At 43.2% G+C, this 57671-nt stretch carries 56 protein-coding genes (2 of these 56 running past the window's edge); 41 read left to right on the top strand and 15 right to left on the bottom strand.

Annotation, left to right across the window (positions count from 1 at the left end; genetic code table 11):
* The 7 genes from yfmH to DQM55_RS11580 form a co-directional block, all read left to right on the top strand.
* Positions 1–1213, top strand: partial view of an EF-P 5-aminopentanol modification-associated protein YfmH gene (yfmH, locus tag DQM55_RS11610; RefSeq protein ID WP_111676881.1) — the 3' portion only. It extends 83 nt beyond the left edge of the window; the window shows 1213 of its 1296 coding nt (coding positions 84–1296); its start codon lies off the left edge, out of view; it ends in the stop codon at positions 1211–1213.
* A gap of 33 nt (positions 1214–1246) precedes the next feature.
* The gene (gene rodZ, locus DQM55_RS11605; RefSeq protein WP_111676879.1) at positions 1247–2101 is read left to right on the top strand and encodes a cytoskeleton protein RodZ; all 855 of its coding nucleotides are present in this window, start codon (positions 1247–1249) and stop codon (positions 2099–2101) included.
* Positions 2102–2117: 16 nt separating this feature from the next.
* On the top strand, positions 2118–2657 hold the full coding sequence (gene pgsA, locus DQM55_RS11600; RefSeq protein WP_111676877.1) for a CDP-diacylglycerol--glycerol-3-phosphate 3-phosphatidyltransferase: 540 nt from the start codon (positions 2118–2120) through the stop codon (positions 2655–2657).
* A 1-nt stretch (position 2658) separates the two neighbouring features.
* On the top strand, positions 2659–3495 hold the full coding sequence (locus tag DQM55_RS11595) for an energy-coupling factor ABC transporter ATP-binding protein (protein WP_172454776.1): 837 nt from the start codon (positions 2659–2661) through the stop codon (positions 3493–3495).
* Entirely contained in the window at positions 3471–4310 is an 840-nt protein-coding gene (locus tag DQM55_RS11590; RefSeq protein ID WP_002894262.1) for an energy-coupling factor ABC transporter ATP-binding protein, read from the top strand. Before DQM55_RS11595 ends, DQM55_RS11590 begins: the two co-directional genes overlap by 25 nt.
* Positions 4303–5097 carry an energy-coupling factor transporter transmembrane component T family protein gene (locus DQM55_RS11585; protein ID WP_111676873.1) on the top strand — a complete coding sequence of 265 codons (795 nt, stop codon included), beginning with the start codon at positions 4303–4305 and terminating at the stop codon, positions 5095–5097. Before DQM55_RS11590 ends, DQM55_RS11585 begins: the two co-directional genes overlap by 8 nt.
* Positions 5098–5307: 210 nt before the next feature.
* Complete coding sequence (locus DQM55_RS11580) at positions 5308–5898, top strand: LysM peptidoglycan-binding domain-containing protein (RefSeq protein ID WP_009659542.1); 591 nt, start codon at positions 5308–5310, stop codon at positions 5896–5898.
* Positions 5899–6031: 133 nt separating this feature from the next.
* Here DQM55_RS11580 and DQM55_RS11575 read toward each other — a convergent pair whose 3' ends face one another.
* From DQM55_RS11575 to sdaAB, 3 genes are read right to left on the bottom strand one after another with little or no spacing between them, the layout of a single operon-like run.
* A complete protein-coding gene (locus tag DQM55_RS11575; protein ID WP_111676871.1) occupies positions 6032–6679 on the bottom strand; it encodes an HAD family hydrolase in 648 nt (215 codons plus the stop codon).
* A gap of 51 nt (positions 6680–6730) precedes the next feature.
* Positions 6731–7603, bottom strand: a complete 873-nt coding sequence (gene sdaAA, locus DQM55_RS11570) for an L-serine ammonia-lyase, iron-sulfur-dependent, subunit alpha (protein WP_111676869.1) — start codon at positions 7601–7603, stop codon at positions 6731–6733.
* 8 nt (positions 7604–7611) lie between these two features.
* Positions 7612–8283 carry an L-serine ammonia-lyase, iron-sulfur-dependent subunit beta gene (sdaAB, locus tag DQM55_RS11565; protein ID WP_111676867.1) on the bottom strand — a complete coding sequence of 224 codons (672 nt, stop codon included), beginning with the start codon at positions 8281–8283 and terminating at the stop codon, positions 7612–7614.
* A 274-nt stretch (positions 8284–8557) separates the two neighbouring features.
* Here sdaAB and mnmA point away from each other — a divergent pair, with 274 nt between their 5' ends.
* The 15 genes from mnmA to DQM55_RS11485 all read left to right on the top strand — a co-directional run bounded on the left by mnmA (position 8558) and on the right by DQM55_RS11485 (position 24800).
* Entirely contained in the window at positions 8558–9703 is a 1146-nt protein-coding gene (gene mnmA / locus DQM55_RS11560; protein ID WP_260468701.1) for a tRNA 2-thiouridine(34) synthase MnmA, read from the top strand.
* A 138-nt stretch (positions 9704–9841) separates the two neighbouring features.
* Positions 9842–11749 (top strand): tRNA uridine-5-carboxymethylaminomethyl(34) synthesis enzyme MnmG, encoded by a 1908-nt coding sequence (gene mnmG / locus DQM55_RS11555; protein WP_111676863.1) that lies wholly within the window; start codon positions 9842–9844, stop codon positions 11747–11749.
* 187 nt (positions 11750–11936) lie between these two features.
* A complete protein-coding gene (locus DQM55_RS11550) occupies positions 11937–13928 on the top strand; it encodes a GGDEF domain-containing protein (protein ID WP_462885671.1) in 1992 nt (663 codons plus the stop codon).
* The gene (gene rplI, locus DQM55_RS11545; RefSeq protein ID WP_002894242.1) at positions 13925–14377 is read left to right on the top strand and encodes a 50S ribosomal protein L9; all 453 of its coding nucleotides are present in this window, start codon (positions 13925–13927) and stop codon (positions 14375–14377) included. Before DQM55_RS11550 ends, rplI begins: the two co-directional genes overlap by 4 nt.
* 26 nt (positions 14378–14403) lie before the next feature.
* Entirely contained in the window at positions 14404–15759 is a 1356-nt protein-coding gene (gene dnaB, locus DQM55_RS11540) for a replicative DNA helicase (protein WP_002894241.1), read from the top strand.
* Positions 15760–15761: 2 nt separating this feature from the next.
* Complete coding sequence (locus DQM55_RS11535; protein WP_002894239.1) at positions 15762–16037, top strand: Veg family protein; 276 nt, start codon at positions 15762–15764, stop codon at positions 16035–16037.
* A 96-nt stretch (positions 16038–16133) separates the two neighbouring features.
* Positions 16134–16757, top strand: a complete 624-nt coding sequence (locus DQM55_RS11530; RefSeq protein WP_002905662.1) for an HAD family hydrolase — start codon at positions 16134–16136, stop codon at positions 16755–16757.
* Positions 16758–17033: 276 nt separating this feature from the next.
* On the top strand, positions 17034–17813 hold the full coding sequence (locus tag DQM55_RS11525) for an ABC transporter permease (protein ID WP_002918012.1): 780 nt from the start codon (positions 17034–17036) through the stop codon (positions 17811–17813).
* A 41-nt stretch (positions 17814–17854) separates the two neighbouring features.
* Positions 17855–18856, top strand: a complete 1002-nt coding sequence (locus tag DQM55_RS11520; protein ID WP_111676859.1) for an ABC transporter substrate-binding protein — start codon at positions 17855–17857, stop codon at positions 18854–18856.
* Positions 18856–19578, top strand: a complete 723-nt coding sequence (locus DQM55_RS11515) for an ABC transporter ATP-binding protein (protein ID WP_002918010.1) — start codon at positions 18856–18858, stop codon at positions 19576–19578. Before DQM55_RS11520 ends, DQM55_RS11515 begins: the two co-directional genes overlap by 1 nt.
* A 262-nt stretch (positions 19579–19840) precedes the next feature.
* On the top strand, positions 19841–20452 hold the full coding sequence (rpsD, locus tag DQM55_RS11510; RefSeq protein WP_002899562.1) for a 30S ribosomal protein S4: 612 nt from the start codon (positions 19841–19843) through the stop codon (positions 20450–20452).
* Positions 20453–20693: 241 nt separating this feature from the next.
* Positions 20694–21725: an NAD-dependent epimerase/dehydratase family protein gene (locus DQM55_RS11500; protein WP_004184946.1), complete on the top strand. Its 1032-nt coding sequence runs from the start codon at positions 20694–20696 to the stop codon at positions 21723–21725.
* Positions 21700–22527: an MBL fold metallo-hydrolase gene (locus DQM55_RS11495; protein WP_004184945.1), complete on the top strand. Its 828-nt coding sequence runs from the start codon at positions 21700–21702 to the stop codon at positions 22525–22527. The genes DQM55_RS11500 and DQM55_RS11495 overlap by 26 nt, the downstream gene beginning before the upstream one ends.
* Positions 22496–23755, top strand: a complete 1260-nt coding sequence (locus DQM55_RS11490) for a F390 synthetase-related protein (protein ID WP_004184943.1) — start codon at positions 22496–22498, stop codon at positions 23753–23755. Before DQM55_RS11495 ends, DQM55_RS11490 begins: the two co-directional genes overlap by 32 nt.
* Positions 23756–23855: 100 nt before the next feature.
* Positions 23856–24800, top strand: coding sequence for a 3-oxoacyl-[acyl-carrier-protein] synthase III C-terminal domain-containing protein (locus DQM55_RS11485; RefSeq protein WP_002894224.1), 945 nt, complete (start codon positions 23856–23858; stop codon positions 24798–24800).
* A gap of 103 nt (positions 24801–24903) precedes the next feature.
* Here DQM55_RS11485 and DQM55_RS11480 read toward each other — a convergent pair whose 3' ends face one another.
* Together DQM55_RS11480 and DQM55_RS11475 are read right to left on the bottom strand one after the other, a co-directional pair.
* Positions 24904–25434: a TetR/AcrR family transcriptional regulator gene (locus DQM55_RS11480; RefSeq protein WP_002899570.1), complete on the bottom strand. Its 531-nt coding sequence runs from the start codon at positions 25432–25434 to the stop codon at positions 24904–24906.
* 232 nt (positions 25435–25666) lie between these two features.
* Entirely contained in the window at positions 25667–25864 is a 198-nt protein-coding gene (locus DQM55_RS11475) for a DUF4947 domain-containing protein (protein ID WP_050540654.1), read from the bottom strand.
* Positions 25865–26173: 309 nt separating this feature from the next.
* On the opposite strand from DQM55_RS11475, the gene DQM55_RS11470 reads away from it, so the two are divergent.
* The 3 genes from DQM55_RS11470 (at position 26174) to DQM55_RS11460 (ending at position 30779) form a co-directional block, all read left to right on the top strand.
* The gene (locus DQM55_RS11470; RefSeq protein WP_111676855.1) at positions 26174–28597 is read left to right on the top strand and encodes a YhgE/Pip domain-containing protein; all 2424 of its coding nucleotides are present in this window, start codon (positions 26174–26176) and stop codon (positions 28595–28597) included.
* A 189-nt stretch (positions 28598–28786) separates the two neighbouring features.
* A complete protein-coding gene (locus tag DQM55_RS11465) occupies positions 28787–29500 on the top strand; it encodes a polyphosphate polymerase domain-containing protein (RefSeq protein ID WP_004184936.1) in 714 nt (237 codons plus the stop codon).
* A gap of 19 nt (positions 29501–29519) precedes the next feature.
* Positions 29520–30779, top strand: coding sequence for a carbohydrate-binding domain-containing protein (locus DQM55_RS11460; protein ID WP_004184934.1), 1260 nt, complete (start codon positions 29520–29522; stop codon positions 30777–30779).
* 83 nt (positions 30780–30862) lie between these two features.
* Here DQM55_RS11460 and DQM55_RS11455 read toward each other — a convergent pair whose 3' ends face one another.
* The 5 genes from DQM55_RS11455 to DQM55_RS11435 form a co-directional block, all read right to left on the bottom strand.
* Entirely contained in the window at positions 30863–31516 is a 654-nt protein-coding gene (locus tag DQM55_RS11455; RefSeq protein WP_002922869.1) for an HAD family hydrolase, read from the bottom strand.
* On the bottom strand, positions 31509–32462 hold the full coding sequence (locus DQM55_RS11450; RefSeq protein WP_111676853.1) for a S66 family peptidase: 954 nt from the start codon (positions 32460–32462) through the stop codon (positions 31509–31511). Before DQM55_RS11450 ends, DQM55_RS11455 begins: the two co-directional genes overlap by 8 nt.
* A 144-nt stretch (positions 32463–32606) precedes the next feature.
* Positions 32607–33647: a DUF4097 family beta strand repeat-containing protein gene (locus tag DQM55_RS11445; protein WP_111676851.1), complete on the bottom strand. Its 1041-nt coding sequence runs from the start codon at positions 33645–33647 to the stop codon at positions 32607–32609.
* Positions 33640–34239 carry a DUF1700 domain-containing protein gene (locus tag DQM55_RS11440; protein WP_111676849.1) on the bottom strand — a complete coding sequence of 200 codons (600 nt, stop codon included), beginning with the start codon at positions 34237–34239 and terminating at the stop codon, positions 33640–33642. The genes DQM55_RS11445 and DQM55_RS11440 overlap by 8 nt, the downstream gene beginning before the upstream one ends.
* Positions 34214–34552, bottom strand: a complete 339-nt coding sequence (locus tag DQM55_RS11435; protein WP_002913906.1) for a PadR family transcriptional regulator — start codon at positions 34550–34552, stop codon at positions 34214–34216. The genes DQM55_RS11440 and DQM55_RS11435 overlap by 26 nt, the downstream gene beginning before the upstream one ends.
* Before the next feature lie 258 nt (positions 34553–34810).
* On the opposite strand from DQM55_RS11435, the gene DQM55_RS11430 reads away from it, so the two are divergent.
* From DQM55_RS11430 to DQM55_RS11405, 6 genes are read left to right on the top strand one after another with little or no spacing between them, the layout of a single operon-like run.
* The gene (locus tag DQM55_RS11430; RefSeq protein WP_002894209.1) at positions 34811–34942 is read left to right on the top strand and encodes a teichoic acid D-Ala incorporation-associated protein DltX; all 132 of its coding nucleotides are present in this window, start codon (positions 34811–34813) and stop codon (positions 34940–34942) included.
* A 19-nt stretch (positions 34943–34961) separates the two neighbouring features.
* Positions 34962–36512 (top strand): D-alanine--poly(phosphoribitol) ligase subunit DltA, encoded by a 1551-nt coding sequence (gene dltA, locus DQM55_RS11425; protein ID WP_009659554.1) that lies wholly within the window; start codon positions 34962–34964, stop codon positions 36510–36512.
* Entirely contained in the window at positions 36509–37753 is a 1245-nt protein-coding gene (gene dltB / locus DQM55_RS11420; RefSeq protein WP_002919977.1) for a D-alanyl-lipoteichoic acid biosynthesis protein DltB, read from the top strand. The genes dltA and dltB overlap by 4 nt, the downstream gene beginning before the upstream one ends.
* Before the next feature lie 19 nt (positions 37754–37772).
* Positions 37773–38012: a D-alanine--poly(phosphoribitol) ligase subunit DltC gene (dltC, locus tag DQM55_RS11415; protein WP_002894204.1), complete on the top strand. Its 240-nt coding sequence runs from the start codon at positions 37773–37775 to the stop codon at positions 38010–38012.
* Positions 38005–39273 (top strand): D-alanyl-lipoteichoic acid biosynthesis protein DltD, encoded by a 1269-nt coding sequence (gene dltD, locus DQM55_RS11410; RefSeq protein ID WP_111676847.1) that lies wholly within the window; start codon positions 38005–38007, stop codon positions 39271–39273. The genes dltC and dltD overlap by 8 nt, the downstream gene beginning before the upstream one ends.
* A 40-nt stretch (positions 39274–39313) precedes the next feature.
* The gene (locus tag DQM55_RS11405) at positions 39314–39799 is read left to right on the top strand and encodes an N-acetyltransferase (protein ID WP_111676845.1); all 486 of its coding nucleotides are present in this window, start codon (positions 39314–39316) and stop codon (positions 39797–39799) included.
* 30 nt (positions 39800–39829) lie between these two features.
* On the opposite strand, the gene DQM55_RS11400 is transcribed toward DQM55_RS11405, so the two are convergent.
* The 3 genes from DQM55_RS11400 to DQM55_RS11390 all read right to left on the bottom strand — a co-directional run bounded on the left by DQM55_RS11400 (position 39830) and on the right by DQM55_RS11390 (position 41995).
* Positions 39830–40657 (bottom strand): Cof-type HAD-IIB family hydrolase, encoded by an 828-nt coding sequence (locus DQM55_RS11400; protein WP_111676842.1) that lies wholly within the window; start codon positions 40655–40657, stop codon positions 39830–39832.
* Positions 40658–40689: 32 nt separating this feature from the next.
* On the bottom strand, positions 40690–41436 hold the full coding sequence (locus DQM55_RS11395; RefSeq protein ID WP_111676841.1) for a DeoR/GlpR family DNA-binding transcription regulator: 747 nt from the start codon (positions 41434–41436) through the stop codon (positions 40690–40692).
* Between the two features lie 163 nt (positions 41437–41599).
* Entirely contained in the window at positions 41600–41995 is a 396-nt protein-coding gene (locus tag DQM55_RS11390; protein WP_002917987.1) for a hypothetical protein, read from the bottom strand.
* A gap of 280 nt (positions 41996–42275) precedes the next feature.
* On the opposite strand from DQM55_RS11390, the gene DQM55_RS11385 reads away from it, so the two are divergent.
* Both DQM55_RS11385 and DQM55_RS11380 read left to right on the top strand, forming a co-directional pair.
* The gene (locus tag DQM55_RS11385; RefSeq protein WP_172454774.1) at positions 42276–42857 is read left to right on the top strand and encodes a DNA-3-methyladenine glycosylase; all 582 of its coding nucleotides are present in this window, start codon (positions 42276–42278) and stop codon (positions 42855–42857) included.
* 3 nt (positions 42858–42860) lie between these two features.
* Positions 42861–44123: a S41 family peptidase gene (locus DQM55_RS11380; protein WP_111676837.1), complete on the top strand. Its 1263-nt coding sequence runs from the start codon at positions 42861–42863 to the stop codon at positions 44121–44123.
* Between the two features lie 26 nt (positions 44124–44149).
* On the opposite strand, the gene DQM55_RS11375 is transcribed toward DQM55_RS11380, so the two are convergent.
* Entirely contained in the window at positions 44150–45316 is a 1167-nt protein-coding gene (locus tag DQM55_RS11375; protein WP_049547762.1) for a CynX/NimT family MFS transporter, read from the bottom strand.
* Between the two features lie 38 nt (positions 45317–45354).
* Positions 45355–45876: a TetR/AcrR family transcriptional regulator gene (locus DQM55_RS11370; protein WP_002894195.1), complete on the bottom strand. Its 522-nt coding sequence runs from the start codon at positions 45874–45876 to the stop codon at positions 45355–45357.
* 169 nt (positions 45877–46045) lie between these two features.
* On the opposite strand from DQM55_RS11370, the gene DQM55_RS11365 reads away from it, so the two are divergent.
* The 8 genes from DQM55_RS11365 to DQM55_RS11330 form a co-directional block, all read left to right on the top strand.
* Positions 46046–46921: a cation diffusion facilitator family transporter gene (locus DQM55_RS11365; protein WP_111676835.1), complete on the top strand. Its 876-nt coding sequence runs from the start codon at positions 46046–46048 to the stop codon at positions 46919–46921.
* Positions 46922–47174: 253 nt separating this feature from the next.
* Positions 47175–50714, top strand: a complete 3540-nt coding sequence (locus DQM55_RS11360; protein WP_111676833.1) for an LPXTG cell wall anchor domain-containing protein — start codon at positions 47175–47177, stop codon at positions 50712–50714.
* A 1202-nt stretch (positions 50715–51916) separates the two neighbouring features.
* Positions 51917–53599: a GspE/PulE family protein gene (locus DQM55_RS11355; RefSeq protein WP_111676831.1), complete on the top strand. Its 1683-nt coding sequence runs from the start codon at positions 51917–51919 to the stop codon at positions 53597–53599.
* 1 nt (position 53600) lies between these two features.
* Positions 53601–54665, top strand: a complete 1065-nt coding sequence (locus tag DQM55_RS11350; protein WP_002899359.1) for a type IV pilus twitching motility protein PilT — start codon at positions 53601–53603, stop codon at positions 54663–54665.
* 3 nt (positions 54666–54668) lie between these two features.
* The gene (locus DQM55_RS11345; RefSeq protein WP_111676829.1) at positions 54669–55895 is read left to right on the top strand and encodes a type II secretion system F family protein; all 1227 of its coding nucleotides are present in this window, start codon (positions 54669–54671) and stop codon (positions 55893–55895) included.
* Positions 55896–56017: 122 nt separating this feature from the next.
* Positions 56018–56527, top strand: coding sequence for a prepilin-type N-terminal cleavage/methylation domain-containing protein (locus tag DQM55_RS11340; protein ID WP_111676827.1), 510 nt, complete (start codon positions 56018–56020; stop codon positions 56525–56527).
* A 142-nt stretch (positions 56528–56669) separates the two neighbouring features.
* Positions 56670–57128, top strand: coding sequence for a type II secretion system protein (locus tag DQM55_RS11335; RefSeq protein ID WP_049542294.1), 459 nt, complete (start codon positions 56670–56672; stop codon positions 57126–57128).
* 72 nt (positions 57129–57200) lie between these two features.
* A protein-coding gene (locus tag DQM55_RS11330; protein ID WP_049542296.1) for a prepilin-type N-terminal cleavage/methylation domain-containing protein crosses the window boundary here: on the top strand, positions 57201–57671 show its 5' portion. Its footprint extends 30 nt past the window's final position; 471 of the gene's 501 nt are visible here — the first part of the coding sequence; its start codon is at positions 57201–57203; its stop codon lies off the right edge, out of view.

Below are 57671 nucleotides of genomic sequence, written 5' to 3'. Positions count from 1 at the left end.
TGTTTTTCTTCTGCCTAAAAATGATTTTAATGAAACTTATGGGATTATCTCAACTAATTTTGGTTCAGTGGATACAGGGATTGTTTCACGTGAAACCAAGCAGGTCACTCAATATCCGGCTGGAATAGCTCATTTTTTGGAACATAAGCTTTTTGAAGGCCCGCAGGGAAAGGATTTGCTGCTGGAATTTACTAAGTTAGGGGCTGAGAGCAATGCCTTTACAAGCTTTACTCGGACCAGCTATCTGTTTTCTGCAACAGATAACATTTCAGAAAATCTACAGCTTTTGCAAGAACTGGTGCATCGGGCTGATTTCACAAAAGAATCCATTTTGCGGGAACAGGATATTATCGGCCAAGAAATCGAAATGTACCAAGATAATCCAGATTATCGTCTCTTTTTTGGAGCCTTGGCTAATCTCTATCCTCAAACATCTCTGGCAGAAGACATTGCAGGAACGAAAGAGTCCATCTCTGAGATTACCGTCGAAAATTTGAAGGAAAATTTCAAGAACTTTTATCATCCTTCTAATATGACTTTGTTTGTAATTGGTAATTTTGATTTGGAACAGATAGCTGCAGAGATTGCAGAACAGCAGGAAAAACTAGTTTTTGCTGGGAGTTCGGAACCGATTGAAAAAATTCCTGTTAGCCTTCACCCAGTGGTGTCAACGGATACCTACCGAATGGAGGTGGCTAGTCCAAAACTGGCAGTTGGGATTCGAGGTACGGACTTTGTTGATGAATCGGAGTTGTATCGCTATAAAATCACTTTGAAACTCCTATTTGCCATGATGTTTGGCTGGACTTCCAAGCGTTTCCAGTCCCTCTATGAAAGTGGGAAAATGGATAATTCTTTAACGCTGGAAGTGGAAGTAGAAAAAGATTTTCACTTTGTCATGCTGACGATGGACACTCAGGAGCCGGTGGGACTTTCTCATCAATTTCGCTCAGCCATCAAGAATTTTGACAAGGATCCGGATGTGACAGAAGAGCATTTGGATACGATTAAAAGTGAGATGTTTGGTGATTTTCTGCACGGTTTAAACTCACTTGAGTATATTGCAACCCAATATGAACCGCATTTGACGGGTGAGAATCTGTTTGATTTGCCGAAAATTTTACAGGATATCAGCTTGAATGATGTGATAAAACTAGGTCATCGATTTATCGATCAGTGTGATATGACAGATTTTACTATTTTTCCAAAATAATTCCAGAATCGTTTTTAAAATTTTGTTAAAATAGTGAAAAATAGAAATAAGGGAAAAGTACGTATGAGAAAAAAAACGATAGGAGAAGTGTTGAAACTTGCCCGGACCAATCAAGGGCTGAGCTTAGAGGAACTGTCAAAAAAGACAGATATCCAGCAGGATTTGTTGGAAGCGCTGGAACGGAATGACTATGATTTGCTTCCTAGTCCTTTCTATGCCCGCAGCTTCTTGCGGAAATATGCTTGGGCTGTAGATTTGGATGAATCCATTATTCTGGAGGCTTACGAAGCTGGTGAGATGATTGTCTTTGATGAAGTGGCACTGGCAGCAGATGAGGAATTCAGGAGCAGAAAAAATAAAAATAAAAGCTCTTTTCTGCCCTTGTTCTATTTTCTCTTGTTGGCTTCAGCTATTGCTGCTTTCGTGGCATACTATATCTGGAGTTATGCTCACACTAATTCGGTAAGTTTCAAAGCATCTAACAGCAATTATAGTCTGGTGTCTTCTACAAGTACTAACAGTCAGAAGATTTCCTTTTCTTCGGCTGATTCTAAGTCAGTTTCTTCCTCGGCTAGCAAATTGACAGTTAGTGGAAACGGAGATAATTTGACTGCTGAGTATAGCGGAGCAGGTCAGCCTGTTAAAGTGACCGTTTCTGTGGAGCAAACAACCAATTTGGTAAGCATAAGCGATTCAGAACTAGCCGAAGGCATCACCTTATCTCCTGAAAAATCAAGCCAGACGGTTTCTCTTGAGCCAGGCAATAAGTATCTTATTACGATAGCACCTGTTAAAGGAGCAACTGTGACGATAGAGGGACAAAAACTAGATACTTCGGCTTTGACTAGTGATAGTGGAACCATTAGTTTGAACATTACGAAAGGATAAAAACGAAGGGAATCCCATGAAAAAAGAAAATATTCCAAATGCCTTAACTCTTGTTAGAATTGCTTTAATCCCTGTATTTGTTGTGATTTTAACATTCGGTCATTCTTACACCATGCATATCTTGGCAGCTTTTATATTTGCTTTTGCCAGTATAACTGATTATCTAGATGGTTATTTGGCACGAAAGTGGGAAGTGGTAACAAACTTTGGTAAATTTGCTGATCCCATGGCTGATAAGCTTTTAGTGATGTCTGCTTTTATCATGTTGATTGAGATGAAACTGGCTCCTGCCTGGGTTGTGGCTATTATTATTTGCCGGGAATTGGCAGTAACAGGTCTGCGCTTGCTTTTAGTGGAAACAGGCGGTACAGTCTTAGCAGCTGCTATGCCAGGTAAAATCAAGACCTTCACGCAGATGTTTGCTATTATTTTTCTACTGATTCATTGGACTCTCTTAGGACAAATCCTTCTGTATATCGCTTTAATCTTTACGATTTATTCTGGATATGACTACTTCAAGGGAAGTGCCTATCTCTTTAAAGATACCTTTAAATAATATGGAAAATATCATCGAAGTAAGAAATCTTAAGTACAAATACGATAGTGAGTCTGAGAATTACACTTTAAATGATGTCTCCTTTCAAGTAAAAAAAGGGGAATGGCTGTCTATTGTCGGTCATAATGGGAGTGGAAAATCAACCACAGTTCGTTTGATTGACGGTCTTTTAGAAGCGGAAAGCGGAGATATTATTATCTCAGGTGATAAGCTAACAGCTGAAAACGTCTGGGAAAAACGCAGACAGATTGGCATGGTATTCCAAAATCCAGATAATCAGTTTGTCGGAGCAACTGTAGAAGACGATGTAGCCTTTGGTTTGGAAAATCAAGGGCTAGCCTATGATCTGATGGTAGAGCGAGTCCAGCAGGCATTAGAGCTTGTCGGTATGCAGGATTTTAGAGAACGTGAACCAGCTCGTCTTTCCGGAGGCCAGAAACAGCGAGTAGCTGTTGCAGGTGTGGTAGCTCTGAGACCGGATATTATTATTTTGGATGAAGCAACTAGCATGCTGGATCCAGAGGGACGTTTGGATCTTATCCAGACCGTGAAAAAAATTAAAGATAGTAATCAGCTGACCGTCATTTCTATCACTCACGACCTGGATGAAATAGCCTTAAGCGACCGTGTTTTGGTTATGAAAGAGGGTCAGGTTGAGTCTACCGCTACCCCGAGAGAGCTTTTTTCTCGAGAAGATTTGGAAGAGCTAGGATTGGATCAGCCATTTGTTAATCAGGTAAAGGCGGCTTTGCGTCAGTCAGGGTTTCCTCTGCCAGACACTTACTTAACAGAAAAAGAATTGCAGGATCAACTATGGGCATTACTCTCAAAAACGTAAGTTATACTTATCAAGCTGGCACCCCTTTTGAGGGACCAGCGCTTTTTGGAGTGGATTTGGAGATAAAATCCGGCAGTTATACAGCTCTTATCGGGCATACTGGCAGCGGTAAGTCAACAATCCTCCAGCTTTTAAATGGCTTGCTAGTTCCTAATCAAGGCAGTGTTGAAGTAGGCAGTACAGTCATCACGGCTGATTCTGTCAATAAAGACATTAAACAGGTGCGCAAGAAGGTCGGTCTAGTCTTTCAATTTCCGGAAAGTCAAGTTTTTGATGAAACAGTTTTGAAAGATGTGGCTTTTGGCCCTCAGAATTTTGGTGTTTCTAAGGAAGAAGCCGAAGCTTTGGCGCGTGAAAAGCTGCACTTAGTCGGAATTTCTGAGGATTTGTTTAATCGCAGTCCTTTCGAACTTTCTGGTGGCCAGATGCGCAGGGTGGCTATCGCTGGTATATTAGCCATGGAACCTGATATCTTGGTTTTGGATGAGCCGACAGCAGGGCTTGATCCATCCGGTCGAAAAGAACTGATGAGGCTTTTTGAAGAGCTGCATCGTGCCGGTATGACCATTGTTTTGGTAACTCACCTAATGGATGATGTAGCCAACTTCGCTGATACAGTCTATGTTTTAGATAAGGGCAGAGTCGTCAAGAGCGGTCAGCCTGCTCAGGTCTTTCAGGATCTTGATTTTATGGAGAGTATTCAATTGGGTGTTCCTAAGATTACAAAATTTGCACACGAATTGGCGGAGAAAGGGATGAATTTCTCGCATTATCCTATTACAATTGAAGAATTCAAGGAGATCTTGCATGGATAAGTTGATTTTAGGTCGCTATATTCCCGGAAATTCAATCATCCATCGTTTGGATCCGCGGAGCAAGTTGCTGGCGATGTTTCTTTTTATTCTATTAATTTTCTGGGCTAATAATCTTGTGACCAATCTGCTGTTGTTTGTTTTTGTTTTTAGTTTGGTCTTGCTGTCCAAGGTTCCTTTGAAGTTCTTTTTAAAGGGTATCCAGTCCATGGTTTTTATCATAGCTTTTACTACCTTGTTCCAGCTGTTTTTGACCTCAGGAGGCGCTACAATTTTTCAGTTTGCTTTTTTCAGAATTACAGAAGCAGGACTGTCACAGGCTGGCATCATTTTTAGCCGCTTTATTCTGATTATTTTCTTTTCTACTCTTCTGACTCTGACAACGACCCCCTTAAGCTTGTCTGATGCCGTGGAGTCTTTGCTGAAGCCTCTGAAGGTTTTCAAGGTGCCAGCACATGAGATTGGCCTGATGCTTTCTATGAGCTTACGTTTCGTTCCAACTTTAATGGATGATACTACTCGGATTATGAACGCCCAGAGGGCGCGTGGTGTTGACTTCGGTGAGGGAAAAATCATTCAAAAGATTAAATCTATTATTCCCATTCTAATCCCTTTATTTGCTTCCAGTTTTAAAAGGGCGGATGCTCTAGCTATTGCCATGGAAGCGCGCGGCTATAATGGAGGTGAAGGTCGGACACGTTTTCGCCGTTTGGCATGGAAAAGAAATGACAGCTTGGCTATTATTAGCTTATTTATATTAGGTATTCTGCTTTATATATTGAAAAACTGACCTGCTGTTTAAAGTGTTTTTAGAGAATAGTATAAGTTAAAGTTGTCTATTTTTTACTTGATCAAAGAAAATATTTGGCAAAAAAGCTCTAAAAGTCTGTTTTTAATGTCTAAACTAAATGTTCTTGTAACGTTTGACTTGGTAATGTAACTTTTTGGTAATATTTTATGTGTAAGATAGTATTATCACCGAAAGGAGAATTACTTTTTAATGAACAAAAAAACAGCAAAATGGACTTTAACAGGTGCAGTCGCTGCAGCGGCTTTCTTGGTTTCAGGTATTGCGAATGCTGAAACCTATACAGTTGAAGCCGGTGATACTTTATCAGCTATTGCTAACGAAAAAAATACAACTCTTGAGAAATTAGTAGAGTTAAACAAGATTGCAGATCCAAATCACATCCGTGTTGGTCAAATCTTGGAACTTGGAAATAGTGCCAAAACGTCTGAAACAAGCGTAGCAGCAACTGCAACTCCCGTAAATAATTATGCAGCACCTGCAGCAACAGCTAATTCAGCAGCAACATCAGGAGGCCTTGTACTTAGCAATGGTAATACTGCTGGTGCAACTGGCTCTTATGCAGCATCACGTATGGCAGAAATGACAGGTGTTCCTGCATCAACTTGGGAAGCTATCATTGCTCGTGAATCAAATGGTCAAGTAGATGCTTACAACGCATCTGGTGCTAGTGGTCTTTTCCAAACGATGCCAGGTTGGGGATCAACGGCTACTGTTGATGATCAAATCCAATCAGCATATAGTGCCTACAGTGCTCAAGGACTTTCAGCTTGGGGCTACTAAGATAGAAATAAAAAAACCACAGATTTCTGTGGTTTTTTGGTTTACATAAAGTTGACAATTTATAAGCAGAAAATGATAGTGTAGATAAAGATTTAAAGGGAACAATCTTATCTAGATCGACAAATGTGTAAAGTTATGAAAAGTGTTCGTTCAATATTTTTAAAATGTGCTTGGGAGAATTAGCCAGCAAATCTGCTCCGTTTTCTAGTAACTCTTTTTGGTTGCCAAAGCCCCAAAGGACTCCCAGAGTTGAGATTCCTACTTCTTTACCGCCAATTATATCAAACTTTGTATCGCCTATAATTATGGTTTCTTCTGGATTTGCATCTAGTGTTTGCAGAGCTCGACGCAGAACATCTGCTTTGTGAAATGAATCTGGCAGTGAGCCAAAAATATCATCAAATTGCTCAGAGATAGCTAGATTTGCTAATAAATCTTGTGCTGTGGGTTGATTCTTACTCGTTGTTACATAAATCTGATAACCAGCTTCTTTTAACTGTGTCAGCAATTCTGGTATCCTCTCATAGAGGCGGACATTCCAGATGCCTTTTTCCTTATAGAAGCTGCGGTAATAGTTAATCGCTTCTGGAACTTGGCTTTCTTCAAGAACAGAGGCGAAGCTTACTTCCAGAGGCGGCCCCATAAAACTTTTTATAATACTTTCTTCAGGGCACTCTTTTCCAAGTTGTTTGAAGCTGTATTCAAAGGATTCTTGGATGCCCTTTGAACTGTCAACTAGAGTTCCATCCAAATCAAAGAAGATATATTTCAAATGACTCATCTTGTCTCCTTGTTTACTATCTAGTAAATCTACTTGACAAATTTGTCAAGGTTATTCTCCAAAGATTTCTTTTGAAAGTCTGCGGCCTGTAGGTGTTGTAGCTAGGCCGCCTTCAGCTGTTTCTCTGAAAGCAGTAGGCAGACTTGACCCAACTTGATACATAGCATCAATGACTTCGTCAACAGGAATTTTAGATTCGATTCCCGCAAGAGCCATATCAGCTGCAATAAAGGCGTAACTGGCTCCCATAGCATTTCGCTTGACACAAGGCACCTCCACTAGACCAGCTACTGGATCGCAAATCAAACCCAGCATGTTTTTAATGACAAAACAAATAGCTTGACTGGCTTGAAAAGGTGAACCTCCAGCAGCTAGAACTAAAGCAGCTGCACTCATAGCAGAAGCGGAGCCAACCTCAGCTTGACAGCCACCTTCAGCACCCGAAATTGAGGCATTATTGGCAATAACTAGGCCAAAAGCGCCTGCAGCTAATAGAAAGTTTAGCTGTTCTTCTTCTGAGAGTCCTAATTTTTCAATGGCTGATGTAAGAACAGCCGGCAGACAGCCAGCGCTGCCGGCAGTAGGTGTTGCACAAACTAAACCCATTTTAGCATTATGCTCATTGACAGCAATAGCATTTTTTGCAGCAGTTAGCACAGTGTGGTCTGATAAAGTTTTTCCTGACTGGATATAGTGGTCAAGTTTTGCTGCGTCTCCGCCAGTCAATCCGCTGCGAGACTTACTCTCATCAAGTCCAAGAAGGACAGAGGCTTTCATGACTTCCAGATTGCGACCCATCAGTCGCAGGATTTCATCTCTTTCACGACCAGTTAATTCATACTCGGTAGCAATCATCAATTCAGCAACATTTCCTTGGTAATCTAGGTCGGCTTGCTCTACTAATTCTTTGATGGAATAAAACATATTTTCTCCTACTTAAAGAAATTCACATTGTGCAGATGAGGAATATTGCGAATTTCATCGATGGCTTCCTCACAGCTACGGCTGTCAACTTCAATAATCATAATTGCTTTTTCTCCAGCCTTCTCACGTGTAACATTCATCTGAGCTATATTGATATTGTAGCGTGACAGAGCTTCGGTGACATGGGCAATCATACCTGGGACATCCTGGTGGACAATAATGATGGTCGGAGTATTCATGCTCAGAGATACTGAAAAACCATTCAACTCTGTTACTTGAATGTTGCCGCCACCGATAGAGACTCCAGTCACAGTGATTGTTTTATGGTCATTTTTGATTGTAATCTTTGTCGTATTTGGGTGGGGTGCATTGCTATCCTTTTGAATCGTCCAGACAATCTTGATACCGCGTTTATAGGCGATTTCAAGGCTGTTAGGAATCTCTGGATCATCTGTATCCATACCTAAAATCCCTGCTACAAGAGCTAAGTCAGTTCCGTGACCTCGGTAAGTTTTGGCAAAAGAGTTAAAGAGCTGGAATTCTACTTCTGTTGGCTCATCATTAAAAATAGAGGAGACAATTTTTCCAATACGGACGGCGCCTGCTGTATGGCTGCTTGATGGGCCTATCATCACAGGTCCAATAATATCAAAAACAGATTGAAATCTTAGTGAAGTCATGATTTCTCCTTGCAGCTTATTTATTATTTTCATTATAACAAAGTTAAGGGCTTTCTGCTGATTTTTTAAATGAATTAAAAGTAGATATTATAAAATTTCGTTAGATAGGAAAGTAAGTGAGAAAATCAATATATTTACAAAGTTGTAAACATAATTTACAGTTAATAAATTTAGTTAAATTTCTGATTTGTTTTCCTAGTCCTTTCGTGCTATAATAGGCCTTGCTCAAGCGACCTTCAATCGTTGAAAGCACAGCACGACCTTCAATCGTGAAATAACGAAAAGATGGGAGAACACAATGAGTAATAACTCTAAGACTCGTGTCGTTGTTGGTATGAGCGGAGGTGTCGATTCATCAGTAACTGCTTTGCTCTTAAAAGAACAAGGTTACGATGTGATTGGCATCTTCATGAAAAACTGGGACGACACAGACGAATTTGGTGTCTGTACAGCCACAGAAGACTACAAGGATGTAGCTGCTGTTGCAGATCAGATTGGCATTCCTTACTACTCTGTCAACTTTGAGAAAGAGTACTGGGATCGCGTTTTTGAATACTTCTTGGCGGAATACCGAGCTGGTAGGACTCCAAATCCAGATGTCATGTGTAACAAGGAAATCAAGTTTAAAGCCTTCCTTGACTATGCCTTGACACTGGGTGCAGATTATGTGGCAACGGGTCATTATGCTCGAGTGGCGCGTGATGAAGATGGAACAGTTCATATGCTACGCGGTGTAGACAATGGCAAGGATCAGACTTATTTTCTGAGTCAGCTGTCTCAGGAACAACTGCAAAAAACTATGTTTCCTCTGGGTCATTTAGAAAAGCTAGAAGTTCGAGCAATTGCTGAAAGAGCTGGTTTAGCTACAGCTAAGAAAAAAGACTCGACAGGTATTTGCTTCATTGGTGAGAAGAATTTTAAAGAATTTCTGAGTCAATATTTACCAGCCCAGCCTGGTCGAATGATGACCTTGGAAGGCCGAGATATGGGCCAGCATGCTGGGTTGATGTATTATACCATTGGCCAGCGAGGTGGTCTTAGAATTGGTGGTCAGCACGGCGGAGATAATGAGCCTTGGTTTGTGGTTGGAAAAGACCTCAGCCAAAATATTCTTTATGTGGGTCAGGGATTTTATCATGACAATCTAATGTCAACCAGCCTTGACGCTAGTCAGGTTCATTTCACAAAAGAAATGCCAGAAGAATTTACTATGGAGTGTACAGCTAAGTTTCGCTATCGTCAGCCGGATTCCAAGGTGACAGTTACTGTAAAGGGTGACAAGGCAGTTGTCAACTTCGATCAACCACAAAGGGCTGTTACTCCAGGTCAAGCAGTCGTCTTCTATGATGGAGAAGAATGTCTAGGTGGAGGCTTGATTGACAGAGCTTATAAGAATGGTCAAGTCTTACAGTACATTTAGATTGACAATTCAGCTCAATCTGCTACAATAAGATAAGCAATACCTATGATGGTCAAAGCTCATGGATGTTGCAGGCTTTTTTGTCCTGCACTTCTAGAGACTTGGCCTTTTTTGGTGAAAAAATGAGGAAAAAAGAAAATGACATACAATTTTACTGAAAGTTATGATATTATCGTGATTGGAGCAGGGCATGCTGGGGTTGAGGCATCGCTTGCTGCTAGTCGAATGGGTTGTAAGGTTCTTTTGGCAACCATCAATATTGAGATGCTGGCTTTTATGCCCTGCAATCCCTCTATAGGAGGATCTGCGAAAGGCATTGTCGTTCGTGAAGTAGATGCTTTGGGCGGAGAGATGGCCAAGAATATTGACAAGAGCTATATTCAGATGAAAATGCTCAATACTGGTAAAGGACCCGCTGTTCGGGCTCTTCGGGCGCAGGCAGATAAAGAGCTTTACTCCAAAGAAATGCGGAAGACTGTCGAAAATCAAGAAAATCTGACCTTGCGGCAAACCATGATTAATGAAATCTTGGTAGAAGATGGTAAGGTCATTGGGGTTAAGACAGCGACCCATCAGGAGTATGCGGCTAAAGCCGTCATTGTTACGACCGGAACAGCCTTGCGGGGAGAAATTATCATTGGTGATCTCAAGTATTCATCTGGTCCTAATCACAGTCTGGCAGCCATTCCTTTAGCAGATAACCTGCGTGATCTAGGTTTTGAAATTGGTCGTTTTAAAACTGGAACGCCTCCGCGTGTTAAGGCATCATCTATCAATTATGATGTGACCGAGATTCAGCCAGGTGATGAAAAGGCCAATCATTTCTCTTACACTTCTCGTGATGAGGACTATGTGAAAGATCAAGTTCCTTGCTGGTTGACTTATACCAATGCAGAAAGTCACGAAATTATCCAAAATAACCTGCACCGGGCTCCTATGTTTTCAGGTATCGTTAAGGGAGTGGGGCCACGCTATTGCCCGTCTATCGAGGATAAGATCGTCCGTTTTGCGGATAAAGAACGACACCAGCTTTTCTTAGAGCCTGAGGGACGTGATACGGAAGAAGTTTATGTGCAGGGGCTGTCAACCAGTCTGCCAGAAGATGTACAAAAGGACTTGGTTCACTCTATCAAAGGTTTAGAAAATGCTGAGATGATGCGGACAGGCTATGCCATTGAGTACGATATGATTATGCCCCACCAGTTGCGGGCAACCTTAGAAACCAAGAAAATTTCAGGACTCTTTACAGCAGGTCAGACCAATGGGACTTCTGGTTACGAAGAAGCTGCAGGTCAAGGGATTATTGCTGGGATTAATGCGGCCTTGAAAATCCAAGGTAAGCCGGAGTTGATCTTGAAGCGCAGTGATGGTTACATTGGAGTCATGATTGATGATTTGGTGACCAAGGGGACGGTAGAACCTTACCGACTCTTGACCAGTCGAGCTGAGTACCGTCTGATTCTCCGTCATGACAATGCTGACATGCGTTTGACAGAGATGGGACGAGAAATTGGTCTGGTAGATGATGAGCGCTGGGCTCGTTTTGAGATTAAAAAGAATCAATTTGATAATGAGATGAAGCGTTTGGAATCGATCAAGCTAAAACCTGTCAAGGAAACAAATGCTAAGGTAGAAGCCCTTGGTTTTAAGCCTCTGACGGATGCAGTGACTGCCAAAGAATTTATGCGGCGTCCGGAAGTGTCTTACCAAGATGTAGTTCAGTTCATTGGTCCGGCTGCAGAGGAGCTTGATGAGAAGATTATCGAGCTGATTGAGACAGAGATTAAGTACGAAGGCTATATTTCCAAAGCTCTCGATCAGGTTGAAAAGATGAAGCGTATGGAAGAGAAGCGGATTCCAGCTAACATTGATTGGGATGATATTGACTCGATTGCGACAGAAGCGCGACAGAAGTTTAAGAAAATCAATCCAGAAACAATTGGTCAGGCTAGTCGTATTTCTGGTGTCAATCCAGCAGATATTTCTATTTTGATGGTTTACCTAGAAGGCAAGTCTAGAAGTATTTCTAAAAATCAAGCGAAGTAACTCTTGTAAAAGGCTGAGTTTCCTTTGGGAAGCAGCCTTTTTGTGTAAAGTTACAAGGGGTTGACAAGATTGTAAACTTTGAAAGACTGTTTTTCGCTTCCTTTACCATTGTTAAATGCTTTGATTATTGGGAGAAATTCGCTTTTTTCTAGGATTTATGGTAAAATGGCGGAATAAGAGGTCTATGATGAAAAAATTTCGTTTTGCCCCAATTCACTTGGCGATGGCGGGTCTAATTTCCTTTATAATCTTAGCCATCTGTCTGAGGCTTTTTGGTGATAGTTTGGCCATGCTAGCTGCTCTCATGCTTGTGCTGGCTCTTTTGATTGTGCTTTTTATCCAGCAACAGAGAGTATCCGAGCTAGATGAGATTGAGCAGATTCATTATGTCAATCATCAAGCAGAAGGAAGCCTCGCTTCCTTGCTGGATAAGATGCCAGTTGGTGTCATTAAAATCAGTGAAGATAGTAGTGATGTAGAGTGGTTTAATCCATATGCAGAACTGATTTTTACAACCGAAGATGGTGATTTTGATGCTGATATGCTCAAGAATATCATGAAGGCTGCTTATTCAGACTCTGGTCATTATGCTACGGTTGGAGACAAGAAATATTCGGTTTACTTGGACCGTGCATCCAGTGTGTTTTATTTTTTTGATGCATCCAATGAATACGAAGCCACTGTTGGTCTGGTGACAACGCGCCCGGTGATTGGGATTATCTCTGTGGATAATTATGATGATTTGGAAGATGTCGTTTCAGACACGGATATCAGTCATATCAATAGCTTTGTGGCCAACTTCGTAGCAGAATTTTCTGAGCAGTTTCACATGTTTTACCGTCGGGTTGGCATGGATCGGTTCTATCTTTTTACGGATTACACAGTGCTGGAACAGCTGATGGAAAATAAATTTTCTATCATTGATCAATTCCGGACGGAAGCTAAAAATCGAGAGCTGTCACTGACACTTAGTATGGGCTTTTCTTATGGTGATGGCAATCATGATGAAATCGGTCGGGTAGCCCTGCTTAACCTCAACTTAGCTGAAGTTCGGGGTGGGGATCAAGCTGTCGTCAAAGAAAATAACGACAACATGAACCCAATTTTCTTTGGTGGAGGAACGGCGTCAGCTGTTAAGCGGACGCGCACCCGAACTCGGGCTATGATGACTGCGATCTCTGATAAGATTAAGAGTGTGGATCAGGTATTTGTAGTCGGACATAAAAATCTGGATATGGATGCCTTGGGTTCTTCTCTTGGTATGCAGCTTTTTGCTAGTAATATCATCGAGAAAACTTATGTGGTCTATGATCCGTCTCAGATGGCTTCTGATATTGAGCGGTCCATTACAAAGCTCCAGCAGGAAGGGGCTGACTATCTGGTGCCGCTTTCTGAAGCAGTAAATATGGTGACCAATCGTTCTCTTTTGATTATGGTTGATCACTCCAAGATATCTCTGACTCTGTCTAAGGATTTCTTTGATCAATTCAGTCAGATTATCGTAGTCGACCACCATCGCCGTGATGAAGATTTTCCGGAAAATGCTGTGATTGCCTATATCGAAAGTGGGGCTAGCAGTGCTAGTGAGTTGGTGACGGAGCTGATTCAGTTCCAGAATTCTAAAAAGAACCGTCTCAGTAAGATGCAAGCCAGCATTCTCATGGCGGGGATTATGCTTGACACCAAAGGATTTTCATCTCGAGTCACCAGTCGGACCTTTGATGTGGCCAGCTATCTACGAACTCGGGGCAGTGACAGTGTTGTGATTCAGGACATTTCAGCTACGAATTTTGAGGAATATCGTGCGATTAATGAGCTGATTTTAAATGGTAAGAAGATTTTGCCTAATGTCATTGTAGCAGCTGGTCCAGAGGAGAACACTTATGATACGGTTGTCATCAGTAAGGCAGCTGATACCATGCTCTCCATGTCAGGAATTGAAGCTACTTTTGTCGTGAGCAAGAATACCAAAGGTTATGTGTCTATTTCGGCTCGCAGTCGCAGCAAGATCAATGTTCAGCGAATTATGGAAAAGCTGGGCGGTGGCGGTCATTTCAATCTGGCGGCAGCTCAAATTGAAGGTAAAACAGTTTCTGAGGTCCTTCAGTCGTTGAATCAAGAAATTATGGATCAAGTCATTAAAGAGGAAGTAATAATAGACGAGGAGAAAAAAGTATGAAAGTAATTTTTTTAGCAGATGTAAAAGGCAAGGGCAAAAAAGGCGAAATCAAGGAAATGCCGACTGGCTATGCTCAAAATTTTCTGATTAAGAAAAATTTAGCCAAGGAAGCAACAGCGCAGGCTATCGGTGAGCTGCGCGGTAAGCAAAAGTCTGAAGAAAAAGCCCACGCTGAACTAGTGGCAGAAGCTCAGGCTATTAAAGCTAAGTTAGCAGAAGAAGCTACTCTTGTTGAATTTACTGAAAAAGTTGGTCCGGACGGCCGCACCTTTGGCTCTATTACCAGCAAGAAAATAGCAGAAGAGCTGCAGAAGCAGTTTGGCATTAAAATTGACAAGCGCCATATTAAGGTGGACTCACCGATTCGCTCCATTGGTCTGATCGATGTTCCAGTGAAAATTTATCAGGATATAACTGGGGTGATTCGTTTGCGGGTTAAAGAAGGATAATAGTGATTTGAAGGAAGGATTTACCGATGGCAGAGATTGATGAACTCCGAGCTCAGCCTCAGGATATTTTAGCGGAGCAGTCCGTTTTAGGAGCCATTTTCATTGATGAGAGCAAACTGGTCTTTGTTCGTGAGTATATCGAGCCTGCTGACTTCTTTAAGTATGCCAATCGCTTGATTTTCAAGGCTATGATTGACTTGGCTGACCGCGGCGATGCCATTGATGCAACGACTGTTCGCAATATTTTAGACAGTCAGGGTGACTTGCAGAATATCGGCGGTCTCAGCTACTTGGTGGAAGTGGTCAATTCTGTGCCAACCTCTGCCAATGCTGAATACTATGCTAAAATCGTTGCAGAAAAGGCTATTCTAAGGCGGCTGATTTCGCGTCTGACAGAGTCTATCAATCAAGCCTACGATGGTGACCGTCTGTCAGAGGAAATTATTGCCGGAGCTGAAAAAGCTCTGATTGATGTCAGTGAAACAGCTAACCGCAGCGGTTTTAAAAATATCCGTGATGTGCTGAATCTTAACTTTGGCAATCTGGAGGCTCGGTCTCTGCAGACATCAGATATCACTGGGATTGCGACTGGCTACCGTGAGCTGGACAAGATGACGACTGGTCTGCATGAGGAAGAATTAATCATTTTGGCGGCCCGGCCAGCGGTCGGAAAGACAGCCTTTGCCCTCAATATCGCTCAGAATATCGGAACCAAGCTGGATAAGACTGTAGCCATTTTCTCTCTGGAAATGGGGGCGGAGAGCTTGGTGGACCGGATGCTGGCTTCAGAAGGGGTGATTAATTCTCATTCCATTCGTACGGGGCAACTGACAGATGAAGAGTGGCAAAAATATACCATTGCGACAGCTAATCTGGCTAACGCTAGTATCTATATCGATGATACACCAGGGATTCGGATTACAGAGATTCGCTCGCGGGCTCGAAAACTGGCCCAGGAAACGGGGAATCTAGGGCTGGTTTTGATTGACTATTTGCAGCTGATTACGGGAACTGGGCGTGAAAACCGCCAGCAAGAGGTTTCGGAAATTTCCCGGCAGTTGAAAATCTTGGCTAAGGAGCTCAAGGTGCCGGTCATTGCGCTGAGTCAGCTCTCGCGTGGCGTAGAGCAGCGGCAGGATAAGCGACCAGTGCTGTCTGATATTCGGGAATCAGGTTCCATTGAGCAGGATGCGGATATCGTTGCTTTCCTTTACCGGGATGATTATTATGATCGGGCTGGTGAGGAGGAAGAAGGCATTCCCAACAACAAGGTTGAAGTCATTATTGAGAAAAACCGGAGTGGGGCGCGTGGTACAGTAGAGTTAATTTTCCAGAAAGAGTATAATAAATTCTCAAGTATTTCCAAAAGAGAGGACGAATAAAGATGAGTGATGCATTTACAGATGTGGCAAAAATGAAAAAAATCAAAGAAGATATCAAGGCGCATGAAGGACAAATCGTCGAGATGACGCTGGAAAACGGCCGTAAGCGCCAAAAAAGCAAGCAAGGCCGTCTGATTGAAGTTTATCCGTCTTTGTTTATCGTGGAATATTCCAATGAAGGCGGTCAGCCAGGAGAAATTTCCAATACCTATGTAGAGTCTTATACTTATTCTGACATTTTGACAGAAAAGAACCTCATCCGTTATTTTGATGAATAGAAAGGTCCAGTGGGCCTTTTTACTTATATTTGAAGCAATTCCTCAGTCAAATCGACTTATATAGAGGATGATAAGCAAAGAAAACAGGTGGTCATCATGATTAAAAATTTGGTTTTTGATTTGGGCAATGTTCTGATTGAATGGAATTCTGAGAAAATCTTGACATATTTTGAACCTGAGAAAGAGCGGCAGCAGGTTCTTAGGCAGGTCATTTTTGAGTCGGGTGTCTGGCATCAGACGGACAGGGGAGAGCGGAGTTTGAAAGAAGCTTGTGAGGAAGTCCTGGCTCAGTTGGACGTCTCCTATCATTCTGCCGTTAAGAATATCCTCTATCACTGGTATGAGGTTGTGCATGTTTACAGTGGTTTACAGGAAAGGATTCGGCTATGGTCTGATCAAGGTTATCGAATCTATATCTTGTCAACCACTTGTGAGATTTTTTATCATATTGAAAAAGCTGGTTTGTTGCCCATTTACCCACTGCTGTCGGGCTATATCCTTTCCTCAGAGGTCGGTGTCGTCAAGCCAGAAGCAGAGATTTACCAAAAGCTGTTGAAAAAATATAATCTGAATCCAGTAGAATCCGTCTTCATTGATGATATTCAGGCTAACTTAGATACGGCAGCTGAATTGGGCTTTGAAACCATCTTATCCACAAGCGAGACAGAGAATATCAGGGCTATGGAGACTTTGCTGGCTGCGAAAGGAAAGTTTGACTGATTGATGATCGTTTGCTTTACTTATCGTTGAAAAGGAGTGAGTCCAAGCTCCAACCTTGACATTTGCTGATGATTGCGCTATCATAGTCCTATATATGGGAGTCTGTGTACAGTCTGAGAGGAAGTGTAAGCTTCGACCGCACCTGATCTGGGTAATGCCAGCGTAGGAAACATACCGAAAAATGTGGTATTTGTGCGCCTTTTCCATATACGGAAAAGGCCTTTTCTTTTATCATCTTTATCGAATGGTGATATCTTGAAAAATTGCAGCGCTAAAATGCAGGAAGGGAGGAAAATTGTTCTAATGAAAGCACTACAAAGGCTGATGCGACAGCAAATCGGTTTCTTAGGTATGTTGGGTGTACTTGTCATCTGGCAGGTCATGGGCTGGCTCAAGCTCTTGCCCAAGTTTATCCTGCCGACGCCTCTGGAAATCGGTCAGGCCTTTATCAGAGATGCTGGATTTCTAGCAAGTCATAGCTGGGCGACCTTAAAAGTAGCCTTGCTGGGTTTAGTCTTGGGCGTCATCTTGGCCTGTATACTAGCTATACTCATGGACAGCATGAGCTGGCTCAATGATCTAATCTACCCCATGATGGTCGTGGTGCAGACGATTCCGACCATTGCTTTGGCGCCAATTCTGGTTCTCTGGCTGGGTTATGGGATTTTGCCCAAGATTGTGCTGATTATTCTGACGACGACTTTTCCGATTATCGTCAGTATTCTGGATGGTTTTCGGCATTGTGATCGGGATACTCTGACTCTCTTTGAGCTTATGCAGGCCAATCGCTGGCAGATTCTCTGGCATTTTAAGATTCCAGCTAGTTTGCCTTATTTCTATGCGGGCTTGCGCGTCAGTGTTTCCTATGCCTTCATCACGACTGTGGTTTCTGAATGGCTGGGCGGTTTTGAAGGCTTGGGTGTTTATATGATCCAGTCTAAGAAACTTTTCCAGTACGACACCATGTTTGCCATTATCATATTGGTTTCGGTTATCAGTCTTCTGGGGATGAAGCTGGTGGCTGTCAGTGAAAAATATGTCATTAAGTGGAAATAGGAGCTCAGCTCTGCCATTTTCCAAAGAAAGAAAAGAGGATAATGATGAAAAAAAGTTATAAAGTGTTGCTGGCAGGTTTAGCTGCCGTGTCTATCTTTGGTCTAGCGGCTTGCAGTCAGTCAGGCTCGGAGTCAGCTAAGAAGGATAAAAAGATTGATTTTATCCTAGACTGGTCACCTAACACCAACCATACCGGCCTTTATGTGGCTCAAGAAAAGGGCTACTTCAAGGAAGCAGGCGTGGATGTGGATATCAAGTTGCCGCCTGAAGATAGCAGTTCGGATTTGATTATCAACGGCAAGGCACCTTTTGGCATTTATTTCCAGGACTCCATGGCTAAAAAATTGGATAAGGGCGCAGAAATCACAGCCGTTGCAGCCATTGTAGAGCATAATACTTCGGGCATTATTTCCAAGAAGTCTTCAGGGATTACTGGACCTAAGGACCTAGCTGGCAAGAAATACGGCACTTGGAATGATCCAGTGGAGCTAGGCATGCTCAAAACTTTGGTTGAAAGCCAAGGCGGCCAGTTTGATGAAGTGGAAAAAGTTCCTAACAACGATTCTAACTCTATTACGCCGATTGAAAATGGTTTGTTTGATGCGGCCTGGATTTATCATGGCTGGGACGGCATCATGGCAGAGACGCAAGGCATGGACACTAATTTCTTTTACATGAAGGACTATGTCAAGGAGTTTGACTATTATTCTCCAGTGATCATTGCCAATAATGACTATCTCAAGAAGAATCCGGACGAGGCGAAAAAGGTCCTGCAGGCTATCAAGAAGGGCTATCAATATGCCATGGAGCACCCTGAAGAAGCAGCGGATATTTTAATCAAGCATGCGCCGGAATTGAAAAACAAGCGCGACTTTGTCTTGGCTTCTCAAAAATATTTGTCCGAGCAATATGCATCAGATAAGGACAAGTGGGGTCAGTTTGAGGCTAGCCGTTGGAATGCCTTTTACAAATGGGCCAAGGATAAGGGTATCGTGGACAATGACTTGAGTGACAAGGGATTTAGCAACGACTATATAAAATAATGACAGAAATTAAACTTGAAAATGTAAGCTATGCTTATGATGAGCAGCAGATTTTGAAAGATATCAGCCTACAGGTAGAAGCAGGTCAGGTCGTAGCGATTTTGGGACCTAGCGGAGTCGGGAAAACGACCCTCTTTAATCTGATTGCTGGGATTTTGGAGGTCCAATCGGGCAGGATTGTCCTAGACGGGCAGGAAAATCCCAAGGGCCGGGTGAGTTATATGCTGCAGAAGGACTTGCTGCTGGAGCACAAGACAGTGCTGGGCAATGTCATCTTGCCCCTGCTAATCCGAAAAGTATCAAAAAAGGAAGCGACGGAGCAGGCAACTCAGATTTTGAAAGAGTTCGGGCTCTTTGATGTAGCAGACAAGTATCCACATGAGCTGAGTGGGGGGATGCGGCAGCGCGTGGCTCTGCTACGGACCTATATGTTCGGTCACAAGCTATTTCTTCTAGACGAGGCCTTTAGTGCCTTGGATGAGCTGACTAAGATGGAGCTGCACGCTTGGTATCTGGATATTCATCGCAGGCTGGGTCTGACGACCCTTCTCATTACTCATAGCATCGAGGAAGCTCTGGCTCTCAGCGACCATATCTATATTCTGAAAAATCGGCCTGGAGAAGTCGTTACAGATCTCCAACTGACTTGGTCAGACAGTGAGGATAAGGAATTGCAGAAGCTGCGATATAAGCAGGAGATTTTGAGGATTTTGGGAGTGTGAAGCAACTGTTGGAATTCCTTTGCTTTAAAGAAACAACTTTAATCAAGCCTTTTGGCTTGATTTTTTGTCTGAGGCCCTTTACTTTTGACTTTATTCATGGTACAATAGCCTTTGTGTGAAATAGCAGCAGGAAAGCATGGAGCTCGTCAACAGAACATCAGCTATAAAAGTAGCCTTAGCTGTTTGGGCGAAAATGTTCTGCACGAATCAGGGCTTTCTAAGTGACTATTTCCTCAAAAATATTTTACAGGAGGACATTTTTATGTCACGTTATACAGGACCATCTTGGAAACAAGCTCGTCGTTTGGGTCTTTCTCTTACTGGTACAGGTAAAGAATTGGCTCGCCGTAACTATGTACCTGGTCAACATGGACCAAACAACCGCAGCAAATTGTCAGAATACGGTTTACAATTGGCTGAAAAACAAAAACTTCGTTTCACTTACGGTGTAGGTGAAAAACAATTCCGTAACTTGTTTGTTCAAGCTTCAAAAATCAAAGAAGGAATCCTTGGTTTCAACTTCATGCTTCTCTTGGAGCGTCGCTTGGATAACGTTGTTTACCGTCTTGGTCTTGCGACTACTCGTCGTCAAGCTCGTCAATTCGTAAACCATGGGCACATCCTTGTTGACGGCAAACGCGTTGATATCCCATCATACCGCGTAACTCCAGGTCAAGTGATCTCAGTTCGCGAGAAATCATTGAAAGTGCCTGCAATCCTTGAAGCTGTTGAAGCAACTCTTGGACGTCCAGCATTCGTATCATTCGATGCTGAAAAATTAGAAGGTTCATTGACTCGCCTTCCAGAGCGCGATGAAATCAACCCAGAAATCAACGAAGCACTTATCGTTGAATTCTACAACAAAATGCTTTAATTTGTATTTGTTCAGAAGTCGGTTTCCCGGCTTCTTTTTTAATATTCTCAGTGAACTAATAAAGCTGATTTTAACTAAAAAGGTTGACGAAAGCTTGAGTTTGCTCAATTTTTTATAACTAAGAGCAAGGAAAAGGAGACCTTTGTTTTGGAAAATTATCTGATTTCTTTCTGCTCCTATCCAATCAGGTGAGACACTCTGTAAAGATTTTTTCCAGCTTTTTTACGGAAGATTTGCTGAAATGGTGTATAATGGGGACAAGACAGAAACAGAAAATTGTATGAAAGGAGTAGCGATGAAGGTTCTAGTGACAGGTGCGACTGGCTTTCTAGGAAAGTATGTTGTAGAAGAGCTAGCTGAACAAGGCTATCAGGTGCGGGCTTTTGGTCGTAATCTGAAGGCTGGTCGGCAGTTAGAGGGTCCTTTAGTAGAGTTTTTTGCTGGTGATTTTACCAGAGAAGAAGAAATTTTTGCAGCCTGCGAAGGAGTGGATGCAGTGGTGCATGCTGGTGCTCTTTCAACGATTTGGGGACCCTGGGAGCAGTTTTATCAGACTAATGTAGTAGGAACCAAGCTGGTTATGGAAGCTTGCCGACATTTTGGAGTGCAAAGACTGGTCTATATTTCCTCCCCAAGTGTTTATGCTGCGGCGCGTGATCAACTCGCTATCAAAGAAGAGGCTGCTCCTCAGGAGAATGAGCTGAATTTCTATATCAAAAGCAAGCTCATGGCTGAGCGGATTGTCGGAAGTTATCCTCAAGTTCCATCGGTTATCTTGCGTCCTAGAGGGCTTTTTGGTATTGGAGATACCAGTATCTTTCCTAGGATTCTGCGCTTGAGCCAAAAATTGGCAATTCCACTCATCAGAAATGGCCAGCAAATGATGGACATGACCTGTGTGGAAAATGTGGCCTTGGCTGTTCGTCTGGCTTTGGAAATTCCAGAAGCGCAAGGACAAGTTTACAACATTACCAACGGAGAATCCCGTAGTTTCAAGGATATGCTGGATGAAGCTTTAGATGGTTTACAAGTTCGTAAACGTTATGTTAAGTTTCCTGCTGCTTTTCTAGGTCTTCTGGCACAGGGATTTGAAAGCTTTTATCGCTTTTTTAACATTGAAAAAGAGCCTCCTCTGACTCTTTACACTTATTACTTAATGCGTTACAGTCAAACGCTGGATATATCAGCAGCAGTAAGAGATTTGGGCTATCAACCCAAGTTGACAATCAGTGAAGGGATTGCAAAATATGTCCAACATTATCGAGAAAATTGAGTATCTTCAGCCTGGACGCTGCAGCAGTCACTTGCAGCAAATGTTTAAGGGAGTTGCCAAGAAAAAAATGATTTTTCCAGCTGGTGTTTTCCTCTTGAAGCATCGTGAGAAAGGCTATATTCTCTACGACACTGGCTATTCTCCAGCTATTCTGAAGCCCAATTTTAAATACTGGCTTTATGGTCTGGGAACGCCTGTTGATATGCCAGAAGAGGAGCGTGTAGATCGTCTGCTTGAGCAAAAAGGAATTGCGCCAGAAGATATTTCTTATGTCATCTTGTCGCACTTGCATCCAGATCACATCGGCGGAGCCGCTTTCTTTCCCAAGGCCCGCTTCATTCTGACCAAGACCGTTTTCAAAACGTATCAGCATGCCAAGCTTAAGGATTTGATTTTCAAGGAATTTCTTCCGCAGGATTTTGAGAGTCGGTTGGAAGTAGTGGAACCTCAGCAGGTGCAAGCAGCATTCCTCTATCGCAAGACAGTTGACTTGTTTGGGGATGGCAGCATATATCTGGCTTCAGTTGATGGACATGCTGCTGGTCAAGCTTGTCTCTTTTTACCTGATTATCATCTGTTTATCGGGGCTGATTTGTGCTGGGGCGTGGATCTGTTGTCTTATACGGAGCAGATGCGTTTCTTGCCGTCACTGATCCAAGATAGCAAGGAAGAATACATGGCCGGTGTGGCCTTGCTTCGGCAGTTACTTGCTGTTGGCTATCAGGTGCTAGTCAGTCATGATCCGGCTGAGAGAGCGGAGCAGATTTTGTATGAAACTAGGAACATTTCTAAAAACCTTTAGCGTCATGCGCTGGGGGTATCGATTTAAGGATCGACAGGCCTTGGAATGCTATCAAATCAAGGCTTTAGCAGCCTATCGGGAATTTCTGCAGCAGGAATCACCTTATTTTAAATCAGGTATTCCAGCAGATTTTAAGATGAATAAGGCCTTTATGATGGAGCATTTCAATGAGCTCAATACTCAGGGGCTGGATCGTGATGAGTTACTAGCCTTGGCTCTGGAGAGCGAGCGGACACGTGATTTCAGCCCCATGATAGGAGAAATTGCTGTCGGCTTGTCTTCGGGGACATCTGGTCACCGAGGTTTATTTGTTACCACTGAAAAGGAGCGCAGTATGTGGGCGGCAGCCATCTTGGCCAAGATGCTGCCTAAAGGCAAACTCTTTGGACATAAAATCGCCTTCTTTCTTCGGGCAGACAACCAGCTCTATCAGACTGTCAATTCAGGCTTGATTTCTCTGGAGTACTTTGATACTTTTCAGGGAGCCGAAGAGCATGTAGAGCGTTTGAATGCTTACCAGCCAACGATTTTGGTAGCGCCAGCATCAATGCTCTTGGAGCTAGCTAAACAAGTCCAGGCAGGGAATTTGCAGATTGCTCCTAGCAAAGTCGTATCAGTGGCAGAAATTTTGGAAGAGCCGGATCAGCAGAGGATTCAAGCAGGATTTGGTCTGAAAAAGGTGGACCAGGTCTACCAAGCGACCGAGGGCTTTCTAGCTTGCACTTGTGTCCATGGGAATCTTCATCTAAACGAAGATATTGTCCATGTAGATAAGCACTACTTGGATGATAGGCGCTTTTATCCAATAATTACGGATTTCAAGCGGACTTCTCAGCCAATTTTTCAATATGAGCTGAATGATATCTTGGTGGAAAATCCTGAACCTTGCTCCTGTGGTTCGATCTTTACACGGATTGACAGGATCGAGGGGCGCTCAGATGATATTTTCATTTTTGAAAATGCTGCAGGTCAGTCGGTGGAGGTCTTTCCAGACTTTATTCGCCGTTGTCTGCTCTTAGTGGATGGGATTGGAGAATATCAGGTAGCTCAGAAAAAGGACTATTCGCTGACCATTGCTATCGAACATCGTAGTCAGCAGCGAGAAGACGAGCTTGTCCAGCAGTTTCAGAACTTGGCGACTGATAAAGACTTTCTTATACCGGCTATTTCTTTTGAAGATTACCAGCGGGACAGAAGCCGTAAGTTGAAACGTATCTATCGGACTTAAGAATGCTCCAAGTGGAAAAACATATGAATCAGAGGCTGAAGCGCTTTGGCAGTTTACCTAGCTATTGAGCAGCCCCAAGTCTGACAAGAAGGAGTTTAATATGACAGCAGTAAAGAATCATATAAAGATTGTTGGTTATGGTACGCATCTACCTAGAAATACTGTGACTTTTAAGGATCAGACCCGTTATCGAGTGGTGGAAAATGAAGAAACCCAGCTTTCCATGGCGGTTAAGGCGATTGAAAAAGCCCTAGAGCAAGCGGGTTTGACAATCAAAGACATCGATTGTATCGTGTCAGCCAGTGCGGTGGGCGTTCAGCCTATTCCCTGCACTGCGGCCCTGATTCATGAGTTGGTAGCCAAGGGCTTGTCCATTCCAGCCATGGATATCAATACGACTTGCACCAGCTTTATCTCGGCTTTGAGTCTCATGTCTCATTTGTTGGAGGCTGGTGAGTATCATAGGATTCTCATCGTGTCCAGTGAGGTTGGAAGCCTAGGCCTCAATCCTAATCAGAAGGAAAGTTTTGAGTTGTTCAGTGACGGGGCGGCAGCTTTGATTTTTGAAGCAACAGAGGAAGAAAGAGGGGTCATCTCCAGCTTGCAGCGGACCTGGTCTGAAGGAGCTCATGATACAGAGATTCGCGGTGGATTGACATCGTTTCAGCCTAAGGAGTATTCGGACGCTACCAAGACTCACTACATGTTTGACATGAATGGTAAGAAGATACTCTTGCTCTCTGCCAGAAAAATTCCGGAAATGTTTAAAGAGTTTAAGGAAAAGAGTGGTCTCAGCCTATCTGACTTGGATTATATCATTCCGCATCAGGCGAGTCGGGCTCTGCCAATGGTCATGCGCAGCTTGGGTATTCCTGATGATAAATACCTTAATATTGTGCAAGACTATGGTAATATGGTGTCAGTAGCAGTGCCCTTCTCTCTCTGCTATGCTCTGGAGCGCAATCTAGTCAAGGAAGGGGACACCATCGCTCTGATGGGAACAGCAGCTGGTATGACGGTCAATATGCTGGCTATGAAACTATAATGCAATAAAAATAGGGTGTACAGAACCAAAAGAGGTTTTGTACACCCTGTTTAATTTTTCAAAATATTAGAAGAGCTGTAATTCAATGAATTAGAGCAGCTTCTTACAGCATTTTCAAAAGAAATTCTGCTATTTGTTCAGGACTTTCTTTTTTTCCTCTAGCAATCCACATTTGGCAGACACCAAAGAAGGCATTAGCGAGAAAGACTCTGCTGTATTCTTTTTCAAAATGATTGTAAACACGTCTACTAAAACGGTCCTGCAGACTATCCGCCAGCATCACCTGCAGCTTATGGCGCAGGAAATTTTGAATCTCTTTCGTGCCGTTTTCTGTTAAAAGGGCGGCCAAGAGTGGCTCTAGCTGGAGGAACTGAAAGACCTCTGTAATCGCAGTTTGAATATCTTCTTGATTATTCTCAAAAATATATCCCAACTGATGAAAGAGGTTTTGCTGATAACGTTCAATCATGTCGTACTTGTCCTTGTAGTGAGTATAAAAACTACTACGGCTGATGCCAGCAGCTTGAGCTAGCTGGACAGTAGTGATATGGTCGAAGGACTGCTTATGCAGTAGTGAAACCATGGCTCTTTCAATAATAGCCTTGGTTTTTCGGCGTTTATTGCTTTCTAACATAAAATCTCCCTTTGAGGCTAAGCCTCAGTCTGCTCTTCAAGCTAATGGCCATCATAGCAAACTACTTTTTCTTTTTCTCCGTGTACTATTATATCAAATGTTTTTCCAGTGGAAAAGAGTTAAATTCCGGAATTAAGCATAGATAGTCAAAATTTTATCTGATTAGGCTTAGTCGACTGGTAAAATAATAAAGCCGAGGCTTAAAGTAAAGTCTCGGCTTTTGTTATGAACATTATTTGAAGTAGAGGTAATCAGGGTCAGGAGTTACGTAAAGTAGCTCGCCTTCCTGTGAGAAGATAATAGAAATTTGTTCATTTTTATAAGAGTATAGAATGTATTTGTTTTGTAGCCTTGATGCTTGAGAAATATCAACTACACCTGCTAAAAAGGCATGCGCTTGTTCGGTGCTTATTTTTTGCTCCTGAACCATCGGCTGACAGCAGTGTTTCACATGGAACCCTATCATCAAGTTAAAAGCTCGATACTTGACTCCATTTACCTCGCTTATCATTCTAATATAAAGCTGATTTTCTGTGTACTTACTGGTGGAAAAAATTTTTATCTACATGATTGAAAGCTTGAATACAGTAGAACCAACTTATTCCGCTTCCTACAATCTTTTTAAACAAAATTAGACACGGTGTCCAATTTTTAAAGAATAAGCTTGTATTAATTTTTGATTGGTGTATAATCAATTTTATTGAAATTTGGACACTGTGTATAATTTTAGGAGGTAGATATGTTAAAAGAATGGAAAGCTATTTTAAAAAAGCCGACTTTTATCATTGTGATGTTAGGAGTCTCTTTGATTCCTGCCTTGTATAATGTTATTTTCCTGAGCTCCATGTGGGATCCGTATGGAAAGGTATCGGACTTGCCAGTGGCGGTCGTCAATCAGGATAAAGCTGTAACTGCTAGTGACAAGACCTTGTCTATAGGCGAGGATGTTGTTTCCAGCCTCAAGGAAAATAAAAATCTGGATTTTCACTTCGTCAGTAAAGAAGATGCTCAAAATGGTCTGGAAAAGGGTGATTACTACATGGTTGTGACGCTTCCAAGTGATTTATCTGAACGTGCAGCCAGTATTTTGACCGATAATCCTCAGCAAATGAAGATTGACTATCAAACGTCTAGCGGACAAAGTTTTATTGCTGGTAAGATGAGTGATTCAGCTATGGCTTCTTTGAAGCAGACGGTGGCGCAAAATGTGACGGATACTTATACAAGCGTCATATTTAAGAATATGGGAGATCTAAAAACTGGCTTGGTGAAGGCATCCGATGGTGCTCAGCAATTAGCATCCGGCAGTCAACAACTAGGTTCAGGCAGTCAGACAATTGCAGATAACTTAAGAACTCTGAATCAAGCCACGAGCAAATTATCGTCCGGTGCAGCTCAATTTAACACAGGACTACAGACTTATACTGGGAGTGTTGCACAAGTATCGTCTGGACTTGGTAGTTTGTCAAATGGAATAAACACTTATGCTAATGGTGTAAGTACTGTGGCCGCAGGTGCAAATCAGCTGTCGGGTCGATCAGCAGACTTATTGGGTGGAGTCCAGCAGCTCACCCAGTCAGGAGATGGAGTTCAGGCCTTATCAACAGGTGTGACAAATCTGAATACTGGCTTGGCCACATTAAAGTCCTCGGTAGATACCACCTTAGCTAACAACCAGCAAAATGTGAGTGATTTAGCAAATGGTTTGACACAGTTGAATGCTAGTATTCAAGCTGCAGCAAGTGATACAGAAGTTTCTACGGACAGCATTGAAGCTGCACTGACTAGCATAGCAGCATCCGCTCGGGCCATTATCAATAATAATCAAGATGCCAGGGCCGCAGCTTTGGCAAGGGTCCAAGGGACGAGTGCTTATCAAGGACTTTCTAGTGAGGCTAAGGCAGAGATTGATGCAGCAGTCAGTGCTAGTCAAGCAGGAAGTGATCAATCTGCTCAGACGATTTTATCAGAAATCGATACGATGAGGGCTTCTCTTGAAACGATAAAAGGCGCTAGTCAAACAAAACTAAGTCAGTTAGAAAGTGCATCAAATCAAGTTCTGCCACAGGCATCTAGCATGATCAATGGCCTTTATAATGGCTTATCAACAGTGAGTACTAGCCTCGGTTCAGCAAGCGGAGGAGCCAATCAACTAGTCGCAGGTGTAGATACCTTAAATGAAAAATTAACGACTGGCGCGACACAATTGGAACAAGGGGTGACAAGTTATACCAATGCAGTCGGTCAGCTATCTGAGGGGACATCAGCTTTGGCAAGTAAGAATCCTGATTTGTTAGCAAATACAACAAAATTAGCAAACGGGGCAGCCCAATTAACAGATAAATCGCCAGAATTGACCTCTAGTTTCGGGAAATTAGCAGATGGAACCAATCAATTAGCGAGCGGTACAGAAAAGCTGGCTGATGGCAGCAGTGCTTTAACAGATAATCTCTCCAAACTTACTGAGGGAACGAGCAATTTGTCTAATGGCCTCTCAGATGCAGGCGATAAATTGTCGGCTGTTTCAACCAAGGACGACAATGCAAAAACTCTAGCAGATCCTCTGACGCTGAGCAAGACAGATGAGAATAGGGTAGAAAAAAACGGAATTGGGATGGCGCCATATATGATTTCAGTAGCTTTATTTGTGGCGGCTATTTCAACCAATATCATCTTTAGCACACTTCCATCGGGTCAAGCCCCTAAGACGAAACGAGATTGGCTGAAGGCTCGTATAGAGGTAAATGGAGTCATTTCTGTCGTAGCGGGTGTTTTGGTCTATGGTGCTGTGCACTTGATAGGCCTATCTGCAAACCATGAGTGGGCAACCCTTGGTTTGATTGTCCTAGCCAGCATGACCTTTATGGCTCTTGTGACAGCTTTGGTTACTTGGGATAGCAAGCTCGGCGCCTTTGCTTCTCTGATTCTTTTGCTCTTACAGCTGGCTTCTAGTGCAGGAACCTATCCGCTGGAGCTGACTAGTAAGATTTTCCAAGTTATCAACCCTTGGCTGCCAATGAGCTATTCTGTATCGGGCTTACGCCAAACGATTTCCATGAACGGCCAAATTGGTAGTCAGGTGCTCTTCCTTGCTTTTGTTTTAGTTCTTTTCATGGCACTTGGTACTCTGGTCTATCGAACAGATAAAAAACAGTTAGCTTAGGGCTCGTACTTTTATGAATTTGTAAAAATGTAGATGAAAAGTCTATCTGTAATTCTTTTACTTTTTATCTAATCAACATCTCCTGAAAAGGGAGATGTTTTGTTTTCTTTAAGTTTTCTTTATCTTTCTTTTAAGTTTTCATCTTTAAAATTGCATTACATTCAAGAAAGATAGAGAGGGGAGAAGCCCATGACAGAAAAATTTTTTCAAAATCATTTTCAGCGCTTTGAAACCAAATACATCATTTCCAAGGAAACCTTATTGGATTTATTACTAGAGTTTGAAGGCTATCTGGTGGAGGATGAGCGAGCTTATTCGACCATTAACAATCTCTACTACGATACGCCGTCTTATCAGCTCATTCGTGAGTCTTTGGAAAATCCTTGCTTTGATGAGAAAGTTCGTTTGCGAACCTATCAAGAGCATCCGGCTGAGGATAGTCAAGTCTTTTTGGAAATTAAGAAAAAGACGGAGAATCTGGTCACCAAACGCCGGCTTGCAGCAGATTTGCTGACAGCGGAAGCCTATCTGGACGGTGATTACAGTCAGCTGACTGACCTTCAGATAGATAAGGAAATGGCTTGGCTGACTCAACATTTTGGTCATATTCAGCCTATGATGTATATCGGCTACAATCGTTATTCGATGAAAGGGATTGAGGACGAGCGGATTCGGATTACCTTTGATCACGACCTGACCTACCGTCCTTATGATTTGAGTCTCTTGGCTGGTCGCCATGGAGGTCATCTCCTGCCAGCCAATCACGTCATCATGGAAGTTAAGATTCCAGAAGCTTGTCCGTTATGGCTCAGCGAGATCATGGATCGCTACCAGCTGTCTCCAAGCTCTTTCTCCAAATACGGCTTTGCCTACAAAAAGGCAAACTGTATCAGCAGTAAATAGAATAGATAGGAAAATAAAAATGAAACAATCAAAATCAACCCTTAAAAAAATTAAATTGATGATTCCACTGGTTTTGATGACAGCAGTGCTGGGAGCCTGCAGCTCAAACGCCAGCAGTTCTACAACTTCAAGCACTACCCAGGCTGCTAATGCTACAAGCACCAGTCAGACTAAGACCAATACTTCTGATTACTTTGCCTCGGAGGACTCAGACGCTTCTTATGATGAGTCCAAGGCGACGACCATCAACCTGAGTGGCTCTAGCGCTAAGACTTCTGGTGACGGTGCTAGTGTTTCTGGCTCTACTGTGACAATCTCAGAAGCTGGGACCTATGTCGTTTCCGGAACGAGTGAAAATGTGCAGATTATTGTCAAAGCAGGTGATAGCGACAAGGTTCAAATCGTCCTAAATGGCGTAACCATGAGCGGGACAGACGCAGCTATTCTAGTAGAAAATGCGGGTAAAACAAGCCTAACTCTGGCTGACGGCAGCCAAAACACAATCTCAGACTCATCAAATCACAGTAATACGGATGCAGATGCAGCTATCTATAGTAACTCCGACCTGACTCTCAAGGGATCTGGAAGTCTGACAGTTGACGGCAAGTATGAAACAGCGATTAAGTCTGAGCAGACCTTGCGGGTGACAGGTGGTATCTATACACTCAAGGCAGCTAAGAATGGTCTGTCAGCAGCTTCAGCCATCAATATCAAGGACGCTACTATCGATATCACAGCGACAGAAGATGCTATCCACGCGGACAATGATGAAGATACTTCTCTGGGAAATCTCTATATTCAGTCAGGCACTATCACGATTAATGCTGGTGATGATGGTCTACACGCTAGCAATATCGCTTTGATTGATGGTGGAACGGTTACAGTTTCCAAGAGTGTAGAAGCTCTGGAAGGAACCAATGTTACCATTAACGGAGGCAAGCTGGACCTTTATGCGACAGATGATGGTATCAATGCAGCTAGTGATGTAACTGGAGCTGATATCTTTATCAAGATTACTGGTGGCGATATCAAGGTCGAGGTCGGTGAAGGTGATACAGACGCTATCGACTCCAACGGCGATGTCATTATGTCAGGAGGAAACTTGGATATTACTTCTACGGTATCTGCCTTTGACTTTGATGGAACGGCTACCTACACTGGCGGCACCATCACGGTCAATGGTGAAAGCCGAACAGAAATCACGGCAGACGGACCTGGCGCTGGTGGACCTGGTGGCGGCGGTGCCCCAGGCGGCCAAGGAGGTTTTGGTGGACGATAAGAAAATAAGGCAGTTCAAATTGAACTGCCTTATTAATTTATGAAAAAGACGGGGATGCAGCTATGTTTCTGCAAAGTAATCTTTTATAGAAGACTTAAGAGAGACGATAAATTTTCTATAGTGAAATCAGGTTTTTCTTCTAGTCGTTGGGGTTGGTAATAAGCACTAAAACCTTGTTTTAACCAGATAGTTGTCATTCCTAGTGCTTTAGCAGGTATGATATCATTGTCTATTCGATCACCAATCATAACAGCTTGTTGAGCAAGGCAATGAGCTTTCTCTAAAGCTAAAGTGAAAATGGCAGGGGAAGGCTTGGAAAGTCCGAACTCTGCAGAAGAGACAACTAAATCAATCCATTGATATAGTCCCATTTTTTTCAAACGTTCTTTTAGGCCAGGTAGTTGGTTGGCGATGATTCCAATTTTATATCGGTTGTGCAATTCTTTTAAGACCACTTGGGCATCTGGGTATAATTTCTCCAAATTAGAGTTCCAAATGGGGCGTTCTAAGTTAAATTCTTTTATTGTCTCCAAGTCTCCCTTTTTGCCTTCTTTAAACAGTTCAACCATACGAGCATAAAAAATATCGTAGTTAATATTTGTCCCTGTAATTGCTCTCCTAATTCTATCTTGATAGGCTTCTTTTTCATCAATCAAAGTAGAGCCAATGTCAAAAAATAACCATTTATGAGCTGACATTTTACTACCTCCACAATAATTATGATATGTCTTACTCATCTATCTTAATCAACATCTTCTCCGTATCCACCGTCACTTGAGCACCGATGGTGATGGTAAAGAGTGGCTGAGTATGAGCAAAGTCCAAGTCATAGAGGACGGGAATCGTCTTTAGAATTGGATGTTTGTCCAAGATATAAAGGAGCAACTCCTCTGTCATCTGACATTCTTTTGGAAAGCGGCCGATGAGAAGGGCCTGCGGGTTAGGATAGGCCTGAAGGAGGGCAGCTAGATTGCGGTCAAACTCCACATAATCATCTTCTTCGGCCTCTTCAACAAAGAGGACATAGTTTTCATCTGTTGGGGCATAGGGTGTTCCACGCAGAAGTGAGAAGGTGGAGAGATTACCGCCGATAACAGTGGCTTGGGCTTGTCCGTGATGATAGACTTTCCACTCCGTCTTATGGAAGGTCAGTGGCGCATCAGGCAAATACCAAGCATTGTCGCCCCATTTTTCACTAGGAGTCAATTCATAAGAAGTCTGGCTGACGGCCTTGAGCCAGCTCTCAGTCTGATAGTCCTGCAGGGCATCCATCTTAAAGCTAGAGTAAGACGGTCCCATGTAGGTTTTCATACCGGTCTTGCTATAAATAGCGTTGAGCAAGGCTGTTGTGTCTGAGTAGCCGCAGAAAATCTTAGGATTTCTAGCAATCAACTCAAAGTCCAGATAGGGCAGGAGCTCATTACAGTTGAAACCGCCGATAGTGGCCAGAATAGCATCAACGGAGTCATCTGCGAAGGCAGCATGGATGTCTGCCACCCGGCTTTCGATGGAGGCAGAATCTAACATATCATTTTCCAGATAATGCTCCGAAAAAGACACGGTAAATCCTAGCTTTTCCAAGCGCTCCTTGGCGGTTAGATTGGCCTCAAAGCCACCGATGTGTTCGATTGACGCTGAGGGGCTGACGACCCGAATGTGCATACCAGGTGTGAGTTTTTTCATAGGGACCTCCTTATGATAAATTTTTATAGAATATCATAGCACAAAGGCCAAGGCCTGTAAAGCAATCTTAGGGCATTGCGGGAATTTTTATCAAAAAAGGGAGCCGCTGAGGACTCCCTGATTGTATATATTTTTTTCTATGATTTATTCGCTGAGCTTAATGCTGCCACTTTGGGCGCTGGCAGAAAGTGTAGTTGTCGGATTTTCGACTTTACGGATGGCAGAGTCGCCAAGTTCATCGCCTTTGGAGTGCTCTACACTCATACCACTAGGGATGTCAATTTCACCTAGATCCGTTTTCAGATCAAAGGATAACTGCGACAAACTGCCAGAAACCAGATGCAGATTAATATCGCCCAGTTGGTCAGTGATAGAGATTGTACCAGCTAATTCCAACTGTTCAGAATTCAGTGAGCCGCTTGAGATTTTCAGAGTGCTGTCGGAGATTTTGCTCGAGTTTAGGTTGATCTCTCCTAGAGAGTTTGCTATTTCGCCCGATGCGAACTGGCTGTTGCTCAGAGTGATGGTACCCGAAGAAGCAATGATTTTTCCAGAGCTAATCTGACTGTTATTGAAGGCAATCTCTCCCAGAGAGTTCTTAAATTTACCAGATGCAAATTGGCTATCATTCACAGTCAACGAGCCATTGGAGAGAGAGAAGTCAGCATTTTTAGCTGATAGATTGGACAGCGTAACATCTCCTAGTGACGAGCTGCCGCTGAATGTCTCAAGCTTGGTCCCCTTAGGCAGGGAAAGCTGCACAGTACGCTTCCCTTGAGATTCTTGGTCAAATAAGCTGAGTAAGGAGCGGATGCCAGCGCTTATGTGGAAGGAGCCTGCATCTTCTTCCTTGATGTTTAAGTTTCCGTTTTCAGAACTTGTCGTAATTTTTCTAAGCGCGTCTCCATCAATCTTATAGTTGCCGTCGATTTGGTAATAGGTCAAGTGAGCCTTGTCATCAGGAGATTCGCTGATGACGAGGTTTCTAGCCACTAAGTTAATATTTAGGGAAGAAAGATCAGAGAAGCTTTCTTCTTTTTTCGTTACTTTTACCTTGCTTTTGGCAGAATTGACCAAGTCGTTGACACCGCCTGTAGTGGAGCCGATAGTTGTCAGGGCTCCACCAAAGAGACAGGCTAAAATAGCTGCAGATAAAAGAGGTTTTTTCAATTTGATGTTAGCCATGACGTGCTCCTTTCTTTGCGAAAAGTTGAGCTAGTTTGACAAAGCCGGCCTTGCCAAACTGAGCAACAGGAGAAATGCCTGAGTAGAAGATGCCTGACAGTCCCAGAGATAGGATACTGAGACCTAGGGTGAACAGGAGGGCTGGGACAGATGTCGTCAGTCCTAGGGTTAGAGTATCCCAGATCAGGCTGATGCCAAAAATAAAGAAGGCAAAGGCACCCGTAGCCATAAATATAATAACGTTAAAAATTAAGAGGAAGAAAATAATAATCAAAAGTGCTGCTACTATAAAGAGCGGAATAGCCAAGGGTGCTGCCAAAATGGATAGGATAGCAATCTGGACGATGTTCTTAGTGTTTTTTGATGAACTGCTGTCTTGATTATCTTCCTCGACTTTTTTGTCCAAAAGATTCAACATAATCTCATGGGCCGCTTCCTTAGGGCTGCCTAGATCAGCAATAGCGGCTGCCTCGCCCTCTGGGCCTACCTCGTCGAAGTACTCAGTGAAGTAATCCATAGTTTCTTCATAGTCCTTGCGTGGCAGTTTTTTTAGATATTTTTCTAGCTCAGCTAGATACTCGGTTCTTGTCATGACGTATGCTCCCTTCTATGATACCGCTGATGGTCGTAGTATAAGTTTGCCACTCTTCTTTTAGAGTGAGTAGATGTTCATGCCCGTAGGCAGTGAGTGAATAGTATTTTCGTTTTCGTCCTTGGTACTCCTGCGAATAAGTCGTGAGGCAGTCATTTTGCTCCAGCTTCTTCAGAATAGGGTAAAGTGTTGATTCTTTGATATTGGCAATCAGCTTGATTGTCTGGCTGATTTCATAACCGTAGGAATCGTCTTTTTCAAGGATGGCTAAGATGAGAAATTCAATCAAAGCCGATGATGTGGGGAAAGACATAGGACCACCTCCTTGTGTAAAATATTTATATATAATCTTTCTATATATAGTCTACAACCTCTTAGGAAAAAAGTCAAGCAAAATATATAAAATTTTTATATATTTTTTGAAAAAGTCTTTTAATGGCTGTTTATAAGGCACATCAAAGTACCTTTCTTCCTTACAAGAACTTTACATCTTCCTTAGCTTTTGTGTTGAAAACATCTTCCATAAAATGGTAAAATGGTGTAAGTCTAACTAAAAATATAAGAGAGATCAATGAAAAAACATCAAACCCTATATAAATTTTTAGGCCAAACCCTACTATATTTTGTTATCTTTCTGGCCTTGCTTTATTTCTTTAGCTACCTGGGTCAGGGTCAGGGCGGCTTTATCTATAATGAATTTTAATGTGAGAGAGTAGGAAACAATGTCAAATAAAGTGATACATGATATGATTGAAGCGATTGAGCATTTTGCTCAGGTGCAGCCGGATTTTCCGGTTTATGATATTTTAGGTCAAGTTCATACTTATGGCGATTTAAAGAAGGATTCCGATTCGTTGGCGGCTCAGATTGACCGTTTGGGACTTCCTGACAAGTCTCCGGTTGTGGTCTTTGGCGGTCAGGAATACGAAATGCTGGCTACTTTTGTGGCCTTGACCAAGTCTGGTCATGCCTACATTCCTATCGACAGCCACTCAGCCTTGGAGCGCGTGGCAGCGATTGTGGAAGTTGCTGAGCCAAGCTTGATTATTGCCATCAATGATTTTCCACTGGCAGATGTGGCAGCTCCTATTTTCAGTGCGGAGCAAGTTCAGACAGCTTTCAGAGAGGGAGCATCCTATGAGCTTAGCCATCCAGTTCAGGGAGATGATAACTACTATATCATTTTCACATCGGGAACGACTGGCAAACCTAAGGGAGTGCAGATTTCCCACAATAATTTGCTCAGCTTTACGAATTGGATGATTACGGATAAGGAGTTTGCGACTCCGGAGCGTCCTCAAATGTTGGCTCAGCCTCCTTATTCTTTTGATTTGTCGGTCATGTATTGGGCGCCGACTTTAGCCTTGGGAGGGACTCTTTTTGCCCTGCCTTCGGCAGTGACTCAGGATTTCAAGCAGCTGTTTGAGACGATTCTCAGTCTGCCTATTGCTATCTGGACTTCGACGCCTTCCTTCGCGGATATGGCCTTGCTGTCAGATGACTTTAACAGCCAGAAGCTGCCCCAGCTGACGCATTTCTACTTTGACGGCGAGGAGTTGACAGTCAAGACAGCTCAGAAGCTGCGCGATCGATTCCCTCAAGCTCGCATTATCAATGCTTACGGTCCGACTGAGGCAACAGTGGCCCTGTCTGCAGTAGCAGTGACAGATGAGATGCTGCAAAATTGCAAGCGCCTGCCGATTGGCTATACCAAGGCGGACTCTCCGACCTTTGTCATTGACGAAGAAGGGCAGAAGGTACCGAATGGCCAGCAGGGAGAAATCATCGTCTGCGGCCCAGCTGTATCCAAAGGCTATCTGAATAATCCTGAGAAGACAGCGGAGGCCTTCTTTGAATTTGAAGGTCTGCCAGCCTACCATACAGGAGATGTCGGCTCGATGACAGATGAAGGTCTGCTGCTTTACGGCGGCCGGATGGACTTCCAGATCAAGTTTAATGGTTTCCGTATTGAGCTGGAGGATGTGTCTCAGAATCTGAACAAATCGAAATACGTTGAGTCTGCGGTGGCTGTGCCCCGCTACAATAAGGACCACAAGGTCCAAAATCTGCTGGCCTATGTCATTCTCAAAGACGGTGTGGCTGAGCAGTTTGAGCGGGAAATTGATATTACCAAGGCAATCAAGGAAGATCTGCAGGATATTATGATGTCCTACATGATGCCGTCCAAGTTCCTCTATCGAGAGACCCTGCCTTTGACCCCGAATGGCAAGATTGACATTAAGGGGCTGATTAGCGAGGTCAATAAGCGATGATGGATTTCTTAAAACAGCTGCCTCACTTGGAACCCTACGGCAATCCAGTTTACTTTGTCTATATCGTTCTAGCAGTTCTGCCAATCTTTGTTGGACTTTTCTTTAAGAAACGCTTCCCCCTTTATGAAGCCTTGGTCAGCTTGGTCTTTATCGTCCTGATGCTGACAGGTCCCAGTCTGGCGCAGCTTTGTGCTTTGTTAGGCTATGTCATCTGGCAGATAGTTTGGGTTTACTCATACAAGCTCTATCGCCGGTCGCGGGACAGCAAGTGGATCTTTTATCTGCATACCTTGCTGGCGGTTCTGCCGCTTGTGCTTGTTAAGGTAGAGCCCGCAATCAGCGGTCATCAGTCTCTCTTTGGCTTTTTGGGGATTTCTTATCTGACCTTTCGCTCGGTAGGGATGATGATTGAGATGCGGGATGGGGTTCTGACAGAGTTCACACTCTGGGAGTTCCTGCGTTTCCTGCTCTTCATGCCGACCTTTTCGAGTGGGCCCATTGATCGTTTCAAGCGTTTCAATGAAGACTATTTGAACATTCCTGAGCGCGATGAGCTGCTGGATATGCTAGAGAAGTCTGTCAAGTATATCATGCTAGGTTTCCTTTATAAGTTTATCCTAGCCCATATCTTTGGACATCTCTTGCTGGGGCATGTCAAGACCTACGCTCTCTATACCGGCGGTTTCTTTAATCTAGGAACTCTGGGCGTTATGTATGTCTTTGGTCTGGATCTCTTCTTTGACTTTGCCGGTTATTCGATGTTTGCGCTAGCTATTTCCAATCTTATGGGAATCAAGAGCCCTATCAACTTTGATAAGCCTTTTCTCTCACGCGATTTGAAAGAATTTTGGAATCGCTGGCACATGAGTCTGTCCTTTTGGTTCCGTGATTTTGTCTTTATGCGGCTGGTCATGGTCCTGATGCGCAATAAGGTCTTTAAAAACCGCAACACGACCTCTAGTGTGGCCTATCTGATTAACATGCTGATTATGGGCTTCTGGCATGGTGTGACTTGGTACTATATCGCCTACGGTCTCTTCCATGGAGCTGGGCTAGTCGTCAATGATGCCTGGCTGCGCAAGAAGAAAACGCTAAACAAAGAGCGCAAGGCTAAGGGGCTTCCGCCTCTGCCAGACAATAAATGGACTCAAGCTTTGGGGATTGTGGTGACCTTTCACGCGGTTATGTTCTCATTTTTAATCTTTTCTGGATTTTTAAATGAGCTTTGGTTTAAAAAATAAAAATGAATGAGGAAGAAAAATGGATATAAAAGCAGAAGTAATTGAAATTATTGAAGAACTATTTATGGAAGATGTGTCAGATATGATGGACGAGGATTTGTTTGATGCTGGTGTCCTAGACAGCATGGGAACGGTCGAGCTGATTGTTGAGCTGGAAAACCGTTTTGACATCCGCGTGCCAGTGTCAGAGTTTGGCCGCGATGACTGGAACACAGCCAATAAAATCGTTGAAGGCGTAACGGAGCTTCGCAATGCTTAAACGACTCTGGCTGATTCTGGGGCCTGTTTTCTGCGCTATGGCCATGGTTGCCCTGCTCTTTTTCTTCTATCCGCTTGATAAAAAGCATGATATAGAAGCAGAGAAGCGCTCGGCAGTGACCCTGACAGCAGAAAACTTCAAGAGCCGCAGCAAGAAGGTGACAGCCTTGACCGATAAGAAGATGCGCTTTGTTCCCTTCTTTGGTTCTAGCGAATGGCTGCGCTTTGATAGCATGCATCCGGCAGTGCTGGCCGAGAAATACAACCGCTCCTATCGGCCTTATTTTCTAGGCCAGCGCGGGGCAGCATCATTTAATCAGTACTTTGGTATGCAGCAGATGTCCTCTGAGCTGGAGGGGCAAACGGCGGTCTATGTAGTGTCGCCCCAGTGGTTTACCAAGACTGGCTATGATGCTTCGGCCTTTCAGCAGTACTTCAACAGTGATCAGCTGACGGCTTATCTGTCTCAGCAGCAAGGAGATGCGGCGGCGCAATATGCAGCCCAGCGCCTCCTGCAGCTTTATCCAGATGTTGCTATGGCAGAGAGCGTCCAGAAGCTGTCGGAAGGTAAAAAGCTGAGCAGCTTTGAAGAGCGCCATATTGAGATGATGGCTCATCTTAATGAGCGCCAAGATGCTTTTTTTAGCAACTTTGCTGCCCTCAATAATGAAAATTATGACCAGCGAATTTTGCCTTATATGGCTGATTTGCCAGACACCTTCTCCTATCAGGCTTTGGAAGAGATTGCTACAGCAGAGGCCAAGAAGAAGACCAATAACAATCAATTCGGCATAGACAATCAATTTTACAAGACCCGTCTGGCCGGCAAGGTTGCCAAGCTCAGAGGTTTTCAAACCAAGCAATCTTATGAAAAATCTCCTGAGTACAACGACTTGCAGCTGGTTCTGGACCAGTTCGCCAAGTCAAAGACTAATGTCATCTTCATCATTCCACCGGTCAATTCTAAGTGGATGGAGTATACAGGACTCAGTCCTGAAATGTACCAGCGGACGGTTGCCAAGATTCGCTACCAGCTGGAAAGTCAGGGTTTTACCAACATTGCTGATTTTTCTAAGGACGGCGACAAGCCTTACTTCATGCAGGACACTATTCATATGGGCTGGAATGGCTGGCTGGCCTTTGACAAGGCGGTTGATCCTTTTGTAGCCAATCCACAGCCGGCGCCAAACTACCAGATGAATGACCGCTTCTTCAGCAAGGAATGGTCTCAGTATACTGGCAAACCAGAAGAATTCAAATAAGGTTGGGACTTTCCAGCCTTATTTTTATAAAGGAGGAAAGATGAAAATTCGTTTGTCCCAAATAGAAGATATCCCAGCCATTATGGAGATTTATGATGTGGCTCGTCAGTTCATGAAAGACCAAGGCAATCCGACTCAGTGGGATGGAGGCTATCCCAGCGCGAGCTTGATTGAGGATGACATTGCGACTGGCCACTCCTTTGTTGTCGAGGAAGAAGGGCGGCCGGTTGGCACCTTTGCCTTTATCATTGGAGAAGACCCGACCTATCAGCTCATCGAAAAGGGAACCTGGCATTTTGTGGAGCCTTACGGCACCATTCACCGCATCGCTTCAAATGGCCAAGTTAGAGGCCTATCTCATCAGGTCTTTGATTTTTGCTGCCAGCAGATTCCCTACTTGCGAATCGATACCCATGCGGACAATCAGCCTATGCAGGCTGCTGTCCTGAACTACGGCTTTAGGGAGTGCGGCATTATTTATGTGGCTGACGGCAGTCCTCGCCTGGCTTATGATTATCATCAATAAAAAAATCTGCCCTTGAGCAGATTTTTTGCGTTATATCAAAACATACTTTTCTACAGCTTCTGCAACTCCGTGCTCATTGTTGCTTTTGGTGACGGCTTTTGCCTTGGTTTTGACTGCTTCGGGGGCATTGCCCATAGCGACTCCAAGTCCAGCCAGGCGGAGCATAGGAAGGTCATTGAAGTTGTCTCCGATTGTCATAACCTGCTCTAGAGGCACTTGATAGTGCTGGGCAATTTCGTATAAGGCTTGCTCCTTGGAGACATGCTTGGCCGTGACTTCCATGTAGTTGTCCTTAGAGAGATAGAAGGCCGTCTTGGGAAAGTCCAAGGTCTGTAGGTAGTCGTGAAGTTTCTGGATGACAGGCGCTTCATCAATAAGAAGTAGCTTATGGATAGGGATTAGCACATCCAGCACTGGCAGAAGAACATTCTGAATCATCGGTCGCTCACCTGTAATAGCTGCCTCTATCTGCACCCACTTATCCAGACGGTCAGCAATCCAATCCTTACCGGAATAGAGATTGATGGACACGCTAGGAAATTCAGCCTTGACCAGCTCTAGAAAAGTGCGGATTTCTTTCTTGTCCAAAGGGTGCTCGATAATGGTCTCGTAAGCTTGCGGATCACCCTTGATGACCAGAGCGCCATTGTAGCAGGCTAACGGATTATCTCCCAGTCCCAGCTCACGGGCAATCGGCTCCATGCCTAGAGGAGAGCGAGCAGAAGCGAGAACGAAAGGGATTTTTTCTCGGCTTAGCAGAGGAATCATGTCCTTGAGTTTAGGATCTACTTGATGCTGGTCATCCAAAATGGTGCCGTCAATGTCGCTGATAATCAGGCGAATCGGTTGGTTTGTCATAGCTCTTCCTCCTTTGTGTCTAATGGATCGATTTAATAAATTATTTTAACCTTGTCTCCAAGCAGTTTTTGGACTTCAGGGCTGGGCTCTTGGTCCGTAATCCAGTAGTCAAAGTCGCTGACAGGACCCAGGATGTACTTAGATTCTTTCTGCCACTTGTCTTGTTCGGCCAGCAGAATCTTAGTCTTGGCGTGTTTCAAAGCCAGTTTTTTAAGGTGAGCATCAGCCTCGTCTTCAAAGCTGACTAGACCATCAGAGACACTGGCTGCCCCGATAAAGGCAATGTCAAAGGAAATTTGCTCCAGCAGCTCTGCTTCATTGAGCGCGTAGTAGAATCGGTTTTTGGGATAAAATTTCCCGCCTAAGAGGTGAAAGTCCACTTTGTCCTGACTGCTCAGCATGATTGCATTATCCAGAGAATGGGAGTAGATTGTCATAGGCTCCTTGATGCGCTGGGCCAGATGGAGAACGATGGTTGAGACATCAAAGAAAGCAATCTGCCCCGGCTTGAGAAAGTCATGGGCCTTCTGGGCAATAGCCTTTTTTTCTTGATTTAGTTGGTTGATGCGGTCGTTAAAGGAGGGGATTTGCCGGCTAGTGTCTAGCGGGATAATACCTCCGTGGGTGCGCTGCACAAGTCTACGCTCGCTCAAAATCGAAAAATCTCGCCGAATAGTATCTTTAGAAACCTGAAAATGCTCAATCATATCCTTGGCAGACAGCTGTTTTTTCTCAGCCAAGAGCTCTAAGATTTCAGCTAAGCGTTGTTCTTGGTACATACTTGGCCCTCCTTGCTTTTCTAAATAGAGTATAACATAGCAAATAAGTTTTTACAAGTCTTTTTAATGTTTTACAAGTTTTTTTGAAATGCGCAGGAGAAAATCAAAAAACCGAGCAAAACTCGGTTTTTATTATTTATAATAATCGAAATATATTTTTCAATTAAGGTGTTTGGATATTGACAGATCCATCGCTACCGACCTTAACATCAACACCGCCGCCTTGAACATGAACGCCATCTTCATTTACGCTAACACCAGCGTTGTCAGTTTGTACATTAGCACTACCGTCTCCGTTAGTTTCAACAGAAGCATCTCCGCTTTCGTCTCCGCCATTTACATTAACGCTAGCATCTCCGCCGTTTACGTTGACTTTGGCACTGCCGCTTTCTTCAGATGTGCTACTAGAGCTTGTCTTAGCTTTAGATGAAGAAGATACGCTTGAGCTGGAACTTGAGCTTTCTTCAGTCTTCTTATCCGCAGAATTTCCGCAAGCTGCTAAAAAGAAAAGTGCAATTAGTGGTAATAAAAATAAAGAAATTTTAGATAATTTTTTCATCTTACCCCTCCTTCTAGTATAATATTAAACAAATATTTCATTTGAAGCAATGAAAAACCGGATTGATACATAAATAACATACTCTGTTAATAAAAATGTTACAAAATATATGCAAAACAAGTAGACAAAACATAGATTTTATAAGCTTTTTCACGATTTTCCGCTTATTTAGTGCGTAATTGTTTTGTAACAAAATTCTTGTCCATGAGAAGGAGAAAAATAACATTTTTGCAACATTTCTTTTCCTCTGTAAATGGAGAAATCATGCTATAATCAACCTATGTTATCAAGAGATTTTCAGAAACTAATCGAGACAGACACAGTTGCAGCAGCGCGAGCTTTGCTAGGTATGCAGTTGATTCTAAATGGCCAGAAGTTAGGCCGAATTGTCGAAACAGAAGCCTATCTAGGAAGTCAGGACAGTGCCTGTCATTCAGCTAGAGGGCGCCGCTCCCCTAAGAATGAATCCATGTATCTGCCAGCAGGTCACTGGTATGTTTATCAGATTTATGGTTATCAGATGCTGAATCTGGTGACCAAGGCTGAAAATGTGGCCGAAGCCGTACTGATTCGAGCCTTGGAGCTACCGGATGGCCGACTTTTAGCTAATGGTCCTGGCAAGCTAACCAAGTATGCTGGGATTGATAAGCGCTTTGATGGACAGAGTTTAGCGACTTCCAGTCTGCAATTAGCCCATGACCTGACTCCGAATCAGATTGCCAGTCGTTCGCAGATTGGCGTGACCTGCACAGATGCCTGGCGGGAGGAGCCCTTAGGCTTTTATGTGGCTGGCAATCGTCATGTCTCAAAAGTGCCAAAGCGAGGCCTGCTGGATGATGAGGACACTTGGAAGAAGGAGTAAAAGATGAAGAAAACAGAGATTTTTGAGCAAGTCGTAGAAATTATGCGAGAGGATTCCTCAACAAAGAAAGACATCATGGGTGCAAATCCCGAAGAATATCGAGCGCGTATCACAGACCAGATGAGCCAAGAGGACTTTCTCTACCAGATGCATTGTTATATAGCCAGTTTTGGGATTTTGTCCCATGTTTGGTTTGGGCTGAAGGAAACGCAACCGCCCGGCTTTAAACTGAGATATTACCAAGACTGCCTCTACGTCCTGCAGGCAAATAGTGATACGGGGCTGAAATGTGGCGACCAGATTCTAGCCTTGGATAGAAAACTTTTGCATCAGGTGTATCAAGAACACAAGGCTTATTTTGTCAGTTCCACACCAGAGCGACAGCACAAGGAGTGGGCTTACTTTGTAGAGCATGCCGGAGAAGTTACGGTGGTACGCAATGGCAAGGAAGAGCAACTGCATGTTCAGCCGACTGCCCACCCAAAGAAGCCACCGCAGTTTGAATGGCGCAGCCTTTCTGAGGACATCGTCTATCTTAAGTTAGAAGATTTTACGGATGAGGCAGCCATCACTCAGCTTTATTCTGACAGTCAAGCAGCTATTGAGCAGGCCAAGTATTTAATCATTGATGTTCGAGTCAATTATGGCGGGACGGACTCGCTTTATTATCCACTTTTCAAATATACTCTCCCTCAGGGGAAGGCTTTCAGTGACTTAGATTTGCCGAGCGATGATGGGATGGAGATTCTCTACACTGATAGAAATGTTGATTTGCGTCAGCAACTGATGCAAAATATCCTAGAAGATCCAAACTTGTCAGCAGAAACTCACCAGATTCTCAAAGAATTTCTAAAAGAGTTGGAAGAGAATCGGGGAAAAGGTTATGTCCTTTATGGCGATGAGGATAGCAATCAAAACTTTCTGCCAGACGTCCTAGGCCTAGCTCGACCTGAAAAAGTCTTTGTACTAGCAGATGTTACCTGTGGGTCTTCAGGTGATAATTTTGTTGATACTATGAAAAAGATGCCCAAAGTTACGGTCCTAGGGCGTCCGACTATGGGAATTTTAGATTATTCCAATTGCTGCGTGAAGGATTTTGGTGACTATGAGCTCCTGTTTCCCACTTCACGTGACACTAGAATTGATCAAGGAAAGGGCATGAATGACAGGGGAGTTGAACCGGATATCTTGATTCCTTGGACACCAGAGCACTTAGAGCGGGATGTGGACCTGGAAGAGTGCCTCAACTATTGCAAAAACGCTTAGGATTTCTAAGCGTTTTTTCGTCTTTACTATATCTTGTCAAACTTCTCAATGTAAAAGAGTGTTAGTGTCACGATGGCAGCCAAGCCAATGAGAATGAGGATGGCTGGAGTCCAGGAATGGAATAAATCAAAGCTGTATCCAAAGAGGCTAGGTCCAAAGGCGGCCAGAATATAACCACCAGTCTGGGCTAAGCCAGATAGCTGAGCGGTTTGCTCAGGAGTACTGGTTTTCAGCGAGAAAGTAACCATGAGGTAGGGGAAGAGGGCGCTGACGGACATACCGATTAGCAGATTGAGGATGAGCCAGTAGACAAAGGAATCTGTCTTGACCAGCAGCATACCCAGACCAACCATACCGGTTGCAGAAAAGAGAGCAATCATCCCCAAGCGTTTTTTAGCGGATAGACGCGTTGTCAGACTAGGTATCGTCATGGCCAAAGGAAGGCTGATAAAGGAAAAGATAGAGGCCAAGAATCCAGTAGCATCATTGGAAAGTCCTGCCAACTGACCAAGAGTCGGCAGCCAAGTGATAGCCGTATAAAAGAGTAAAGACTGCAGGCCACCGAAAACAATCAGAGCCCATACTCTAGGATTTTTTAGCAGGGAGCCCATTTGATGCTCGCGGCTTTTGCTAGTCAGTTGGTGATTATGCCGGCTGTTGGGAAGCCAAATCAAGCAAGCCAGTAAGCAGATGAGGGTCAGGACGAGAATCAGTCCTTTCCAGCCAGCTAAGCGGACAATAGGCGCAGCCAAGGGAGACATGACTGAGATGGCCAGTCCCATAGAAGTGATATAAAGCGTGGTTAGAAATCCAATTTTTTCTGGCTGATTGGCCTGAATGACATTAGGCAGGAGCACATTTAAGACAGCGATGGCAGCCCCTAGCATGATTGTACCTGCATAGAGTAGAGGCAGGTTAAAGATACGAATAAAAGAGCCCAGGGTCAGCACAATCATGGCTATGGTAAAGAGCTTTTCCAGACCGACCTTTTGAGCTAGGCGTGGGGAAAAGGCTGAGCAGAGGGCAAACATGATCAAGGGCAGGCTAGTCAGCAGTCCCAGTGAGTTGACGGGAACTTGCAGCCCCTTAGCAATATCGCCCAGAACAACGGGCAGCACTGCAAAAGGCGCCCGTAGGACAACCCCCACCATCAGAATGCCTGGAAGTAAAAATTTCGAATGTTGCTTTTTCATAAAGTTAAGTTTCCTCCTATATAAATATCAAAATAAAATCAGTCCATCAAATCCAGAAAATACTGGCTGATAACTGTTTCTGGCAATGTTTTCTTCTGCTGGAGCCACCAGCTGACCGTCTCCACAAAGGTAGAAGTCACATAATTTCTTAGAAAGGGCTCTGGCAGCTGAGATTTTTTCCGCAGGAGCTGTTCCTGAATCATCGGAAAGAGATAGTTTTCCAGCTCAATCTTTAAGCGATTGGTGAAATAGATATTTTTCGAAAGCAGCAAGGTCGCAATCTTGTCCTGATTCTTTTGGAAATGCTTGAAAATATGGGCGGTTGCTTCAAAGAGATCCTTGCCGTCGTCGCGCTCAAGAAAGGTATGCTGAAAGAGGTCTTGGCAAACCTCCTCTAGCAAGGCTTCCTTGGTATCGAAATGGGCATAAAAAGTCGACCGGCCAACGTCTGCCAGGTCGATGATTTCTTGCACTGTAATGCTTTCATAGCTTTTTTGATGCAGCAGGCTGATAAAAGCTTGGTAAATAGCTGCGCGTGATTTCTTGACTCGTCTGTCCATAGCGTTTCGGAACAAAAGAGCAGGATTGTTCAATAACAGACAAAGCCCCTCAATTGCTTCTTGTTTCCTTTCTGAGAATAAGAGATAATAAAGATGAAGAAAACTGAACAAGGTGTTCCGTTTTGATTACATTATACTATAAATTTTGCTAAACTGAAAGGAGGCAGCCGTGAAATCTAGTAAAAATATGACTATTGCCTTTCTGTTAAACTTTTCCTTTGCCATTCTTGAGTTTATCTTTGGCTTCATGTTCAATTCCAGCGCTGTACTAGCCGACGCTGTGCACGACACAGGAGATGCGATGGCTATCGGACTTTCCACCCTTTTTGAAAAAATTTCTAATAAAAAAGAAGACAAGAAATACACTCTGGGCTACAAGCGATACAGCCTTTTGGGAGCCCTGCTGACCTCGGTCATCTTGCTGGTTGGCTCGACCTTGGTGATTATTGAAAATATACCCAAGGTCTTTGCGCCTGAAAAGGTTAATTATGACGGCATGCTGGTGCTGGGTATCTTTGCCATTATAGTCAATCTAGCAGCCAGTAAGGTGGTAGGCCATGGTCATGGACACAGTCATAATGAGTCTATTCTCAGTCTCCATTTCTTAGAGGACATTCTGGGCTGGGTGGCTGTTATTCTAGTCTCTATCGTGTTGCGCTTTACCGACTGGTATTTTCTTGACCCGCTGCTTTCCCTGCTCATTGCGGGCTTCATTCTCAGTAAGGCCCTGCCTAAGTTCTGGGAAAACATCAAGATTTTTCTGGATCACATCCCAAGCGATATTGATTTGAGCCAGCTTTATCAGGAAATTCTGGCGGTTGAAAACGTTCAGGCTATTACCCAGCTTAATGTCTGGACCACAGACGGTTTGGAAAAATTTGCTATGATTCATATCTGTCTTGAAAATCCAGATCTTTTGGTTGAGACTCAAACTACTCTGCGTCAAGAACTGCAAGCCTATGGCATCACCAAAATCACTATCCAGACGGATAGCAGCTTGGAAGAGCATGAAGAGTGGTGCCTGGGTGGAGAGGGAATGGAATAAAACTTATACTAAAGTAGTTTTTAAAATAGAAAACAACAGCGTATAAAATATAATAAGCAATGAAAAAGCTAATATCAAAATAAACTTTATATTCAAAATTATTATACTAAAGCAGCTTTTAAGAGCTGCTTTTATTGTACAAAAACATAATTAATATAATCAATAAATTATAATATTGACAAATATGTTGGCTCATACTATACTTAAATTTGGGGAAATCTGCCTTTCCCTATAAAATAAAATAGGAGGTAAAATGAGGAAAAAACTGTTTAGTATCTTGTTTTTCTTAGCAATGATATTTGGAACTGGCCGAATCGCTTTCGCTAATGAACAGATTAGTGCGGAACTAAGTGGCGATGGTCAAAATCAATTGTCAGTCAAGGCAAGAAATTCAAGCAATTCAGAGATAAACGATGTTAACTATCAGTTAAATTTGCCGCAAGGTTATAAAGTTGATGGGCCTTTACCTACATCGGAAATCCTGCAGCCTGGTCAAACTCAAGAGTTTAAGGTAAAAATTAAGCAGGAGCAAGTGGCAGTTTTGCCTAAGACAGGGGAAAAAATAATCACTTTCTCAGTTATTGGTTTTATCGTGCTTCTTCTTGGTCTCATCTTATTGAGATATAGCTACTCAAGAAGATTGTTATTAACTTTCTTAGTGATTTCAGGCAGTGCTTTCGGTGCAGCACTCGTATCAGCTGACACTTTGGTCGCTTCTCTTGTTGAGTTTAGTCAGAGCGTTCGGCTCTTTGATAAAGATGTACCAGTTCGACTGACTGTTTATTATCGCTCGGTTGAAAATCCTCTTCTTGGAGAGAAATCTAGCCTGACTAATCAAACTTCTGTCAATCCTGCTACTGAGGCATACGTAGGTTCATCTACTATGCCAAGTCAGACGGATACGCAAGGAATATCAGGGAACGGTAGCACGTCACCAGTTGATATTGGGACGCCAGCCTATCCAAGTTCGTCTTCAGATAGTAGTGCAAGTACAGGGCTCAATTCAGATTCACCAGTGACACCGGTAGATACCATTACTGTGACGTCACCGTCTGATACTGGGTCTTCGCTTGGTAGTCAATCATCACCAGGGACAGCTATTCCATCTCCATCTTCAGATGGAAGTGGTTCAAGTCCGACAGTTTCAAGTGCAGATTCACCAGGGACATCTGTAGATTCAGGAACCGTTCCGACAGCGTCTGACAATGGGGCAGTAGTCACCGATCCATCATCAAGTATGGATACTCTGACTCCATCTTTGGATAGTGGAGCTTCAGGTGTGGTTCCAAGTCCAACTGTTCCGGATTCAGATCCACCAGTGACATCTGTAGATTCAGGAACTGTTCCGACAGCATCTAACAATGGGGCAGTAGTCACCAATCCGTCACCAAGTGTGGATACTCTGACTCCATCTTTGGATAGCGGTGCTTCAGGTTTAGTTCCAAGTCCAACTGTTCCGGATTCAGATTCACCAGTAACATCTGTAGATTCAGGAACCGTTCCGACAGTGTCTGATACTGGATCTTCTGTTGGCACCCAACCATCAACACCAGTGAATCCTAATCAATCAAGGAATCCTGACACTTCATCCTCGGAGAAAAATAGCCAAGGGGATGAATTAGGAAATAGTTCTGATAGCCCAAAACAAGGGTCAGCAGAAGAAGTTCTACTTTCAGGTCACGCTTTTTCAAATCTAACAGGCAGAGGTATAGAATTTGGAACCGTTACTCTGAAAGAGAATGGTAAAGAAATTCAAACGATTGAAACGGATAGTGATGGTTATTTCTATGTTCACCTGACTAGAGGAAAAACCTATACCCTTCATGGGAAGGATTTTGAAGCTAGTATTACTGCAAATGGAAATAATGATTTCCAAGTTCACAATATTCTTGGTCAATTCTCTCCGGGACGTAATAACTCAGATGCTATGGGCAAGGTTGTTCTCAATCCATCAGTTGTTCAACTAGATGTTGTTGATTATCAGGTTGATGAAAAGGCTGGTCAGGTCATCTTGCCTGAGGAGAAAAAACTAAAATCAGGGGATGTTATTGTTCTGCCGGCAAGCGGAAATTATCCTACAGGTTTTGCTTTTAAAGTGGTTTCTTCAAAAATCGCTGACGGGAAAACCGTTCTGACTGTCACAAAGGCTACTTTAGAAGAGGTAGCCAAAGAGATTAATGTACAGACAGAGTTTGATCTTGATGGAGGAACCTTTACTCCTGCTGAAGGAACGAGTGTAGAAGAAGATGAAGGAGATGACCTCGGTAATAGAGCCTCGGTCTCTGCTTCTGCAGCTGCTAGAAAGACATGGAAGAAGAAAATCAAAGGTGTTGATGTTGGCTTGAAAGTTACCGGAAAGGTCGAGGCTAAGCTTGACTGGGCTCCAGGACGTTCTCCGCATGTCTTTGTAAAACCGTCTCTTAACTTTAAGTTGACGACTGATTTCAAGAAAGAAGCCAGTTTTGAAGACAAGGTAAAACTAGTGACGGTCAATTTTTCATCTTATTACGGTGTTGTAGTTAGCGTAGACATCTATGTGTTCCTCAATGCTGAAGGAAAGTTTAATATTAGTACAGAAAGCAATTTTGATGTAGCAGCTGAATTAGGTGTCAAAAATCAGAAAGCTTACTTTGATCAAAATGTTCAATTAAGCAATAAGTTAGACTTAAACATTTATGGTCAAATAAAAGAGGGGCCTATGGCAGTCTTTAAACCAGGATTCCTTAATCTATCTGTAGCATCCTTTGATGTTGCGGTTGGCCTCGGGTTAGAAGGTGAACTGAATGCTCAGGTCACTCAGAAAAATCTTGATTCGCCTAAATTAGAAAAAGCCAGTGGTCGTGCTGTTCTCTTTGCGGACTTAACCCTAGGTTATGAAGTGGGCTTCTCTGGTCTGAAGTTGGAAGGAAAATTCTTAGACAGTGAGCGTTTCTTTGAGCGTCTGATGGCTAAGGGAGAGTACAAACCAAACAGTGGTAAAAGAAAGCTCAAAGACGTCAAGCCATTAGATGAATCTGATGAAACTAGTTCTGATGATGACACATCTGATAGTTCCGATGATAGTGAGAATCATTTCAGCAATACTTTTTCTTTAAGGAATTTGCAGTCCACACGTAAAATTACCAATATAAAAATAGGTGAGTTGCCATATGATGTAAAGAATTATCGAGCATTTAAATTTGAATTGATGCCAGGACCTGATGGAGATGGTGAGCTACTAAGAGAAGGTCATTACCATTATTTTGGTGTTTCAGATGGCACACCTATCTATTATACATTGTATGATTTGGATAAAAACGGATTCCCAGAATTGGTTTATCTAGTTAATGGTGAAATAGAAGAAATTTTATATGCATACGGACAAACTTCAGATGCTCCGCCTTATGTAGGTTTAAAACCAGTACATTTGCCTAAGGGTTACAGCTATAATTATAATTATAATTATAAGTATAAGTATAAGTATAAGATATTAGAAGATGGGACGATAATAACAACAAAAGAAGAGGACTCTTCTCGAGGAGAATCTCCAATAGATTATGAAATTATCAAAGTAGATCCCGTAACTAAAGTACCTGAAACTGTAGCGACGTTTTCTCGTAATAAAAGATCCCAAAAGCTTTACCGCTATAGAGGTGATATAAAAAACGATAAGCAGATAACGACAATCAGCCAAGCCGAAAAAATATATCTAACTGCCCCAGAAGTTGATTGGGAAAGCCTAACTTGGCAGCCATTTGTTAGACGTTATGATTGGGCTGCTGAAGAAGGAATTAGTTTTCTAGAAACTGAATAAGTTTATTAATTTGCAAGGTATCCATTATCTTAATATAAACTTTAGACCAGCCATGAAATTATCTCAGTCTTTTGGTGTATAAGCAGAAGATACTATTTCAAAGGTATCAAGGGCTCAAGTTGTAATCTTATAAGTTTGTAGCATATTAAAAAAACTCCAGGAAATATTATTTTCTGGAGTTTTTTCTTCTATAATTTAACAATGTAGTTTTGTCTGAAAATTCTAGCCTTTTTGATTTTGTAGTTTTTCTATAAAAAATAGACAAGCTGAGTACATTGTGCATTTTTAGATAGGTTTTACATCTAATAAAATGCAAATGCATTGACAATGCTTTTTCTTTAGCATATACTATTGGGTAGGAAGAAACAGGCAAAGCTTGCTAAGCCTTGTCCTGAAGCGCCTTTCCTAAGCATATCGATTACCGATCAGAAGAGGACAGATGCTGTCACACTGTCCATCTGAAGGTTGAAAAAGAAGCAGTAAAGGGGAAATTTCCTCAAAAAAATTTGCTTTTTTTTATCCTCGAAGTAAAAAAACGCTTTAAAAAAGTGTCAAAAAGCTTGATATAACAAGCTTTTATCAAAATTAAACATTTTTTTAAATGCAATCATTTTTTTGAGGCAAACCTGTTGACAAGATGTCAATTATGTCATATACTGTGATAGGTAAATGTTTTTTAAAGCAAATAAAGCTTTTGTTCCTAGCATTTCCTACCAAAATATGCATATCGGTAAAAAGAAAAACCATAAGACAAGAATTCTTATCTTATGGCACTGGCTGCTTGATGATTCGGGTTAAACCAACTTCACACACACACGGTTTAACCTGCATCTAAAAGCATGAGAAATTTTGCAAGAGAACTTGCTTTGTATAGTATTTAAGAACGCAAGAACAAATGTTTTTGGCATCTGCTTTTTTGCGCCCCTTTTGACAAAACTAAAACGTCCCTTATCAATCCTAGGATTGACTTAAGGACTGTTTGCTAGGTTTATCAAATGGAGATACTGCTCAAAGCATCTAACTTAAAACATCAAGTTTGGTTCTATTGGTAAATTTTCCATGTACTAGCCTAACTTAAAAAGCTTAAAGAAACCTTAAAGGAAACTTTAAGCGAGGGAGATTTTTTTAAGAAAGCTGTTATCTATTAACGCATAGAAAGAATTGAAGGATTTTTACAAAAAAATCACAGACAGGAGAAACAAATGGCACTAATCGCTATATTGGTTCAATTCAATCTGATAACGGCAGCTCAAAAAGAAGAAATTCTTCAAGATATGCCACAATCAAACATGCAGTTAGAGAGATATCTAATCAGCAAGGGCTATGTGACAGAAGAAGATATGCTGAAAGTCATGAGTTACTATTACCGTGTACCTCATGTCAATCTATCACAGTTTGTGATAGAAAAGGAAGCTGTCGAGAAGGTTTCAGAAAAAGTTGCTAAACGTCATGGATTGATTCCGATCTCTTTCACAGATGGGGAAGAGGGAGAAGAACCCAAGTTAGTAGTTGCGATGGCAGACCCAAGCAACTATATCGCCCTAGACGACGTTAAAATCGTTTCTAAGATGGCGGTAGAACCTTATGTAACTTTTCGGGATGATATTGAGAAGTATATTGATCAATACTATTCTAAAGGAGAAGAAGCCCAACAGGCAGCGACCGAAATCGAAGGTTTTAATGTGGACGAAGAGATCATCGAAGAAGATCTCGAAATTAAAAACGCTCCGGTTGTACGTTTGATTGACTCGATTATCAGTCAGGCAATCAAGACGCGGACCAGCGATATCCATATTGAGCCCTTTGAAAAAGTTGTTCGTGTTCGTTTCCGGGTTGACGGGACCTTGGTGGAAAATATGCAGTTGAAAGCCAATGCTCACTCAGCCATTGCGACACGGATTAAGATCATGAGTGGTCTGGACATCGCCGAGCGGCGGATTCCTCAGGATGGACGGATTGAGACAACCATCGACGGCAAAGAAGTCGATATGCGGGTTTCAGTCTTGCCTACTGTATTCGGTGAAAAAATCGTTATTCGGATTTTGAGCCGGAATGCAACTCTCCTTAGTAAAGAGGAGCTGGGATTCTCGCCAACCAACCAGAAGCTCTTTGAAGATATTCTTAAGGCGCCAGAAGGCATTATCTTGCTGACTGGTCCTACGGGAAGCGGAAAGACAACCACTCTCTACACAGCGCTCCGTGAGCTCAATGATGTAGGAAAAAATATCATCACCGTTGAAGATCCGGTTGAGTACCGATTGGAAGGGGTCAACCAAGTTCAGGTAAATAACAAAGCTGGACTGACCTTTGCGAGTGGTTTGAGAAGTATCCTGCGTCAGGACCCGGACATCGTTCTCTTGGGGGAAATTCGGGACGAAGAGACAGCTAGTATCGCGGTTCGTGCCGCTATCACTGGTCACGTCGTTCTCTCGACTATCCACACCAATGACACAGCTAGTACAGTCAACCGTTTGGTCGATATGGGCATCAAGCCTTATCTGGTCTCAACGGCGACTGTCGGTATTATCGCACAGCGCTTGATTAAGCGTATCTGTCCTAAGTGTAAGACTGAGTACACTGTAGAAACAAATGAACATGCAGGTATCGGTATTCACAAGGGAGACACCTTGTATCGCGGACGCGGCTGCAACTACTGCAGTGGTACGGGATACTATGGACGTATAGCTATCCACGAAATCATGGCAGTGACAAGGGAGATTAAATCATTAATTAATGATGGTGGAACAACGTCACAGCTTCGAGCAGAAGCTAAGAAAAATGGTATGCGAGACTTGGCGGAGGAGGCCATTGATATCGCAAAACAGGGGACTACAACGATTGAAGAAGCAATGAAGATTGCTTTCAGTCTAGAAGGGGAAGTTTAGGATGAATTTGGATGAGTTAATTAAGCAGGCGATTGAAGCGGGTGCATCAGATATCCACTTCACGGTTGGCGCTGAGCCAACCATGCGTCTGCACGGGAGGTTAACACAACTCAACAATACAATTTTGACCAACGAAGACACGGTTCGCTTCACCAAGCATATTTTAAATGAGAAGCAGATTGCTCATCTTTTAGAAGTCGGTGAAGTGGACTGTGCCTACGAGGTCGACAATGGCTATCGCTTGCGGGTCAATATCTTTAAGCAGAAAAACAACTGCGGGATTGCCTTGCGGGTCATTCCCAAGGATATTCCATCTATGGAATCTCTGGGATTGCCGCCAGTTATTAAAAAGCTGGCTGAGAAACGCCGGGGGCTGATATTGGTTACCGGGCCAACAGGAAGCGGAAAGTCAACGACCCTGGCAACCATGATCAACTACATGAATAGCTTGCGGGACGAGCACATCATCACAATTGAAGATCCGATCGAGTACATGCATACGCATAATAAGTGCTTGGTCAACCAACGTGAGCTGGGAGCGGATACGCAAAGCTTCGGCAATGCCCTCCGCGGTGCCCTTCGTCAGGACCCGGATGTCATCCTAGTTGGTGAGATGCGGGATAAAGAAACGATTGAAATCGCTCTGCGTGCGGCGGAAACAGGTCACTTGGTCCTGTCAACTCTCCACACGGTCGGTGCCGTAAACACCATGGACCGGATTATCGACGTATTTCCAGCCGAGCAGCAGGAGCAGATCCGTGTGCAGCTTTCCGCCGTTATGGAAGGCGTTGTATCGCAGCAGCTTATGCGTACAGCGACCGGCAAAGGTCGTGTAGCTGCCTTTGAAATCATGCTGGGAACACCCGCTATTCGCAACCTCATTCGCGAAGGTAAGACCCACCAGTTGCTGACGCCAATCCAAACAGGGGCTCAGCTAGGCATGATTACCATGGACACTTCGCTCATGGGACTCTATCGTCGCAATGTCATCGACCAAAGAACACTACTGTCCTACTCAGTGGATCGCGCTCAAGTTGAAAAATCCCTAGGAATAGTGGGGTACTAGAGCATGACAGTATATGTTTGTAAATACTTAGACACTCGCCAAGGGGTCGTCACACTAGAGGTGGACGCTCCTAACCGGACAGACGCCGTCAATCGGATCCGTCTCAAAGGGAAGCCAATCAGTGTCGAAGAAAAGGTCATGGGTTCTAAGGAGATTGTCCTTTTCCAAAGCAAGAAGATCAAGCTCAAGGACATATCGCTCTTCTGTAAGCAGATGTCAGTTATGCTGGAGTCAGGGATTCCCCTCAATAATGCAGTGGATATCCTAGAACAACAGGCTACTTCAAAGAACCTCAAATCTAGCCTTAAAATCGTCAGCAAGAGCCTAAAAGAAGGTAGTCAGCTGTCCAAGGCTATGCTGGATCAGGAAGGGATGTTTCCCGATCTCCTGATCCGTATGGTGCAGGCTGGTGAAAAGACTGGTAAGCTGGACGAGGTGCTGGAAAAGATGTCTGAGCACTATAACAAAGAGCTCAAGACCAGCCGCCAGATTCGTGGAGCTATGATCTATCCTGCAGTCCTGGCCTTTCTGGCTGTGGCGGCAGTCCTGGCCTTGCTCTATGTCGTTATCCCAAGCTTCTCAGGAATCTTTGAGCAGAGTGGGATGGCCATGCCGCTACCAACGCGTATCGTACTAGCAGCTAGTAACTTTGTCCGCTCTTCATGGTACATCCTCTTCGGTGTGATAGGGGTTCTGGTCTTCCTCTTCTTACGCTATCGCAGTACAGAGGCAGGCCGCTACCAACTGGATCGGCTCAAGCTTAATCTGCCGGTCATCAAGGGGCCAATGCAGAAGATTGTCACTGCTCGCTTTGCCAGCACCTTGGCTATCTTGACCAGTGCAGGTATCCCTTTGGTCGAGGCTATTGAGTCTGCTGCTGCAACGACCAACAACGCTGTCGTCATTGAAAAGATGAAGATCGCTAATGAAGGTCTGCAAAAAGGGGAACGTCTGACAGGGATGATTACCTCAACCGGTCTCTTCCCGCCTATGATGCTCTCGATGGTCAAAATCGGTGAGGAGTCTGGGTCTCTGGAGTCCATGCTGGTCAAGACATCAGATTATTATGAAGAAGAGCTTGAAACAGCTATCAAGCAGTTGCTCTCACTCTTGGAGCCAGCCATGATCATCGTCATGGGGGTTATCATCGGAGGTATCGTTGCCTCTGTCATGCTGCCAATGTTTGAGCTTGCTCACGCTGTGGATGCAGGATCTGGAGCCGACCAGTAGGAAGGTGTTTCAGAAAAGTTTAGGAGGTAGCAGGGCAACTGCTCTGCACAAAAAGTTAGGAAAACCGTTCTGATGCTGGGAGTTTGTAGGGTCTCCCAGCTAGGAACAAAACAAATGCCCCTGTGGGCAAAAATAGTAAAAATTGTGAAAAAATAGGAGATCTATTCAAAATGTTAAACAAATTGCAAAAGTTCCGTCAGGACTTGAAGAAAAAAGGTAAAGGTTTTACCTTGGTTGAGTTAATCGTGGTAATTATCATTATCGCTATCATTGCAGCTGTAGCTATCCCAGCTATCACTTCCTTCCAAGATAACGCACGCCGTTCACGTATCCAATCAGAACACCGTGAGCTGGTATCAGCTATCCAGTCTTATATCGGAGCGCAAGATGATCCATCTAATCCAGGTGAGATTACACTTGAAAAACTAGCACCATACATTTCTAAAAATGCTAAAGGCGATTCAACTAAAATCGTAGATGCTCTAGCTAAGAATGGTACTGCAACTGCTCATACAATTGACTCAACAAACCATATTTTGACTTCTACCTTTAAGCCATCAGGCGCTAAAGATGCTTCAAAAGATAAAGTATGGAAGTATGACTGGTCAGCTAATGGTGTAAATGCCAACTAAAGAAGTAATCTCTAGTTAAGCTGTTTCAAAAAGTGGTAATACTTATCAAATCATCTAAGAAAAGATGAATTAAAACCCTACATTTGAGAGATATTAAAAAGGCTGCTCAGCAGCCCTTGTGAAAAAGAATTAGGAGAAGTTAGTGCTCAACAAATTGCAAGAATTTCGTCGTAATTTGAAGAAAAAAAGCAAAGGTTTTACCTTGGTTGAGTTGATTGTGGTTATCATCATTATCGCGATTATCACAGCTGTAGCGGTTCCTGCCCTTACTTCTTTCCAAGATAACGCGCGTCGTTCACGTATTCAATCGGAACACCGTGAGTTGGCAACTGCTATTCAGTCTTATATCGGATCACAGGATGACCCGGAAACTGTAAAGTCAATTACAATGGAGCAATTGGCACCATATATCTCTAAAAATTCTAAGGGAGATTCGGCTAAGATTATGGATGCCCTTGCTAAGAATGATACGGAGCCAGCTCATAAAATTGATGGAACAACTTTGGTTTCGACCTTCCATCCCTCAGGAGTGGGAACTGATAAAACCAAGGACAAAACTTGGCTTTACGATTGGAGATATAGTGGTTCAAATACAAACTAGCCCAATTAAATTTAAAACTAAGCTGATATTCAGCGAAAAATAAAGATAAAAAGAAAATAGGAGAATATTTAAATGTTAAACAAATTGCAAAAATTCCGTCAGGATTTGAAGAAAAAAGGTAAAGGTTTCACCTTGGTTGAGTTGATCGTGGTAATCATCATTATCGCTATCATCGCAGCTGTAGCGATTCCAGCTATTACTTCCTTCCAAGACAATGCACGTCGTTCGCGTATTCAATCAGAACACCGTGAGCTGGTATCAGCTATCCAATCTTATATCGGCGCGCAAGATGATCCAACTAATCCAGGTGAAATCACTCTTGAAAAACTAGCACCATACATTTCTAAAAATGCTAAAGGCGACTCAACTAAGATTGTAGATGCTCTGGCTAAGAATGACAAAAACACAGCTCATACAATTGACTCAACAAACCATGTTTTGACATCTACTTTTATCCCATCTGGCAAACAAGCAGGTGATAAAAATCAAAAACAATGGAAGTATGACTGGTCAGCTAACGGTGTTAACACTTCAGCGACAGCA

Source organism: Streptococcus sanguinis (assembly GCF_900475275.1).
Lineage (GTDB): Bacteria > Bacillota > Bacilli > Lactobacillales > Streptococcaceae > Streptococcus > Streptococcus sanguinis_N.
Note: the sequence above shows the minus strand (reverse complement) of the source record. Positions and strands in the feature narration are given on the sequence as shown.

Excerpts from the sequence above, each read along its gene's own strand:
- pgsA (WP_111676877.1), top strand. The coding sequence starts at position 2,118 with ATGAAAAAAGAAAATATTCCAAATGCCTTAACTCTTGTTAGAATTGCT.
- DQM55_RS11595 (WP_172454776.1), top strand. The coding sequence starts at position 2,659 with ATGGAAAATATCATCGAAGTAAGAAATCTTAAGTACAAATACGATAGT.
- DQM55_RS11590 (WP_002894262.1), top strand. The coding sequence starts at position 3,471 with ATGGGCATTACTCTCAAAAACGTAAGTTATACTTATCAAGCTGGCACC.
- DQM55_RS11585 (WP_111676873.1), top strand. The coding sequence starts at position 4,303 with ATGGATAAGTTGATTTTAGGTCGCTATATTCCCGGAAATTCAATCATC.
- DQM55_RS11580 (WP_009659542.1), top strand. The coding sequence starts at position 5,308 with ATGAACAAAAAAACAGCAAAATGGACTTTAACAGGTGCAGTCGCTGCA.
- DQM55_RS11575 (WP_111676871.1), bottom strand. The coding sequence starts at position 6,679 with ATGAGTCATTTGAAATATATCTTCTTTGATTTGGATGGAACTCTAGTT.
- sdaAA (WP_111676869.1), bottom strand. The coding sequence starts at position 7,603 with ATGTTTTATTCCATCAAAGAATTAGTAGAGCAAGCCGACCTAGATTAC.
- sdaAB (WP_111676867.1), bottom strand. The coding sequence starts at position 8,283 with ATGACTTCACTAAGATTTCAATCTGTTTTTGATATTATTGGACCTGTG.
- mnmG (WP_111676863.1), top strand. The coding sequence starts at position 9,842 with ATGACATACAATTTTACTGAAAGTTATGATATTATCGTGATTGGAGCA.
- DQM55_RS11550 (WP_462885671.1), top strand. The coding sequence starts at position 11,937 with ATGAAAAAATTTCGTTTTGCCCCAATTCACTTGGCGATGGCGGGTCTA.
- rplI (WP_002894242.1), top strand. The coding sequence starts at position 13,925 with ATGAAAGTAATTTTTTTAGCAGATGTAAAAGGCAAGGGCAAAAAAGGC.
- dnaB (WP_002894241.1), top strand. The coding sequence starts at position 14,404 with ATGGCAGAGATTGATGAACTCCGAGCTCAGCCTCAGGATATTTTAGCG.
- DQM55_RS11535 (WP_002894239.1), top strand. The coding sequence starts at position 15,762 with ATGAGTGATGCATTTACAGATGTGGCAAAAATGAAAAAAATCAAAGAA.
- DQM55_RS11530 (WP_002905662.1), top strand. The coding sequence starts at position 16,134 with ATGATTAAAAATTTGGTTTTTGATTTGGGCAATGTTCTGATTGAATGG.
- DQM55_RS11525 (WP_002918012.1), top strand. The coding sequence starts at position 17,034 with ATGCAGGAAGGGAGGAAAATTGTTCTAATGAAAGCACTACAAAGGCTG.
- DQM55_RS11520 (WP_111676859.1), top strand. The coding sequence starts at position 17,855 with ATGATGAAAAAAAGTTATAAAGTGTTGCTGGCAGGTTTAGCTGCCGTG.
- DQM55_RS11515 (WP_002918010.1), top strand. The coding sequence starts at position 18,856 with ATGACAGAAATTAAACTTGAAAATGTAAGCTATGCTTATGATGAGCAG.
- rpsD (WP_002899562.1), top strand. The coding sequence starts at position 19,841 with ATGTCACGTTATACAGGACCATCTTGGAAACAAGCTCGTCGTTTGGGT.
- DQM55_RS11500 (WP_004184946.1), top strand. The coding sequence starts at position 20,694 with ATGGTGTATAATGGGGACAAGACAGAAACAGAAAATTGTATGAAAGGA.
- DQM55_RS11495 (WP_004184945.1), top strand. The coding sequence starts at position 21,700 with ATGTCCAACATTATCGAGAAAATTGAGTATCTTCAGCCTGGACGCTGC.
- DQM55_RS11490 (WP_004184943.1), top strand. The coding sequence starts at position 22,496 with ATGAAACTAGGAACATTTCTAAAAACCTTTAGCGTCATGCGCTGGGGG.
- DQM55_RS11485 (WP_002894224.1), top strand. The coding sequence starts at position 23,856 with ATGACAGCAGTAAAGAATCATATAAAGATTGTTGGTTATGGTACGCAT.
- DQM55_RS11480 (WP_002899570.1), bottom strand. The coding sequence starts at position 25,434 with ATGTTAGAAAGCAATAAACGCCGAAAAACCAAGGCTATTATTGAAAGA.
- DQM55_RS11475 (WP_050540654.1), bottom strand. The coding sequence starts at position 25,864 with ATGGTTCAGGAGCAAAAAATAAGCACCGAACAAGCGCATGCCTTTTTA.
- DQM55_RS11470 (WP_111676855.1), top strand. The coding sequence starts at position 26,174 with ATGTTAAAAGAATGGAAAGCTATTTTAAAAAAGCCGACTTTTATCATT.
- DQM55_RS11465 (WP_004184936.1), top strand. The coding sequence starts at position 28,787 with ATGACAGAAAAATTTTTTCAAAATCATTTTCAGCGCTTTGAAACCAAA.
- DQM55_RS11460 (WP_004184934.1), top strand. The coding sequence starts at position 29,520 with ATGAAACAATCAAAATCAACCCTTAAAAAAATTAAATTGATGATTCCA.
- DQM55_RS11455 (WP_002922869.1), bottom strand. The coding sequence starts at position 31,516 with ATGAGTAAGACATATCATAATTATTGTGGAGGTAGTAAAATGTCAGCT.
- DQM55_RS11450 (WP_111676853.1), bottom strand. The coding sequence starts at position 32,462 with ATGAAAAAACTCACACCTGGTATGCACATTCGGGTCGTCAGCCCCTCA.
- DQM55_RS11445 (WP_111676851.1), bottom strand. The coding sequence starts at position 33,647 with ATGGCTAACATCAAATTGAAAAAACCTCTTTTATCTGCAGCTATTTTA.
- DQM55_RS11440 (WP_111676849.1), bottom strand. The coding sequence starts at position 34,239 with ATGACAAGAACCGAGTATCTAGCTGAGCTAGAAAAATATCTAAAAAAA.
- DQM55_RS11435 (WP_002913906.1), bottom strand. The coding sequence starts at position 34,552 with ATGTCTTTCCCCACATCATCGGCTTTGATTGAATTTCTCATCTTAGCC.
- DQM55_RS11430 (WP_002894209.1), top strand. The coding sequence starts at position 34,811 with ATGAAAAAACATCAAACCCTATATAAATTTTTAGGCCAAACCCTACTA.
- dltA (WP_009659554.1), top strand. The coding sequence starts at position 34,962 with ATGTCAAATAAAGTGATACATGATATGATTGAAGCGATTGAGCATTTT.
- dltB (WP_002919977.1), top strand. The coding sequence starts at position 36,509 with ATGATGGATTTCTTAAAACAGCTGCCTCACTTGGAACCCTACGGCAAT.
- dltC (WP_002894204.1), top strand. The coding sequence starts at position 37,773 with ATGGATATAAAAGCAGAAGTAATTGAAATTATTGAAGAACTATTTATG.
- dltD (WP_111676847.1), top strand. The coding sequence starts at position 38,005 with ATGCTTAAACGACTCTGGCTGATTCTGGGGCCTGTTTTCTGCGCTATG.
- DQM55_RS11405 (WP_111676845.1), top strand. The coding sequence starts at position 39,314 with ATGAAAATTCGTTTGTCCCAAATAGAAGATATCCCAGCCATTATGGAG.
- DQM55_RS11400 (WP_111676842.1), bottom strand. The coding sequence starts at position 40,657 with ATGACAAACCAACCGATTCGCCTGATTATCAGCGACATTGACGGCACC.
- DQM55_RS11395 (WP_111676841.1), bottom strand. The coding sequence starts at position 41,436 with ATGTACCAAGAACAACGCTTAGCTGAAATCTTAGAGCTCTTGGCTGAG.
- DQM55_RS11390 (WP_002917987.1), bottom strand. The coding sequence starts at position 41,995 with ATGAAAAAATTATCTAAAATTTCTTTATTTTTATTACCACTAATTGCA.
- DQM55_RS11385 (WP_172454774.1), top strand. The coding sequence starts at position 42,276 with ATGTTATCAAGAGATTTTCAGAAACTAATCGAGACAGACACAGTTGCA.
- DQM55_RS11380 (WP_111676837.1), top strand. The coding sequence starts at position 42,861 with ATGAAGAAAACAGAGATTTTTGAGCAAGTCGTAGAAATTATGCGAGAG.
- DQM55_RS11375 (WP_049547762.1), bottom strand. The coding sequence starts at position 45,316 with ATGAAAAAGCAACATTCGAAATTTTTACTTCCAGGCATTCTGATGGTG.
- DQM55_RS11370 (WP_002894195.1), bottom strand. The coding sequence starts at position 45,876 with ATGGACAGACGAGTCAAGAAATCACGCGCAGCTATTTACCAAGCTTTT.
- DQM55_RS11360 (WP_111676833.1), top strand. The coding sequence starts at position 47,175 with ATGAGGAAAAAACTGTTTAGTATCTTGTTTTTCTTAGCAATGATATTT.
- DQM55_RS11355 (WP_111676831.1), top strand. The coding sequence starts at position 51,917 with ATGGCACTAATCGCTATATTGGTTCAATTCAATCTGATAACGGCAGCT.
- DQM55_RS11350 (WP_002899359.1), top strand. The coding sequence starts at position 53,601 with ATGAATTTGGATGAGTTAATTAAGCAGGCGATTGAAGCGGGTGCATCA.
- DQM55_RS11345 (WP_111676829.1), top strand. The coding sequence starts at position 54,669 with ATGACAGTATATGTTTGTAAATACTTAGACACTCGCCAAGGGGTCGTC.